Origin of the sequence: Saccharopolyspora soli (genome assembly GCF_022678645.1) — a bacterium.
In the GTDB taxonomy this organism is placed as follows: Bacteria; Actinomycetota; Actinomycetes; order Mycobacteriales; family Pseudonocardiaceae; genus Saccharopolyspora; species Saccharopolyspora soli.
Map to the genome: position 1 here is coordinate 1 of NZ_JALBWV010000040.1, position 56,890 is coordinate 56,890.

The following is a 56,890-nucleotide window of genomic DNA, read 5'->3' on the forward strand; positions in this document are numbered from 1 at the left end:
CTCGGTCGTTGAACACGTAACAGGAGAAGGCGAGGTGCAGTGGCGTGTCCTGGTGGTGCACGGCCGCCTTGTCCTCGAATCCGATCGGCTGACCGGATTCGTCGAGCAGAACCACCTGTTCCACGCGGTACCTCCGTGTCATGTTCATCTACGCTCCGTGCTGGTCAAGGGGCGCGGTGACGCACTTGAAGTGACGCAAGATTCGCGGCGCCTCCACAATTTGATATCCCGTAACCCTCTCCGGGTTTTTCGCGATATCGACAAGAATCTCGCCTATATATTCCAAGTGACTGTGGTCGTACACCCGGCGGGGCAACGCTAACCGAACCAGTTCAAATGGTGCCGGCGTCACCAGGTTGTTGTGTTCATCGAGGCCCCCGAGGTACAGCGAGCCCATTTCAGCGGCGCGGATTCCGCCTTCTCGATATAGCGCGCATGCCAAGGCGTGCGCGGGGAAATGATGGGGCTGCAGGTGCGGCAGCACGCGGCTGGCGTTGAGGTAGACGGCGTGCATTCCCGCCGGGCGCACGGTATCCACTCCCGCAGCGTGGATCTGCTCGGCGAGATACGCGGCGTCGGTTTCCCGGTCGGCGAGATAGTGCGGGTCGAACGCTTCCCGCAGTCCCTGAGCGACGACCTCCAAACTGTGCCCCGCCATCCCACCGTAGGTGCGGTGCCCCTCGGTCGCGGTGATGGTGGCCTCGCACTGCTGTGCAAGCGACTCGTCGCGGACCGCGAGAAAACCGCCCGCATGCCCTAAGCCGTCTTTTTTCAGGCTAGCGACACAGCCATCGGCGAATTCGAAGGCTCGACGGGCAATGTCGCGGGGTGTCCAGTCCTCATAGCCCGCTTCGCGTCGTCGCACCAACCATGCGTTCTCCGCCATCCGCGCGGCATCCAAGATCAGTGGGATGCCGTGATCACGAGCGATTTGACTCACCGCGTCCAAATTGGACATAGATACCGGTTGTCCACCCATGCCGTTATTCGTCATGGTGATCAGAATCTGGCCCACGCGGGGCCCGTCGGGCCCGCGGAGAAGAGTGTTCAGCCCGTCGAGGTCGATGTTGCCTTTGAACGGGTGGTCGCTATCGAGATCGACAGCTTCCGGGCACGGTAGATCCACCGAGTAGCAGCCAAGCAACGCGATGTTGGCAGAGGTCGTGTCGAAATGCGTGTTGGATACCGAGATTTGTCCGCGGGACAGCAGCGAACCACACAGTACTCGTTCAGCGGCCCGCCCTTGATGCACGGGAAACACATACGGATAGGGAACAATCTCGCGCACCGCGTGATCGAAACGCGTAAACGATTCGGCGAACGCGTAGCGTTCGTCGGCCAGCGCCGCCCATGCCTGCTGCTGTTGAGACAGCGCTCCGGTTCCCGAATCGCTGAGCAGGTCGATCGAGACCATGGTCGCCGGGATGTAGAACGGGTTGTGTCCGGCGTCATCGAGTGCAGCGATCCGCTCGTCGCGGGTCGTGACAGGGATGGGACGGACCACGGCGGCGACGTAGGGCCGAAGTTGCGGCATGGGCCTACTCCTGGCCGATGACGGCTCGCCCGACTGGGCGTGGCGACGTCCAGCCGGTTCGGTGACCTACGGCATCGACGTCGCGCAGGGGTGTGCCGCCATGCGCCTCGGACGAGAGGTACACCGTGGTCCCGGTCTTGTAGTGACTCAGCCGCAGCGAGACGTGCGCTAGCAGGCCCGCGTGAGCGGACAGCGGCCGGTCCGTGACCGCAGTGATCACCTTGTCCAGCACCGCCGGATCGAGGCCGCGTTGGCGGAAAAGCCTACGCACCCGGTCGCGGGCGACGGCATCGTCGCGCACATAATCGCGGACCGGTAAATAGCAGCTGTAGTTACTGGGTTCCGGTCCGTCGCCGCTAACCCAGGAGTAGCTGGAGACCAGCGGGCGGCCGCGGAACACGGCCACGTCTCCGGCGAGGACCGAGCAGAAGGCACGCACCTGCCCGACTTCGATGCCAGGCACCGCCGAGGCGACGGCCTCGGCGTCGGTAGGCCGTGCATCGTGCTGGGAGAAGTAGACCTTCACCCTGGCCTGAGAGCTCTGGTCCAGGTCGAGCGCGACGAAGGACAGCCGATCGAGACCACCTCGGCGCAACGCATTGCGGACCGTGGCGTAGGCGTCGGGCATGTCGAGGCGGTCGAACGCCTCGGCCACCAGCTGCGGCGCCGATGCGGCACCGCGCATGTTGGGGTTGAGATAAATCTTGATCTGCGGCCCGCCGTCGGCGGTGAAGATGAGCGAGAACCACCAAGCCCAGTCCTGCGGTTCGGCGCAGGAAAATAGATCCTGCACCGCACGCAGTCGGTCCAGGGCGAGGTCGTAGCGCGAGGCCAGCGAGTCGACGAGATCCTGGGCTGCTCGCAGGTTAGCGGCCGGGCCGGGATGCTCCGGGAGGGTCTCAGCCAGGATCCGGAGGCGCCGTCCCCCGTCGTCGTCAAACTGGACGGAGTACTCGACCGGGGCCCCGTCGTCGGCCACATCCGATGACCACAAAGGCGGTTCGGACAACGCCCGCGCACCAGCCGCCCCGAGGACATCACCGAGCAATCGGACCGGCTCTTCGGCGTCGAGGCCAACACCGGCGCATAGATTGCGGGTCTGCGTTTCGATGTGTCCGCCCAGCGTCATGTGTGCTGGCCAGCGCTGCAATGTTTGCTCCCAATTTCTCGTCAATTGCTCCGGCCTGCGAAGCGAAGGCGGCAGTTCACCTCTGCGTCGCACGGCGGAGTGAGCGGTGGAGTGAGCGGTGGAGTTTTGCGCAGCCGCGCCACTGTCACTGCTGCATCCGTTTCGCGACAGAAAGGCGGATATCGGCCAGTCAGATACCAAGACTTTCAACGAATTCTTCGTTGCCCAAGGCCCATCTAGGACTTGACGGCCATGTCCTGCTACCAATAAATCCCTGATATGAGGACGGCTGCGGCGGTCATCGAGACCTCCAGGGGGAGTACGAAGTCGACGTGGACAACCGCCAGCATCGTGGACTGAGCACCCGGGCAGAAGATCCCGCCGCTGGACAGCACTGGACACAACCGTCCAGCGGTGGGCGCCCCATCGCATTCCCCGCGAAAGTGACGGCGCCGCCGAGCTCGTACAGTGCAACGTGCGCACGTCTGGCGAACCCGCGGTCAAACCTACAAATAGCGCTCGTGTGGAGAGTCAAGCGCGCGTAGATCAGCCGACGAGGTTCTTCGGCCGATTCGTGGTAGGTGGTATGGGTTTCCGGGCGGAATGCGTGGCGGAAGAAACCGTAAGAACAGCGCGTGAGGTTCCAGCCAGATGGTGACCGGCTGGCTTATCAGGGTTCTGCGCGAAGTTCAGCACGACCTGCAGAGGGGATTCCACCGCGGTTTCGGTATGCCGGCGTGGACTGGTCGGAGGACTACTACGCCGGGAACAGCCCCGGCGTGCCGAGCGTATCGCGCTAATCATCACCGAACGGCCCGCGCCCGGCGAGGTCCATACCTGTTCTCTGACTGCCGCTACGCCGCTGTGCTCGAACGCCTGAACTGGGCCGAACCCGCACTTGCTGGAACCGACGCCCGACGCCTCTGTTCGCACTGTGTCCAGCCTCAAGTTGACCACCGAGGCGGCGGCCCGCCCGCCTGATCTGACTGAACCCATCGCAGAACGGGCGAGGTCCACCACGAACTCGAAGGCGCGATGCGCATGTCCGAAGAACCCGACGAGGCGAAGGCGACCGGCTTGGCCGTACCATCCCGCCAGCCAGTTTCCCGTCTGAAGTCCGCCGTCGTAGCCTGCGACCAACCGCTACTCGATGGCGCAACGTCGTCGACCCTTCGGCTGGTTCTCGACAACGTCCGGTCCCATAATCGAACACGTGGGCGACAGTAGTGACGTTGATGGATGGTGGCAGACACGCGAGGAGCGCACTCCACCGACGCCGGTATGGGTGGATCTACGACACGTGTTTCCGCCGCAACAGGTTGGGGTCCGACGAGGTACCCCGCTGAGGGTCCGAGCTGCCGGTATCGATAACGCCGCCGTCGTGCCCGCTGCACTGGTGGCGTGGCATCTCACAGCCACGGGCGACCGCTGGGCCCATCTCCACGACGTCGAGCTGAGCAACCGCAACGGCCGGGGCCGCCTGGTTGCCGAGCTGTGGGCGCCGGAAAGCGCCGTGCGCCTCCGTGGAGCCACGCGATCCGCGACCCCGTTCAGCGGATAGGACACGCGCCGGTTTCCCGGCGCGGGCAAGGGCAGCCCTTCAGCCTTGGCCACCAGATTCCGAGACTTCGTAACGCCTGTAGACGACGGACAAAAGGCGGGGCCCTTCATTGAAGGAACCCCGTGGTTTCGGACTCCACTGTAGACGGTGACTGCGTGGGCGCCGCTAGACCGGGCCCCGATCAGGAGTCCGACGCCAACGCCGAGCAGCCCACTGCGTACCCCGCAGTCGAGACCGGGGCGATCGACGAGTACGGCGCCCTGCCCGCCTCCGCCAGATTCCCGCCGCCTGGAGGAGACCTCGCCGGACTGTATAAGAACGCTCTACCGCTACACCGGCCGCCGTCGCGGAGATCAGATGCGGGCCTTTACCCAGTACCAACTGCACCAGGACCTGCGCACCGACATCGTCGACCTGAGCCTCCCGCGCAGCCTAGATCGGGGCCAGCGGGACGCGTTGCACGCGCTCCGCGCGGCCGTGCGCTCCTGGGCCACGGCCGCCGACGAGACCGACGCGCCTGGTGAAGACGAGCACGCCGAGCCGAGCTGAAGGAGACCGCGCTGCGCCGCCGACCGCTCGCTAATCCTGACCTCGAATCGCTCACCGGTCGCCGACTGGTCCCTTGTTCCCCAACCGCGTCGTGGCCGAGTCCCTGCTGGACCGGTTCATCTACACCAGCCATCAGGTGTTCATGATCGTGCTGTGCTTGATCGGGGATGGCCGCGCTTCCCATTCAGTCCGTCGCGGTGACGAGGACAGGTGGCCGCCGCAGGGCTTACGTGCGTGTTTAGGATCAGCTGGATGCGACGGTGAAGTGCCCGAGGGTCCTTGGAGAGCTTCCCGCCGGTGGAGTCGGGCCAGAGGGCAGAACATGCTGATCGGCCGCTTAGACCGGCGGGATACCGTGCGGCCGGGGCGGGCGCGAGCAGGTGGGCCTGCCACGCTCCGCCCCAGTCCGCGCCGTCGATGGAGACCGAGCAGGTCGCCTGCCCCGAGGTATTGACCGCGAGGACCGGCGGTAGCCGCGTCGGCGATGTGGTGGCGGCGGTGACTATTCGGCGCAGTGCCTGCCAGTAACCTCTGCGTTCGTGCTGCTGTGCTACCTCGACGAAAGCTTTACGCGGGATCATTACTACATCGCGGCCATGATCTGCCCAGAAGACCAAGCGCTCAGTCTGGAAGCGGCGCTGGATGCCGTTGTGCTGCGCGCCGCGGAGAGTTTCGCCGGAGTCAGCACGTCGGCGGAACTCCATGGCTACGACATCCTGCAGGGTCGACGGGACTGGCTGCCACTGGCGAAGATGCCTCGCGCGCGCATCAACGTCTATGACCAGGCACTCGTCGCGATCTCCCAGCACCAGGTCCAGGTCGTGATCGAAGGCATTCATCCGACCAGTCGACTGCGATCACGGGATCCTCATTCGATGTTGATGTCGTGGATTCTGGAACGCATCGACGAGTACGCCAGCCGCCGTGGACTACTCGCATTGGTGATCGCCGACGAACCGGGCCAGCGCGATCAGCAGGGCGAATACCGCGCTGATCTCGGCTCCTACCGCGCCACGGGAACTGGCGGATGGAAGGCCCGCAAAATTACACGGATCGTTGATACTTTGCACTTCGCGCCGTCGCGATCCAGCCGTCTCGTCCAGGCCGCTGATCTTCTAGCTTTCTTGTATCACCGCCGCGCAACGAAACGAGCCGACGTCGCCGACCCACGAGAGATTCGAGTGAATGACCTGCTGTGGGGGCATCTGGACGGGGTCGTGCACAACGTCCACGTCTGGCAGCCCTGATACCAGGGCCAGACGCACGAAGACCCCGCACTCGGCGGGGTCTAAGGCGGGTCAGTGGTTGCCCACTGGCATCAGGCTAGCAAAGGCGCCCGATATCTGCCAGCAAACCACCACGGCTCAACGTCGGTGGCTTCGCTCACACGTTACGTTCTGGCCAGAGCCGGGGGTGATGGTCCCGCGACCGAAGAGTGCTGACAACCTGGTCAGATAGCTGACGATCTACGAACAGCTCACCCATACAACACCCCATGTTCACTTTAAGTAATCAGTCCTGCTACTGGATCAACGAGCTCATCGACACCACACCAGCAGCTCATCGACACCGACACGACTCTGCGGAACACCACGAAGGTCGTCGAACACCGCCTCGCCGAGCTCGAAGGCGACCTCGCATCCGAACACGTTTCACCCGCATGATCAGCTGTCAGAAAGCCGATCGCTGGATCACGTGGGCGGCGGACACAACGGTGGGCGGATCGCCGTGGACCGGTTGGGTGGCGCCGAACGTGAGACTCGGACCGTGCAGCAGTCCGTCGACGAACGTCGCGAGAAAGATCAACGGGCCATCCGCTGGTGATTGACCTGCATGAACTCTCTGCTGATGGGCACGTTTACGACGCGATGCGCAAAGTCGAATCGCCTGCCTCGGACGTGGCGTTCAGCGACCGCGCGACGCTTCGAACCAGCCGCGGGCAGTGGCAGCCATCGGGCCGCGCGAGCACCAAGTTCTCACCCAACAGACCCACGAGCGCTTCCTCCGCATCGCTGGTACTGATACCGAGCTGGTCGGCAACGTCATCAGCAGTGACGACGTCGATGTCACGGGCACCGAGGACCTGGAGCACACGGGCGGCCAGCGGATTCAGCCGACGCACGGATGTCTCCACCATCCGAAAGATCCCGCTGTCCTGGTCGCGGGCGGTGGCGGTATTGAGCACGTGCAGGTGACGCGGACCGCTGAGGTGCGCGGCCAACTCCATGAGCGCGCGCCCGGGGTGATCACGGATGACCTCGACGGCCGCACGCAGGGCCACCGGCAAGCCCGAGCAGCCCTCGGCGATCGCACCGAGCGTGGCATGGTCGTCAGGTCCGGCGTGGATGAGGTCCGCGAGCATGCGTGCTGCCGTGTCCCTGGACAGCGGCGGCACCGGAATACGAGAGGCGGCGGCGCGAATCGTCCGTTCGCTCAACCGTCGACGACTGGTGATCAGCACCACGCTTCCAGAGCCTCCGCATAACAGCGGCGCCACCTGCTCGGTGCTGTCGGCATCGTCGAGGATCAGCAGAATCCGCGCGGAGTGGGTGAGACTGCGCCACAGCCGTGCGCGGCCATCGACGGTGGCGGGAATCTCCTTTGCACCGAGGTCACTGAGCAAGCCTGCGAGGACATCGCCAGGTTCGGCAGGAGCACGGCCAGTGTGGCCGTGCAACGGTGCGTAGAACACGCCGTCGGGATACGACGCGGCGTGCTGGTGGGCCCAGTGCACACCCAGAGCCGTTTTCCCCGCGCCTGCCATGCCTTCGAGGACGACCACCGGCGACCGCTTCGCCGCGGAAAACTCGGTGAGCTGATGCAGTTCCCGAGCTCGGCCATACAGATCCGGAGGCGGAGGCGGCAGCTGCGCCGGAATGACGGGCGTGCTGGCGCGGCCGGCGGCGATCGTTCGGGCGATGACTCCGCCGGTCTCCAGGACCTCGTCCAATGCCTTCGCCAAGGCCAGGTCTGGAGTGCGTGTGCCCTTCTCGACTTTGCAGATCATCGACTCGCTGTAGGACACACGAGTTGCAAGCTGCGCCAACGTCCATCCCCGCAGGCGACGGTGTCGGTGTACGACTTCCCCCAATGAGACGTTCATTGTTCTCCTCCCCCTGCTCCGCGCACTGCGCGGAGCCCGCTTGACCAGTTTTGACAATGCCCCACCGCTGGCCAGCGGGGTAGCCCGTGAGGAGTTGACTGTTTCAGTCAACTCCGAGTGGCACCCGTACATCATGCTCGGTCACCGCAGGATTGACGGGATAACGTCTGAAACAAACACCCGTTCTTTTGTGCGCGGGCCACGCTCTGTGCTTTCTTGACAAACAGCGTCAATGTGAGTCAAGTTCCGTCAATTCGGAATCCCTTCCACAGGCGGCCCGGGTCGCGCAGTGTTGGTGCCGCAACACAGTCAGACCGATCACAGGAACGGTCGAATCGTGAAAGCCCGAAATGGGGAGGGGGACCGGGTGAGCTGGCTGAGGCGACGCGAAAGCACTCCGTTTACGGACTGTCTCGTGTATGTCGAGAAGTCTTCCTCGGGAGATCTCATTACCGAGAACCGAGACGAGAAGGAATGGGTGTGCGCCTATTCCACGCAGCCGGATGAGACAGAGGAGTACGTCGCCGTTACCGGCGCCGAGCTTCTGGCGGCGGTGCCCGCGCACATGGGGGTTCGGTGGCGTTCCAACGGCACTGACGAGGTGGTCCTCTGGCCCAGCACGGGACGTCATTCCAAGTGATCACACAGCAGCAGAGCTGCGTTCCCGGCGTTAGAGCCGGTCGGGGGGCAGGTCACCTTCGGGTGTACTGCGCACTCTATTCGCACGCCATGAGGGGCCAGTTACGGCCCCGACACTTCTGGCATTCAGAAAAGGCAGGCGGCAATTGATTAAGAAGAGCATCGTGACCGCTATTGTGGGTGCCGCGCTCGTGGTGGGGTTGCCTGGTGCGGCCACCGCTGAAAGCGTCTCTCCCGCGGCTATCGGTGGCGACTACAACGGAACGAGCATCAACATCCGGTTGACGCCGATCAATGGAGCCATTGCAGGCCAGGGAAACCGCGGCGATGGAGTGACGGCACTCTGCTCGACCTGGACCAGCAACGGGTACTGGATTCTCCACTCCAACAACCGCACGAAAATCACGGGATGGACCGCCGGCGGACTGCTCCGGCTCCAGTACATGCCGACAGCGTGCCCGTGAGACCTCGGCGGGCCACCTTTCGCCACAACTTCGCACTTTGTTCGCACGTCAATGACGGATTTCCGTCCTGGTTGAAACGAGTTGTCATGGAGAAATCGCACACGTTGGTTCGCCTCGCCTCGATTGGGGCACTGACGGCGGCAACGGCGGGATCGCTTCTGATGGGCGCCGGTGCAGCCTCGGCTTCTGACGGCACCGTCCGCACGCAGGGCGGCGACATCAGCTGCTCCGTCAAGTACACGAACGTGAAGACCGGCCCGGACGAATACCGGATGACCGCGAAGCTGAGCAACTGCAACAAGCCCTTGCGAGACGGGATGCGCCTGAAGATCGGTGACGACCGGTGGTACTCCAACTTCTACCTCGACCCGTCCGCACGCATCAGCGGTGGCACCGCGGTGTTCGAGGACCGCGCGTACGGCTACCTCGGCGCGCCCGAGTACTTCTACATCGACGACATGAACGTCGACATCAACCTGCCCTTCCTCTGAGAAAACCGGCGCTGTTCGACACGGCGGAGTCGCTCATCCTCTCGGGAGAAAACGAAACTCCACTTCATTTCACCGGAATAGCGGGGAAATAACCGCTCGGGAGTTCATTCCGATGCGGACCGCATCATCAGTAATTCGTGTATTCGAAACGCAGGACCTGTGTGTCCATTGTCGGAAGGAAGGCAGAAGGTGAAGGCGAAGAACATCGGCGCGGTGGTGGGTTTCGCAGCCGTGGCCCTGGTCGCCGCTGGCGGGGTTGCTTCGGCAGCCACCTACGACGAGGTGGAAACCAGCCGGGGCTGGGTGTCGGTCTCCTACGACGACGCCCGCAACGCTGTCGTCGCGTCGTCCTCGCAGGACGAGGTGCCGTGGATCGAACACCAGGTGGACTTCCTCGGCTGGGCTGACCTGTTCACCGCCAAGGCCGACGCGGAGTCCTGGTTCGGGCACGCGGAGAGCTACCACGCCTACGACGGCCCGTACCGGGCCTGCATCAACGTCGGCGTGGACGCCGGGGGCGGCTCATCGAATCACGTCATCTGCACCGACTGGGTCAACGGCCGCTGATGGCCGCCGAGTGAGCAGTCCATTGGGTTTTCCCGGCCCTCCACACGGCGATGCGTTGCGCCGAAAGGCGCGGGCCGCCGTTGCAGGGAGGCGTGGGGAGAGGTGTGCCCCCTCCTCCTCTCCCCACGCCTGGCCGGGGATTTCCGGGAAGGAGTCCCGATGTACATCGACAACGCCGACGAGGTCGTCGTGCGCTGGAACGACGAGGGCCATTGGGCGCACGTCGGCCTCGATCACGGCGATGGGCGCAAGCCTGCCTTCGTCGGGTTCGCGCCTCTGACCGACGGCCTGCAGCGCATGCTCCTCGGCCGCGGTGTTCTCCAGGACGACACCGGCATGTGGGAGGCGCGGCTGCCCGCTCGCGCGACGCGGGGTGACACGGCATGAGACCGGGTCTTCCTCTTGGACAACCGCACTCCTACCGCTACGAAGTGCCGCAGGAGCTGACGGTGCCGTGGATCCTGCATGGCAGCCAACTGGAACAGCACGGAGAACCGGTTCTGGCGTCCGGGCTCCTGCTGGCGATGTGCGAGGACGCTTCCTGGCGAGTTCTTGCTCCGTTCCGCGATGAGGACGACACCACGGTCGGCTGGCATTTCGAGTTCCGCCACCTCGCGCCCTCGGTGGAGGGCGACTCCCTCGACATCACCACGATCGCGACCGATCTCGTCGCCCGTGACGAACAGACCTGGGATGTGCGGTGGCGCACCGAGGTCGCCATGCCCCGTCTGAGCAGACCCGCGGCGGTCATCCAGCACCGGCTTCGGGTGCAGCCACGAAGCAGGTTTCTGCGGCGGTTGCCGACCGCGGTCCTGGCCCCGACACGGTGAGGGCGCTGGTCACGATGGGACAGACCACCATGTCGGGCGCGGTGATGCGCCAGGACCTCGGCGGGTACGAGCGCCGGTTGGCGGTGCAGGCGCGCCGGGCCTGGCATCACCTTCCCGCTGCGGATGTAGCCGCCGCGGTCGACGCGGGCATGCTCACCCACGCCGTCCACACCACCCACCTCCGCCGTCAACCGGAGGAAACGCCGCTGGAGTCGGGAGAACGCGTCGCCGCCGCCGTCGGCCACAGCGCCGCACAGGTGCAGCGCCAGGGCCTTCCCCCCGACAGCACCTCCCCCGTTGCCTGGCACGACGACTTCGGCAGCCTCATCCCGGTAGTAGCCGCCTCGTCCGGCGCGGGTGCGTCGGTGGTCGCGGCGGTGGTCGCCGATGCGGTGGCGCAGGCGGGATGGCGCACCATGCTGGCCGACACCGCCGATCCCGTCCGATCGGGACTGGCCATGGCCACCAGCACCGAGGGACCGGTGACCGCTGGGCCAGATCCTGCCGTGCGACTGCGGTTCTCGTGGCGAGGCCCGGTGGTGGTGGCGCGGGTCGAGACCTCGTTGCCCGTGCTGGCCCCCGGCATGGTGCCTCCGCCACCGTGCTGGCAATCGCCGTTTGGGCCCTCGCAGGTCACCGTGATCGACCTCGCCCATGACTCGTGGCGGCTGGCCGCCCATCCGCTGACCGGCGCGGGGCAGTGGTTGCGGCACGGCACACCGTCGCCCCGGCCGCTGCTGGTGTGCCGCGCGACCCGCCCGTCGGTGACGGCCGCCGAACAGGTCCTCGCGCGGCTGGAGCACTGGGTCGCCGCAGGGGTCGCCGTAGCACCCGCGCAGCTGGTGGTCACCGGAGACCGCAGGTGGCCAGCGGGCGTCGCGGGGGTAGCCGGGCGCCGCCTGGCCGCACTGGTCGAGGACGCGGTGTTCCTGCCGTGGGACCGCGACCTCGCCCGGAGCGGGATCACCGACACCCCCACACCGGCCGGGCTGCGGGCAGCAGTGACGCCGCTCCTGCGCCGCTGGGGCGTGCTCAACACCGCCACCCGGTCGCCCCGGCGCGCTGACGCGCCACGACCGACAAGCGCTGGGGGGACTGCATGATGCACACCCTCGCCGAGTGGGCGTCCATTGTGCTCGCGCAAACACCAACGCCGACGATTCCGCCGGGAATTCCGGACAACGTGGATTCCCATGTGCCTCCCGGCGCCGAGAAGCTGCTCGACACCGTCGGTATCGCCAAGTTTATCTCTGGGATCGCGCTGCTGATGGGGTTTTTCGCCGGTCTCGCGGTCTGGGCAGGTGGACGTTGGGTTGATCATCACCGCGCCGGAAGGGTCGGAACGATCATGATGCTCGTTTCGGTAGCGGGTGGGATCGCCTACGCCGTCGGCCCCCAGGTCATCAACTGGTTCGCGGAGGGCTGAGCCGTGCCACTTTCCGATCGCACCCCGTCACGCCGACGCGCCGTGGTCCATCTGATCGCATTCGCTCTGGGCGCACTGCTGACCGCCGCGGCCGCGATCGCGCTGATGCCCTCCGGCACCCCACCGCCGCCCCCTCCGCAGCCACCCACCCATCCCCCGGCGAGTGCACCGCCACGGCCCTCGTCCCCGCCAACGCAGGAACTGTGGGACCTCGCCGGACAGGCGCGTGTGGCCACCGAACCGATGCTGGCGTTGCCCCCGGAAGCGGCGCAGCCACAGCCGCTGAGCACCCGGGAACAGCTGCGAATGACCATTCCCGCTCCCCAGCGGGACAATCCGGCCTTGCCGGATGGGTATCCGGGCACAACCCAGGCAGCGGTCGCGAAACTGGCTGAACTGTCCACTGCGGGCATGGACGATGCGGACCCGGCGACCTACGCCCGCGTCTACCGCGGAGTGTCGCTGCCCGGCGCGCCTGCACCTGAGCAGACCAGGCTGCACCGGCTCCTGACGGCATTCCGCTCCGCGGCAGCGTTCCCCAGCGCGGGACCGGTGCCCGAGATGACCTCCTCGTACGACATCACGCACGGCCAGGTCAAGGGCGCCACGGACTCCGGGCGCTACGTGGTGGCCTGTGTGCTCGGGCAGTGGACCGTCGAGGTCAAGGGGCAGACGATCCAGCGCGGGGTGGGCGACTGCCAGGCGCTGCGCTGGGACGGGACGACCTGGCGCATCAGCCCCGGGCCGTTGCCCGCGGACGCGCCCTCGGCGTGGCCGGGCAGCGACGCGGCCGTGGACGCCGGGTATCGGGAGCTGGTGCGGCGATGAGTCGGCTGGGCACGCAGGTTCCGCCGTCGAACGACCCCCTCCCGCCGGGGATACGGCCCCTCCCGCCAGGGGTGGAGATCCCCTGGCAGCCCTTACCGCCGCTGGAGCCGCCGGGCCCGTCCCTGGACGAGCAGATCGGCCGTGAGGTCGGCACCACCGTGGGGGACTGGGCGGCCTCGGCGTTCGACTCCGCGATGCAGAGCCTGTGGTCGGCCGCGCTGGCGGTCCTGCGGGAAGCGTTCCTGTTCGCCGACCGTTTCTCCATCTTCACCGTGAGCACAGATTCGGGCCCGGTCGGTGCCTTGTGGCCGATGATGGTGTGGATCTCCGGTGCGCTCGCGTTGGGCCTGTTTTTCTGGCAGTTGGCGTTGACGGCCGTGCGCGGCGGGAAAGGCTTCCTGCGCTTGGTCATCGGGCCCGTGCAATACGGCATCGCTCTGGCGATCACCGTCGGCATGGTGGCCGCGTTGTTGGTGGCCGCCGACGGACTCAGCTACGCCATCCTCACCACCGGACTACAGGCCCCAACCTTCACCGACGCAGTCACCAACGACGGCGGCCAATTCTTCTTCGACTGGGCCGACAGCACCTCCGACGTCACCAAGGTCCTGCTCGGCCTGTTGGGACTGTTTCTTCTGCTCCCAGCAGGAATCTGCCTGTTCCTGGAGATGGTGTTTCGTGAGGCCGCGATTTATGTGCTCGTCGCCACGATCCCGATCAGCGCAGCCGGGCTCCTCGCCGGCGCGACCGCACGCTGGTACTGGACATCCCTGAGATGGGGAATCGCGCTGATCACCGTGAAACCTGGGGTGTCGCTCGTGGTGGTCATCGGTGTCTCGACCGTCGCCGAGGCCCAGGGACTGTCCGGGCTGCTGGCGGGCGTGATCGTGCTGCCGATCTCCGTGCTGTGCCCGTTGGTGCTGTTCAAGTTGCTGGTCTTCGTCGACCCCAACACCGACAGCGGCGCCGGTCTGCGCCACGCGGTGTCCTCGCTCGGGGTGCCCACCTTCGGCGACGGCATGCCGCTGCCCGGCGGTGACTCGGCCGGAGGAGGTGGCGGCGGCGCTCAGGAAACGGCGACAGGCCAGCGCTTCGACGACGTCGCCGAGTCCGCGGGTGGTGACAACGACCGCGGCTTCAGCGCCGACGACGTCGACGACGACCCGTACGGCAGTTCCGGCGGCGATGACGACTCCGGCGGAGACCACGGCGGGATAGATCCCCCGCCTCCTCCGCCATCCCCGGATGACGACGGGCCCGGTGGAGGGGGCGGCCCAGGGTCCGGCGGGAGCGGACCTGGGCCAGGAGGTGGTGGTAGCGGCGGGGCCGCTGTCGAAGCCGAGGAAGCGGCGGCGGCGGTAGCGCTATGACGGCCACGACACGACGGGTGTATCGGGGACTGGGCCAGGCCGAACGGACCGGCTGGGTCCTGGGGCTGCGGCCGGGTCAGGCGATGGGCGTGCTGGCGCTGGCGGTGCCGGTGTTGGTCACGCTGTCGGCAGGCCAGTTCCGGCACGCGGCTGTGCTGGCAGTGCTGTGGATCGTGGTGACCTGCCTCATCGTGGTGCCCGTGCGCGGACGGCCCGCGCTGCGTTGGTTGGGGCACTGGCTGCGCTACCAGTTCGGGGTGGCCACCGGTTGGTCACGGTGGCAATCCCGGGCCGCCGCCGGGCAGCCCGTCGATCCTCACGAGCCGGATCTCCCCGGGGTGCTGCAGCGCCTGGCGCTGCCGGACGGCCCGCCCATGCGGGATCGCGGGCGGGTGTGCTTGATCCACGACACCGTGGACGCACGGTGGGGAGCCACGGCACGGCTGACGCATACCGGCGTCGGGATGCTCTCCACCGAAGAGTGCGCACGGTTGGCATCCCGGCTGGGGAACCTGCTGGTGTCACTGGGCCATCGAGAGGCCGTCGACCGTCTGACCCTGATGGTGCGCACCGTCCCGGACGACGGCAGCGACCACCAGGTATGGCGCTGCCAGCACGAGTCGCCCACCGCACCGCCGCTCGCGCGGCAGGCCACCGCCGAACTCGACCGCGTCCTGGCCAACTCCGCGGTGCGCCACGACGTGTTCGTGACCGTCTCCGGCCCGGAGGACAAGCTGCGCAAGCCCGCGGCGGCCGCCGGAGGTGGCGTGGCCGGACGCGGCTACGTGCTCTACCGGGTCCTCGAAGGACTGGAAGAGCCGCTGAAGGCGCTCGGCGCACCGACGGTGCAGTGGCTGGGCGGCTCGCAGCTCGCCGAAGCTCTGCGTACCGGGTTCGCCCCGCACGACAGCGGGGTGCTGCGCACCACGCGGCTGACGCAGCCCGGCACGCACGGACTGCCGATGGCGGCGGCCGGGCCCACGCAAACGCCATCACCGTCGATGACCCGCTATACCCACGACGCGTACAGCAGCGTCGCCTACACCGTGCTCATGCCCGACACGATCGGCTTCGGCGCGCTCTCACCGCTGCTGGCGGTCAGAACCGCGGGCGAACGCCGCAGCCTCGCGGTGCACTACGAAGTCCTCGATGCCGCGCGCGCCGCGCGGGTGGTGCAGAGCAACCGGTACCGCGCCAACGTGCTCCGCGATGTCAAACGCGGTCGAGGGTTCGCCTCCACAGCTGCGGATGAGCGCCAAGCCGCGGGTGCGCACACCGCCGAACGCGCGGTCGCCGCCGGACATGCGATCGTGCGCTACACCGTCGCCGCAGCGGTGACCGTGCCCAGTCACTGGCCCGTCGACGATCACGCCGCCCGTCTGGAAAACGACGCGGCCGGACAGTTCCGCCTGCTGCGGCTGGATCTGGCGCACGACAGCGGTTTCGTCGCCGCGTGCCTGCCGGTCGGGCTGGGCCTGCCGCGCCAGCGGGGAGGCATGCTGTGAGCACCCGTCATCAGCGCAGCACCCAGGACCTGCTCGCAACCTTCGGCGCCTCCCCCACGTCTCCACCATCGTCACCGCAGCCGCAGCAGCGCGCCCGGCAGGAACGACGGGAGCGGCTGAACCAGCCCCGCGCTCCCCGGTGCGGCCGCGCCGAGCGCGGCGCGGGGTGGGCACCGGTCGAGGCACCGCTGGCGGTGTATCAGGCCAGCACCGCCGACATCGGCGGGCTGTTTCCCCTGCTGGCCAGCGAGCCCATGCCCGCCGTCGGCGCCCGCATGGGATACGACCCGCTCTCCGGCGGCGCGTTCCACTTCCACCCCATCGAACTCGTGCTGCGCAACTGGTGCACCAACCCGAATCTGATCGTCTTCGGCGAGCCGGGAACCGGCAAAAGTAGCACTGTGGCGGCGTTTTTGCTGCGCATGATGGTTTTCGGTGTGCGCACACTGATTTCTGGTGACGTCAAAGGCGAATACTCGCCGCTGGTACGGGCTTTAGGGTACGAGCCCATCGAGCTCGGCCGCAGCCGACAGACGCGCATCAACGCCTTGGATCTGGGACCGCTGTCCTCGCACTGGGAATCCTGGACGGTGACCCGCCAACGCGAGGAACTCGACGGGCTGCTCGGCCGGTGGGTCACGCTCCTGAGCGCGTTGGCCGAAGCCCAAGGCCACCGCTGCACGGTGACCGACGAGGCCGTGCTCTCGCAGGTGCTGCGGCAGCTGGTCGGCGCCACCGACGGCACCACCCGGCTGCGCCCCACCACCATCGTGGACGTCCACGCCGAACTGGCCGATCCCGCCCCCACTCTGGTGCGGGAGATGCGGTTTGGCAGCCGTGGCCAGTTCCTCGATCACTTCCGGTCGATCACCGACGCTCTGGGCAACCTGATCGTCGGCCCCCTGGCCGGGCTCTTCGACGGGCCCACCACCGTCGCGGTCGACTGGAACGCCCCGATCCAGAGCATGGACCTGTCCCGGATCCGCGAATCCCGGGGCGATCAAGCCATCGCCGTCGCCTTGACCTGTCTGGGGTCGTGGGCGGCGGCCGCCACCGACCTCCGCCCCGCCGGTGAAATCCGCATCGTCGTGCGCGATGAGGTATGGCGCCCGCTGCGGCTGGGCCCGCGCGCGGTCGCGGCCATCGACGCCGAGCTGCGACTGTCCCGCGCCGAGCAGAAAATCCCGATCCTCGTCGCCCACAAGCCCTCGGACTTTCTCGCCTCCGGTGCTGCCGGGTCGCAGGAAGTGGCGATCACCAAGGACCTGCTGGCGCTGTGCAGCACGCGGGTGCTTCTGGGGCAGTCAACCCGTATCGCCTCCGAGCTCGCCGACGAGCTCGCGCTCACCGACGCCGAAGAGGACGTCACGCTCGGCTGGGCCAACGAACGCAAAGGCCGCGCGCTGTGGAAGATCGAGAACCACCGCGGCATCAAGGTGCAGACCGTGCTGTCACCGACCGAGCGGCGGGTATTCGACACCAACGCCCAACTGCGGTCGGGGACGCCGGGGCGCGGGTGAGCGATGCCTACCAAAGGACTGGCGGCCGCGATTGCGGTGGCCGTGGCGGTGTGCGTGCTCGCGCCCTGCGCGCTGCTGTTCCTGTTGCTCATGGCGACGACCGGGTCCGGGTCGGTGTGCCAGACGATGTCCCACGGCGGGCAACAGGACATCGAGGGTCGCAGCTGGGACGCCGAGCAGCTGACCAACGCCCGCATCATTACCGAGGTCGTCCTTCAGCGCCGTCTGCCCCACCGAGCGGCGGTGCTGGCGGTCTCCACCGCCATCGTCGAATCCCGGCTGATCAACGTGCACTACGGCGACCGCGATTCGCTCGGCTTGTTTCAGCAGCGCCCGAGTCAAGGCTGGGGCTCGGCCGAGCAGGTCACCAACCCCGTCTACGCCACCGGCACGTTCCTCGACCACCTCATGGCGTTGCCAGGCTGGTCCACGATGGACCCGGGCGGCGCGCAGCAACGGGTGCAGCGATCAGCGTTCCCCGAGCGCTACGCCCCGCAAGAACCGGCGGCGGCCGCGCTGGTCGACCAGTTCTGGACCGGCCCCCGCAACCCGCCGCTGCCCGCCGACGGCCCCCCAGCACAGCAGGTCAGCGCCACCGGGTGTCCTGATCTCGGCGGTGGCGGTGTGATCGCGGCCGCGCAACCCGGCCTGCCGCCCGGCTTCACGCTGCCCGCCGACCCACGCCAGCGCGCATCCGTGGAATTCGCAGTGGCCCAACTCGGCAAGCCCTACGTCTACGGCGCCAAGGGCCCCAACGAGTTTGACTGCTCCGGGCTGGTGCAAGCCGCGTGGGCGCACGCCGGAGTGCCGATCTCCACCGGCACACGAACCCAGCGCCACGACGGGTCGGCCGTGCCCGGCCCGGGCCAACTGCAACCCGGCGACCTGGTGTTCATCCCCGGCTCGCTCGGCTCGCCCAGCGACCCCAGGCACGTCGGCCTCTACGCCGGTCACGGCCTGATCATCAACGCCTACGACGACACCACCGGCGTCGTCGCGCACACCGTCGCCGACTGGTCCCCGCACATCGTCGCGATCCGCCGCGTCGCCCCACCCGCCGTACCCGCACCACCGCCGTGGGGAGGGCCACCCGCATGAGACCTGGCCTCGATCGCGATGTGAAACTATTCGCGTTGGCGGCGGCCGTCATGCTCGCCCTCACCGCCGTAGCGGGCGTGGGCATGCTCGGCGCGGCCGCCACCACCGCCCTCGACGGCGGGCCGTGGCAGATACCGCCCCCCGATGTGTGGGTGGAAGGGGTGCTGGGGGCGCTGTCGCATCCCGACCGGCCCGGCGTGACGCTCGGACCACCCTGGGAGGCGGCACTGGCCGCCCACCCCGGCTGGTACTGGACGATCACCGTGGTCCTGCTAGTCGCGGTCGCCACGGCCGTCGGGGCACTCGCGGTGCCAGGATGGCGCCGATTCGGGCCGACTCCTCTCGGACACGCCACCCGCACCGATCTCCGCCGGGAACTCTCGGCGCGCGCGGCGCGACGCACCGCCGAATGGACCCGCCCGAGCCTGACCCCCGAGCAACGCAAACGCGCACCGTTGACGGATTTGGCGACCCCGCTGCACCGCGGGCCGACCGGGCAACTGTGGAGCCCACTGCACGACCCGACCGGGGTTCTCGCACCCACCCAGAGCGGCAAATCCCGCATGGACCTCGTCCACAAGGTGATCGCCGCACCCGGAGCCCTGCTGTGCAGCAGCACGAAGCCCGACCTCCTGGAGTTCGCCGCGCTCGCGCGCACCCGCCGACCGAAGGCTGGCCCGGTCCTGGTCCTCGACGCCACAGGCGAGGTGCGCTGGCCCGCACAGATCCGACCCTCCCCGATCCGGGGCTGCACCTCCACCACCGTCGCACGGCGCCGCGCCGAAACGCTCGTCGACGCCGCCTCCGTCGGCCTGGAACGCATCGGCGGCAACGACAAAGTATTCCGCGAACGCGCGAAAACAGTTGTGCAAGCGTATTTGCTGGCCGCCGCACTGGACGGGCGCACCGTCGAGGCCCTGGTGCGGTGGTCGATCACCAAACCCCCCGACCACGAGCCCGTGACCCTGCTCCGATCCCACGGCTACCCCGAGCTCGCCGACAACCTCCGCGCCGAAATCGGCATGGTCGCCGAAACCAGCGACGCCGTCTGGCTGTCGGTGCGGCGGGTGATCGAGCCGTGGATGGACCCACGGATCCGGGACCTGTGCACGCCCGAGCCGGGGCAGGAGTTCGACGCACGCGCGTTCGTGCGCAGCCGAGGATCGCTGTTCGTGGTCGCCGGTGAGCACCAGGCCGCTCAGGTGCGTCCGGTGCTGACCGCGCTGGTCGAGGACTTGCTCACCACCGAGCAGGACATGGCACTCTCACAGCCCTCCCGACGACTGGATCCGCCAGCCAGCAACGTACTCGACGAGCTCTACGACGCCACCCCGATTCCCCGGCTACCGGAGATCCTGGCCGATTCCGCTGGACGCGGCGTGCTCATCCACTGGGCCGCGCAATCGATGGCCCACCTCGACGAGCTCTACGAGGAGACCGGGCGCCGCCAACTGCTCGACAACACCACCACCTTGACCATCTGGAGCGGCATCAAGGACTCCAAAACCCTGGAATGGATCTCCACGATCGCCGATCACCACGACAAGCTCCGGCATCAGATCCATTCCGACGGACTGTTCGGAGTCGGTCGCACCGCCGTAGGCACCGAATCCGTCCCGACCTACCGACCCGGCGCGGTGCGCACCCTGCGGCGCGGCCGCGTACTGCTGGTCCACCGCAACCTCAAACCGATCCTGGCGCGAGTACTCGACGTACGGAAACGTCCGGACTGGTCCGAGCTGGCCGCCGACCAGGAAGCCGTGCGCGCCGGAACCGCTGCGGTCGATGACCGCGGCTACGCCCTCCCACCAACGGGAGCGCCCCGGTGACCGACGAAGAGGTGATCCCCCAAACACAGGCCGCCCCACCGCCCGACCCCGCCGCGGAGGATCCCGCTACGCGGCACGTCCGGGAACTGACCCGCCTGGTCAGCAACCTCTCCGACGAGATCGAAACGCTGACCGCACGAGTCACCGAACTCGAAGGCGACGAGACGAAACCAGCCAAGCCCACACCGGCGCCGTGGGTGTGGTTCTCCCCGCCTGCCGCGGCCGAAGACCCTCAGCACCGCGGCGAAGGACTCGATCCACGGTTCACTGTGGACAACTTCGTCGCCTGGTACAACACGATCTACGTCGGCGCACCCGGCACCACCGCACGGCCCATCCCCGCCTGCTGGCGTGACCACCCCGCTCTGCCGATGGAGATCGCGACGCTGGCCTACAGCTGGCGCCAGGCCAACCTCGGACGCACCGCCGACGCCCGCGACGCCCAGTACTGGCACCACGCATGGAGACCCGGGTTCGCCCACCGCATGGTCACCGAATGGACGCACCCTCGGTGCCTAGACGGAGACCACCAACCGTCCGGCGCTCCGCCTCGCCCTGACCGCTTCACCACCCAGGAAAGGAACACGGAGGAGAGCTCGTGACCGCGTACAAACCTCTGCCGCTCACCGAAGTCCCGCCGCTGGAAGAGGTACTGGCCTACGAAGCCGAACTGCACAACCGTGCCGACGACCTCCGATGGGAACTCCGGCAAGCACAGCACCGGGTCGCCGACAACGCCAAGCGCCTCGAAGTCGCGGAGGACCAACTACGTTGGTGCAAGCAATCCCAGGCACAAGTCCGCGGCCCGGGCCTGCTCGCCACGGTGACCGGCTGGTGGTACTCGCGGTGGCTGCGCAGCAGATCCCGCAATTCCCGCGACACCGCAGACCACATGCTGCACACCGCCCGCCAACACCTAGAACAGCTCCACGAGCGCCACGACCAGATCACCGCCGAACAGACCAGGATCGCCGCACACCTCGACGCCCGCGTCAACCCGGACAGCCCCGAAGGCATTCAACGCGCGCACCTGACCGAAGCGGCACACCGTGGATCGGACCCGCCCAGCTGGGTCCAGATCTACGACCTACAGGACTACGTCGCCGCATTCCCGCAACGGCTCCTGCGGCACACCCCCAACGGCGTGCCAGTGCTCGACGGTGTCGACTTCGGACTGCGCTGGCGCCACGAGCCCACCGACAACCGCACCTGGCCACTTCGCCCAGTGGGACAATGGCGAATCAGCTACATCCCCGCCGACAGCGAACTCTACGCGGTTCCCGCCGGCCCCGGACCCCACCGACCAGTGTGGTCCATCGGCCCACGGATGCCGTCCGAAGAAGCAGCAGCGGAAGTACTGGAACCACTGTTTGCGCGCATGGACGAACGCAACAGCCTGCTGCTCGCGATCGAAACGCTCCGCTGCCCTGGGGGTAACTGCTCGCGCTGAGAAAGGGACCGGGAGGTCGAGAGAGGACAAACACGCGGAAGTGCTGGCCTGGATCCGCGCCCGCATTCGAGGTACGCCACATGACATGGATCGCAGACCACGACCCTACTGTGGTCGGTCTTTGACACCGATCCCGTAAGAGGTTGCGGAGAGCTGAGACAGGGAGACGGCGGCTCGGCAGGTAAGGGGTACGCAGGCCGTCAGTTGCCGCGTAGCTCGCGGGAACCCTTCAGTGGCACCGAGGTGAGACTGGGACGCAGTAGCAACCCCGCCGGGGTGACCTCGACGTTGGCCTCGGGGTAAACCAGTAGCACGTTGCGTAGTGCCGCGGTGATGTTTTCCTTGAGCTTGTATCGACCCTTCGGAGTCTTCGAGAACTGGTAGCCGAACTGCTCCCCGATGTCCTCCCACTTGTGTGTGAAGGGCCGCTGGAGGTTGAACATCTTGTAGGTCAGCCAGGCGTAGAGGTCGATCTCGGCGGCCGATCCCAGCAGCCGCACGACTTCGAGATTCAGCGGCACCGGGCTCTTGACGATCTCTTCGTAGAAGTCGCTGCTGAGCTGCACGTACGAGGGGAACAGCGACTCCTGCCCCATCTCGCCATCGCCGAGATCCAAGGCCCACGCCTTGGCGATCTTCAGGTTGACGCCAGCCTGGCGCTGATCGTTGTTACCCATCCATTGGTACGTGATCTCGGCGTTGAACAGCCGGGTCGCCTGTTCCTTGACCCGCGTGCGGGTGCCGTTGCGGCCACCGGTGGCTCGCTGCCCTAGCAACTTCACGACGAAGTCGGACAGCGACGAGCCCAGTTCGATTTTCGGGCTCTGGGTACGCAGGGCCTCGGCGGTGACCCACATGAGCAGAGCTCGCGGGATGACGCCGAACGGGTAGCCGTAGCTACTGGTTTCCCCGCTGGGGCCAAGGCGTACGCCCGGACGAACGGTGAGCCAGAACGCCCCGTTGCGCCGGACCCAGACCTCGGTGCCGGCCTTGGGCTGCCGGTACGGCAGGAACGCCATCGTCAGCGGGGCAGGGTTGAAGGCCAGGGAGTCGCCGCTGTCGTCGTCACGTTCCCGCAGCTGCATCATCCGGTTCACGCGGTCGAGAGCGGTGGTCTTGGGACGACCTTTGGTCGGCGGCATCGTCCTAGGCTAGTTCTCTCACGCCGACAACTTGGCGCGGCTCGCCGACAACATCGCGAGCCAGGTTGGCGTGCGGAGACTACAACCCGTTACGCATAAGACGGGGACGATCACGGTATCCGGCCACGACCTGGAGAGATCGAAACATGTTCGAGTGACGCCCGGCGACAGTCTCGACGGGGTGGTCGCGCTGTCCACGCATAAGAGGGGGACACGCGAACAAGGGTGGAGTGGTACGCATAAGAGGGGGATAGGTCGAGGCGCCCACAGATCCACTTTACGCACACTTTTGATCACTATTAGTGACACTTGTGAGCTCCCGCCCGCTCGGCGGAAGCGGTGTACTTGGTTGTCCACGCATAAGAGGGGGATGCAGTGTGCTCAACGAGGCAGCTGGCGACGCCGATGTGTCACGGCGGTCGACTTGTCCACGCATAAGAGGGGGAATCGAGGCAGGGATGTGGACAACTTGCGGCCGGTCTAGTTGATCCACACATATGAGGGGGACCGCCGGGGTCGAAACCGCCGAGAGCGACGCGCATAAGAGGGGGACAGCTGCGCATAAGAGGGGGACGAGCATCAGAGTTATCGCAGTTCAGAGCCCATATTTAGCAGTCCCTAGTTGTTTCTCTCTTGTAGGGTTTCTTTTCTTGTAGTAGGGGCCTGCCAACTGTTGTTGTCCCGTCCGGACGAACCTTGCGAAGTCCGGACTTACCTTGCGAGGCCGCTGCGAGCGTCCGGACTTAGGTTGCGAACCTCGTTGATCATCGCTGTGGCGGGTAGTGGACACTTCGCCGGTGACGAGTGACGGGGTCTCGCCGCCTGTCGACGTGGTCGAGGTCGGCTTCGCGCTGGACGGCGAGGAACACCGGCTGCCGTTGACCGAGGTGTGGTCGGTTCCGTTCGAGACATGTTCTCCAGCCCGGAGCTTTCCCTCCTACCGTGGTCAGCGGCACTTTCCAGGTTTGTGGTGGTCGGCGACGACGGGCCGGCACGTCGGGTTCGAGTCGTGGCTGGAGCGCGACCGGTTGATGCTGCTCGACTTCGATCCGGACGTCGTAGGCATCTCGTCGCAGCCGTTCTGGCTGCTGTGGACCGCGGACAACGGCCGAACCCGTTCGCACGCCCCGGACTACTTCGCCCGGCTCGCGGACGGCCGCGGGCTCGTGGTCGACGTCCGTCCGCCGGACCGGATCAAGCCAAGCGACGCGGTCGCGTTCGACCTGACCAGGTGCTGTTGTGACGCGCTGGGCTGGGACTACACCGTGCTCGGCGCCGACGACGAGGTGCTCGTGGCGAACGTGCGCTGGTTGGCCGGCTACCGCCACCCCCGCCACCAGGTGCCCGAGCTGGCCGGGCAGCTGCGCACGGTGTTCGCGTCCGGGCTCGGGCTGCACGACGGAGCCGAGCGGGTCGGCGATCCGATCGCGGTGCTGCCGGTGCTGTTCCACCTGCTCTGGCAGCACGAGCTCCACGCCAGCCTGTCCCGACCGCTGCACCCGGACACCCTCGTGACCACGGTCGACGCCGGAGTCCGGGCATGACGCCGACCGGTGCTCGCGCCCGGCGACCAGGTCCACTTCGACGGCGGGCAGCACCAAGTCCTCGGCTTGAGCGGAACTCCGGTGCGCCTGCGCTCCACCGACGGCGCCGAGCAGGTCGTGCTCGCCGGCTACCTGATGAGCGCGCCGGACTTCGCGGTCCTGGGCGCCGCGGCGCTGCCCGCGGTCGAGCCGATCGGACTGCCCGCCGACGTCTTGGCGGCCGCGCGGGACTGGGAGCGCCACGTCGTCGAGGTCGAGACCGGCCTGCCTCCCAGCGCCGCCGAGGGCACGGTCCCGCGTCCCGGTTTCGACCCGGCCGCCCACACCCTCGCTGAACGCGACCGGGCCAAGGCCGCCGAGCTCGGCGTCGGCGTCCGCACGGTCCAGGGCCGCCGGGCCCGCTACGCCGCGCAGGCTCGACGCCATCATGCACGACTGGATCGCTGAATCGCTGCGGTGGACCGAGCGGTACACCCGCGCCGCGGCGTCGAGCTGGTCCCCACCGCCCAAGCCGCGCCGCTGCCAGCGCTGGACGAGGAGCCACGGCGGTGAACGATGTCGACCAGCTGTTGGCCGTCGCCGACCCGATCAGTGAGGAACAGGTGATCCGGCACGTCGCGCGACGTGCCGGATTGCTGTGGACCTGCGCCAACCCGAGCTGTGCACGGGACAACACCGGGCCCGCACGAGCGTGCGCGCACTGCTCATGGCCCGACCCGTTCCCTCCCGAAGCAGGCACAACCAATTCAGCAGTTCACGCCCCGTAACTCACGGGCTATCAACGCCACCCGCGCCGCTCGCGGCCGAGCACCCCACAAGGAGCAGCGGGGCGGCCGACTATCCCCAAAAGAGAAGGAGGATCCACCGTGTCCGCAAACGGCACGGGGGTGCTGGAGCCTGCCCAGATGCAGGCCCTGGCCATCCCTACCCGCAAGCCCACCGGCCGACCGTCATGGCCGCTCATTTTGATCGAAGGAGGTGAGAAGACTGGAAAAACCTGGGCCGCAGCTGAACTGACGTCCTCTCGCCGTTTCACAGCGAAGTACTGGATCGACATCGGTGAGGGATCGGCAGATGAATACGCGGCGATTCCCGGCGCCGACTACGAGATCGTGCTGCACGACGGGACATTCGACTCGCTCTACCAACGGGTCGAGCAGATCCACACATTCGCCCGGCATGTGCACGAGGCAGGAGACAAGCCCGTACTGCTGGTCATCGACCAGATGACGGCTGAGTGGGACGTGCTCAAGCAGGAAGCGCACAGCCGCGCAGTGCAGTCTCCAACCGCCCAACGCAAGCTCGCTCGCGACCCGGGCGCCGAGATCAGCATCCCCATGAACCTCTGGAACGACGCGACAGAGCGCCACTACCGGCTCATGCGGCTGCTGCAGACCTTCCGAGGCATAGTCGTGATGATTGCGCGCGGCAAGGAGATCGCTGGCCTCGACGACAACGGCCGCCCCACAGGCGAGCGGACGTACCGAGTCGAGGGACACAAGAACCTCGCCTTCGACGCCTCATGCTGGATTCGTTTGTCCCGGCAGCACCCGCCGATGGTGATCGGAGCGCGCAGCGTGCACCACGGCCTGCGCCCCGGCGTTGATGAACCACGGAAACTGCCCGGTATGAACCTCGAACACGTTGCGTTCGAGGTGCTGCTCGGCGGCACCGTCGCGAACCAGGTGCGTGACATCGGCCAGGAACCGGCTTGGGAGAACGAACTCAAGGCAGCTCAGGGCAACTTCGACGAGCTCAGCAAGCTGTGGGCCAAGGCGTCCAACTACAGCGACGATGATCTGCCCCGCGGATTCCGCCAACGGCTCAAGGCCGCAGGTACGCGCGCCAAGCACGCCCAAACCCGGCAGGCACCCGAGGCCCAGAGCACCGAGATCGCCCAGGACGAGTCCGAGGTCGACCCCGACAGCGACGACGAGCTGTGCCCCGGCTCCGGAATCGACGCAGGCAGGTGGGGCTACACCACTGTCGCCAAGGACGACGGGAGCGAGCTCGTCCTGTGCCAGAACTGCGACCAGCTTCGCAGGCTGCGCGCTGGCAAAGTCGAAGACCACGGCGCGAACGCCCCCCGCATCCCGGGAACCGAGGCCGTGCGGACTGCCCTGCGTCACGCGAGCCAGATGGCTCCCACCGCGTCGTGAGAACGATCTGGGCCGGGCGGAATACCCGCCTGGCCCTTCTATTTCGCGATGAGGAGAAGCACAGTGCGATGGGATGGAGACCTGGACACGATGCTGCGGATCGTGGCCCGGCCGACCCAAGACGAGGTTCCGGCTGTACTGCGCCGCGAAGCGCACGGCATCGGCCCGGCACGGGCTGCCGCGCAAGGCTTGGTGCGGGCCGCACGCAGGCAGGGCAACACGCGCGGCGTGACCGTCAACGGCGGAAGGACCGGTGTGTACCTGCTGTGGGCGCTGGCCCAGCGGTGCGCATCGCCGAGGGACGATCGAGCCCACACCGGCGCCGGAGACCCTCGTCGACGGGCTCCGCGCAGCCCGCGCCCACGCGCTATCCGACGCGCTGTTCGTGCACACCTGCTTCTCCGACCACCAGAGCGACACCGTGCGGGCAGCAGCGGCGCAGGCAGTGCTGGAAGCGCGCGAGCGGCTGGAGATCGACGGGGAGTTCTCCAGGATCACGCAGCGGATCATCGCGCTGATCGCAGCGCACGATCGGTGGGCCGCCCGGTAACGGGCCGCTGACCACCGCAAGAAAGCAGTCCACACAGCAGCGACCAGGGCCGGGCGGTTGCCGCCCGGCCCTTGTCATGCGAATCCCGGATGAAGCGAGGAGGAAACGATGCGGATCGATCTGCACTGGTTGCAGCGAGAACGCAGCAGGGCGCCCAGCGACGGCGTTTCGTCACCGAGTGCCTGACCGGAAAGCATCGGACCACGGCGAGAACGCCGCAGCTTCGGCCTGACCACAGCTCAGTCGATGCCTGAGCCCGACGAGAAAGAACCCCGCTGCGGACCTCCTGATGCAGCTCGCAGCCACCTCGTTCACAGAAGAACACCTGGTGTACAGCGATGAGAAGCACCCGGCACGACGCCGTTGAAGGTCAAGCAGTGCGTGATCTGGGGCTGACACAACGCTTTTCGCTGACGCTGCCCACATATCTGCTGGTCATCTCCGTAACAAGCACAAATTCGACCGATGAAGGGAGGGAGTAGATGAGCGCGTTCACCCCGACCGAAGAACAGCAGGTGGTGATCGACATCCTGCTCAACAGCCAGCGGCTCAAGGTTGTGGCTGGGGCAGGAGCAGGCAAGACGGAAACCCTCAAACAGTGCGCCACGCGCCTGGCTAGCAAGAAGGTGCTCTACACGGCGTTCAACCGGGACATCGTCAAGGCCGGAAGCGGCAAGTTCCCGAAGAACACGAACTGCTTCACCAGCCACAAGCTCGCCTACGACGCAGTGGCGAAACCGTACGTGAACAGGCTGAATGAGTCCGGACGGATGCCGTGGCGGGTGAAGGCGGAGGTTCTCGGCATCACCGAGGGCGTGAAGATCACCCGCAGCCAGTTTCTCGGTGCGGGAACGCTGGCGGGTCTGGTCTCCGAAGGCGTGGAGAACTTCTGCCGCGGTTCCGAAGCCGAGATCGACTGGCACCACCTGCCGAAGATCGACGGCCTACACAAGTCGCAGAACTACCAACTGCGGACGATGCTGCTTCCCTACGCCAAGCGGTACTGGGAAGACCTGCGCCGTACCGACGCGCAAGGCGGCGGCCGCATGCCGTTCACCCCGAACCACTTCCGTAAGATCTGGCAGCTCGGCGAACCGATCCTGCCCTATGACGTGGTTTTGCTTGATGAAGCCCAGGACACCGCTGAGGTGTTCATGGACGTAGTCCGCCGCCAGAGTGCGCAGACCGTACTCATCGGCGACACTGCCCAGTCGGTCAACGAGTGGGCGGGCGCGACGAACGCGATCGAGCACTTCAACGCACCCGAGCTCCGGCTCACCCGGTCGTTTCGGTTCGGCGTCGAAGTCGCAGAAGAAGGCAACAAGTGGCTATCTCTGCTTCGAACGGACATGCGGATCACCGGCACCGGCCACTCGCGCGTCGGGGACGTGCCCAACCCGACCGCCGTGCTCACCCGCACCAACGGTGAAGCAGTGCGGCAGCTCATGCTCGCCCAAGACGCCGGCCTGCGCGTCGGCCTGGCCGGCGGGAAGGCACGCACCGAGATCACGCAGCTGTGCAGGGCAGCCGACGACCTGAAACGGGGCAAAGGCACATGGGTCAAAGCCCTCATGGCCTTCACCTACTGGGACGAGCTGCAGCAGTACGCCGAGGACGAAGCTCGGGACCTGCTGCCATTCGTACGAATGGTGGACACCTGTGGCACCGACACGATCCGGTCAGCGCTCAAGAACCTGGTCACCGTCGACAGAGCGGACCGGGTGATCTCGACCGCGCACGTGTCCAAGGGCTTGGAGTTCAGGCGGGTGAAGATCGGCGAGGACTTCACCGAGCCAGTGGACGAGCACGGCTCCCCTATCGATCCCACCACACAGGACATCAAACTCGCCTACGTCGCGGTGACCCGAGCCATGCAGGAACTAGAGCTCGGCGGCCTGGCATGGATCAACGACCGCCTGCCTGGCCGAGCCCGGGGAAACCCCGTGCTGCCCACCAGCGATTCTGCTGGTCGCTGACCTGATCGCCGCCGGAGTCGCGACGTTCGTGATCAAGGGCCTTGCCGAGCGGTCCGATCGGCCAGACGGGCGCCTTCGTCAAGTGAGCGCTCGTTCCTGTGTCAATACAACAACCAGCGGCACGCTAGGGACCCGGTAAGAACCGCATGATCAATGGCTGGTTACCCCGCCTACTGAAATCGGGCTCTGGACAAATGATCAAGAAGCACGGGATCAGCGCCGATCATCGGATAGCATCACCGCAGATCCGCAGGGATCCGGACAGGAAAACGCCCCCTCGGCTGCAACCGAGAGGGCGTTCGGACGGCAAAGTCGCGTCCGGCTCCTTGCGCCACACACCGCACGAGAACCAGGCCAGGCTCGTTCGTGTGGCGCATACGACGCGCAGGGCTCACCCCCGGCGCGCCTTCGGGCAGTGTAGCGGGAACCGCTCGCCGGGCCGCAACACATCGCCGACCTCGCGCTGCACGTCACGTGCTTGGGGGAAGGCCCCAACCAGTGACCACCGATCGCCTTCGCACCGCAGCGGACATCCCAGACGACGCCGAGATCGGCCTGCCGGACCCGGAGAAGGGCTACAAGTTCGCCCAGGTCCGAGACTGGATCTCGATACTGTCGAAACTGGACCATACCCCGTTCCGGGTGTACACGATCATGCTCGCCGTCGCCACGAAGCAATCGCAGTACAAGCGGCGGCTGACCAAAGACGCGCTCCGCTGGCTGATGCCCGGCGTCAGCGGCAAACCGATGGCCATGAGGACGTTCAACGGCGCGCTCAACGAGCTCATCGCCCAGGGCCTGGTGAAGCTGAAGGACAAGCGCACCGAGGAGGTGCGCACGGTCGACGGGCAATTCCACAAGGAGGAGTCGTTCCGGTTCGAACTGCAGCTGTGGCCGTCCGACCCCGACGGCTTCAAGGGCTACCGCAACGTGATGGACAAGCTCGACGACTACCCCGGCCCTGGCTGGGACGACGCCATAACCGAAGCCAACAAAGCGGCCCGCCGAAGCCGTGGGCAGAATTCTGCCGACGGTCCCGACGGTCCCGACCAGGGGATTGTGGACAACTCCCGTGAGCAGAATTCTGCTCACGGGCAAAACGGACACGCCGAGGACGCGATGCAGAATTCTGCCGACCCGATGCAGAATTCTGCCGCCACCGAGTCCCCTACCAGCCAAAACCAGACCCACCCATACAGCTCTTCCCAGACAACTCCTCTAGGTACCTACTCCCCTCCCCTTACGAAAGACGACGCGAGCGCGGACGCGGGCGAGCCGAGCCCTGCGGATAGCACTGCTCGCCAGGGCAAGGGGGAAGAACCCCAAGGGGTTGATGAGCTGGCTCCATTGGCACGGCGAGTCCTGAACGACTGCGCTACCGGGCTGCCGCAAGACCTCATCGACGCGATGACCGACGACGAAAAGTCCAAGCTCGTGCGCCTGGTCATCGCTGCCTGGCAACACGACATTGGCACCGCGACAATCAAACACGCACTCAAGACCCGCAACGACACTGTGAGGCGGCTCGCGATGGTGTGGGAGCACCGGTTGACGAAGCTGATCGATGCGCACGTGGAGCGCACCAGCAACCGGATCTTCCTGCCCCCCTGCTCCAGCTGCCGCGCTGCAGAAGGAGACCCGCCGAGCGTGCGATTCGTCCTTGCTGACCGGCTGGACGCGACCAAGGGCGAGATCCCATGCCCGGCCTGCCACCCGAACGGGCAGGCCGAGAACGTCACACGCATCCAGCGGGCATCATGATCGCTCATGCTCACGAAGGCCCCGAAACGGCACCTGATTCCGCTCTGGGCGGCCTCGTCGCCCCAAAGCTGGCTTGCCCCGGCCGCGAATAGGCCGGGAACGCGAGAGGCAATCTCAAGCCGATTCGGGATCACCAGCCAAGACCGGAACCGCTGAACGCGCTTGCTCCAACCACCGCAGGTCCAAGACCGAACAGACCAGGCCCCCTTTCGAGCGGGACCGGCCCGTCCGTTCCGCGGTTCTTGGGTTGTCCGGACATGTGGGCAACTCGACCGGACAGCGAGCCGTTCCAGCCAGCCTAGCCGCGGGCCATGCCACGAAGTGCATCTCTGGATGACCGGACATTGCCGCGGCCACGGACACCCGTCCGGACAATCGGCTGCTATCCGGAACACACCGTCCGGACCTCAACGACTGGTGCCGGGGAGAGCGGGCAGCGCCGGTCCGCCCAGACGCGCGGTCCGGTCAAGTCCAGGACAGATCCGGACACCGGACAGGACCCCCGTACAGAGGCCACTGTGTACTCAACTAATCGAGCTACCTGCACGTATTTGCGGTACGTGCGCCTCGCCTACACAGGGCGATCCGAGGTGGACCAGCCTCTGGCCACTCGTAGCAGCGGGATACCTTTATGTCCGGTCAACGATGTGGCCCACCGCGTCGGGTGACCGGACAGCCGCGTCCGGCACGAAATGCGTTGCGGCACACCTGACCGCGGCCAGATGACGGTCAACCTGTCCGGGCTGTCCGGATGGTCGGTCACAGGAACGGACGATTCGACACCTGTCCGGTCAGGTGGATCTGTCCGGACACGTCTGATCAGGCCGAGACAGCTTGAACTTCCTCGCTCGGCTGGAGCTGGAATGGTGCTCTCGGTCAGGTCTTCTCGGCGTGTGTCAACCCCGGCGTCGCTCACTATTCCTTCGACTTCCTCCCGCTTTCGAGGCACGCGTGGCGCATCGATGCTGTTAACACCACGTGTTAACGTTCTCCCGCCTGCGGTCTTGTCTAGCTGCCAAGCTTGCTGGCTTGAGTGACACGTCTGCGTGTCACTGTGTCACGCACGTGTGTCACGCCTGCTCAGAGCACCAAAGGAAGGAGGAGGGATGATCGATAGCAAAGTCTCAGCCGTAGTCGATACGGAGCTAATCAAGGCCATCGAGGAGATCTTCGTGCATCGCCAACGTCGCGCCGCCCGCAAGGTGTGGACGTTGGTGAACAACAAAGGTGGCGTAGGTAAGACCTTCGACACCCTCGCGCTCGCCTATGCCCTTGCCGTGTACTTCGGACTGAACGTCCTTGTCGTGGACATGGACCCGCAAGGAAACAGCACCAGGCGAGCGGGCTACGGACTCTACGAGATCGAGAACCGAGCCACGCTGACCGAAGCCCTCAAGATGAACCAGGAAGGCATCGCGAGTCAGATCGTGCTGCCATGCCTCTGGGAAGACATCCACAACGGCGGGATCGACATCCTGCCTTCCCGTCTCGACCTAGAGGCCAGGGTCAGCGAAGCGGCGATCGCCGATGCCGTCAGCAAGATCACCGAAGCAGTCACAGATCATGACCCTGACCTGCTCAGGCGCCTGGACCCCATCTTCCAGAAGGTCATCGGCAGCCTCACACACCCGCGCGAGCGCCTTCGCAACATCCTCGGGAATGACTTCCTCGACGAGTACGACATCGTGCTCATCGACTGCCAACCCAGCCTCGGACACCTCACCCAAATGTCGTATGTGGCCTCCGATGGTGTGCTGCTGGCGACGAAACCCGACTATGACTCAGTCAACGGCGCCGCCCGCACCAGATCCGTCTTGCACGAGATCCGCAGCGCCCTCGGCGTGCCGACCTTGGACGTCCACGGCGTCCTGGTCACTGACCTCCAGATCATCAACAGAACGATCACTAAGGAACGGCAGCACGGCAGCACCCGGCCAGCTGAGATCAGCCTCAGCCAGCTGAAGCGCACCTTCGGCGACCTGGTCTGGGAACCGTTCTGCGAGCGGAAGTCCAGCCTGGCCGACAACACAAACATCGGGTTGAGCCCAGTGGACGGCCTCAACCCGCAGGACCGTCGATACATGAACGAACTGCTCATCAACTGGGGCGCCAAGCTACTGGAGGTCTCCTGTGCCGCCGCGTAAACAACGGACGTATCCCGACATCGAGCTCAAGCCGGAACGCGAGAGCATCGTCGGCGCAACCTCCACCACGACCGAACCCCCAGCTACAGCCGAAAAGCCGAAAGAAGACGCACCAAGCTCGGCCCCCACCAAGGAGACCAGCCACAACGGTAACGGCCGGAGCGTCTCGGACCCCTCAGCAGCTTCCAAGCCAGCGCCAGTACAGGAGCCCGCCGCCGCGAGGAGAGAGTCGACCGCTGCGCCGGAAGCAGACTCCGGCGCAGGATCGCTGGCCGGGGAGAAGGCGCCCCATGAACCGGCCGCCGATCCCTCGACGGCCGACGGCACCGGCAGCTCGATCGCTGTCCGCCAGGACCGTCAGATCGACATCAACGAGGACACGCAGTCCTCCTCGTATCAGCAACGGCCCAACAACGCCGCGAACGCGGGGTTCGCCGGCCTCCGCTTCGACTCGGTGCCGCAGAACGCAGGGCCGCTGATCGCGCCACCGACAAAAAAAGAAACCAAGTCCACGGCCATCACGATCCGGTGCACCGAAGCAGTCCGAGAGGACTTTCGTGCCAACGTGAACGCCCTCGCAGCGGTGCACCGCATCCCTGTCGAAGAAGTGAACGTCTTTGTTCTCATGGAGATCATGGAGATCTTCCAACGAGTCAACAACCGGATCATCGCGTGGAAAAACGGCGATGACCAGCCGTGACACGCGCATGTGTCACGCACGCGTGACACAGTGACACAGTTGATGGGAGTTGGATGAACGGGACTAGCGTCGGGGCTGACGACCCCGCGAGGTGGGGCATTGTAGTCAAGCAGCCTCGTGAGTCTGATTCGACGTCCATGGGTGCCCGTGTTCCGTCCGCGGTCGCTGAGAACTGGAAAAAGGTCGTCGAGCGCATCGCAGAGCAGTACAACATCGGCAAAGGTCAAGCCGCTGCTATTGGCCTCGTCGTTGCCAGTCAACACCTCGACGAGTGGGGCGCGATGGCCGCAAAACTCGGGCTCGTCGAAGAAGTCTCCTGACTAGCACGGATGAAATTCTAAGGTGCCGGTGTTCCTCGCGCACTCCGCGAGGAACACCGGCACTGACAATCTTTACTGGCGAGAGTTAGGGACGCGCTGTCGACGCACTTCGGCCCCGCCGACCGTGCGGCTCTCACCGCCTCGTGCGTCGACTTCCTCAACTCGGCGAACTCTCACCGTAGGCGGTGCGGCCGCTCCAGATGGGGCACGCCGGCCTCGGGTGCCGCAAGATGTTTAAGATACTCTGTTATTTCAGTGTTGACAGAAATTAAACTCCGACGAGCTAGAGCCAGGTCCAAGAACGACCTGGCCTGCATGCCAGCTCATGATTCCGGGGCCCGTATTACGCGCGGGCTTTGCGGGTGCGTCGGTGACGTCGCTTCGGTCCCGCCGCCCGCGCTGCTTTCACCGCGTCGTGCGTGGACTTGCCTAGCCCGGCGAAGTCGCACCGTAGGTGGTGTGCTCGCTGTAGTACCCGGTGGACGTTGTAGGGCTGTGGTTGGTCGGCTAGCGCGGCGACCGGTTCCGCGGTCGACAGCTCAAGTACGGCGAGGTTGAGCAGGGTCATCGAGCCTGGGGTCAGTCCGTCCTCGGCGTGTTCGTCGTGGTCGTCGGCGGCGTCGATGACCAGTTCGTCGAGCATCGCCCGGTCGTCGCCTTCCAGGCCCCACCGCGTCGCCTCGCGTTCCAAGTCGCTGATCAGCGTGTGCAGCGTGTCGCGGTGTTGCTCGATCCAGGCGGTCTCGATGTGTTCGTACCAGGTCTTCCTGCGGGCCTCGCGTGCGAGTTTCTCGTCCGGCCGGTCGAACCGGAGCAGTGCTTCCCGCCGGTCGATGAGGTTGAGGACGCCGCGTTTGCCGATGCCCAGTGGCTCGCCGAGCTGGCTGAGGAACATCCCTGCGGCGCGGCCGGCTTTCAGCCAGCGCAGTTCCTCGCGCCGCTCGTCCCACCACAGCCACACCCTGAGATGCAGCGCTGTCGTGATGTCGGCGTGCCGGTAGCCGAGCGTGCGTGCCGGGTGCCGACGGAGGTATTCGAGCACGTCACGCACGGTGCGCGAGTCGATCAGGTTGTCCACGGCGGGCAGCTCATCGAGGTGTGGATCGTCGACTTTGACCCGTCGTTTGGTGACCATCTCCAAACATGAAATGACTTCGTCTTTGGTGATTTTCGGGGGGGTGGCCATGCCGTGAGTATTTCACGGACACCTACGGCCTGTGTTCGGAATGGCACACAATTAATGTTATGTGCCATGATGGGATCATGGCCGACCTCGAACCCGCTCCCTGGACACAGTCCACCGCCGCTGACCTGTCGGTCACGCCGGTCGACGAGGCGATCCGCGCCCAGCTCATCATCGACATCGGCCACGACCGCCTGGAGAACCTTCACCGCAACGTCGACCGGGCCACGTTCAACGAGGTGCTGCACTGGCTGTCCAGCCACAAGCGCGGCTCGCTGGAGACCAAGCGCGGCTACACCGAGGACATCACCCGCATCGCCCGCTGGTACACCATGACCACCCGCCAGTACCCGGCATCCCTGCTCACTGGGCTGGATTTCGACACCATGACGAAATGGTCGCTGTACGCCAAGAGCCAGGGATGGGCCGTCCGCACCCAACGCCGCTACCTCTCGGCGCTGTCCTCGCTGTTCAAGTTCGCACGCCGCGTGCACCGGCTGCCCGTGGTCAACCCGGTCTCAATGGAGGCACACGCCCCGCCGGTCGGCACGTCCACCAACGGCCGACCACCCGGTGCGGTCCGCGTGCTGGACGTCGACCAGGTGGCCGCGATCCAAGCCGCGTGCCAGACCGATGAAGAACACCTCGTGTTCGAGCTGCTGTACGTCCACGGCCTCCGCGAGTCCGAGATCTGCGCTCTGGACGTGGACAACATCGACCGCTCCCGCATCCCGCCGATCGTCAAGTTCCAGCGCAAGGGCAGCCGGTGGGTCGAACGGCAGCTCACCGAGCCAGGCGTCCGCCGCCTCGACGCCTACCTCGACGGCCGGGACACCGGCCCCCTGCTCATCGACCCCGACACCGGTCAGCGACGGCACCGACACCAGATCATCCCGATCACCCGCCGGCTCGCCCGCCACGCCGAGGTGTCCAACCCGGCCAAGGTCACCCCACACGTGCTTCGCGGTAGCGCCATCACCGCTTTGCTCGACCAGGGCAAGCCCCTCCAAGAGGTTCAGGAGTGGGCCGACCATCGGCACGCCACCACCACCCGCGGCTACTGGGAACGACGCAACAACCTGCGCCGCGACGCCGCACTGTCCGCCGCGCTCCTCGCAGAACTGGCCGAAACGAACGCGGGAATTACCCGACCCCAGGAGGATCAGGAATGACAATCCATGAGCAAGCGGCGGAAGCGCTTCTGGAGACGATTCTCAACGATCCGGAGATGGCGGCAGTGCTGCACGACACCGAACGTCGGTTCCGAGCCGGCGAGATCGACGAGGACGACATCGCGTCCATCGGGCAAACACACATCGCTGTTCACCGGTGGCCGACGAGCCAGATCGCGGCCTGGCTTGACGTGCACAGCAAGATCGGCAGCGGTGAATACGCCGAAAGCGTTGTCAGAATCGGCAAGACCCCGGCCCCTGACCGAAACCGGCAGGCAAACGGGGAAGCCCTCGCGTCAATACCCGATGGCGCCGAAGCGACGTTGTTCACGAGCAAGGTCACTGATGATCGCGGTGACGGCGACCTCTCGTGGAAACGGCCGATCAAGTTCCTGAAGTCCACCGGTACAGCGTTCTACGAGCCTGGCGAAGAACGCCCTACTGCACTGCGACTCGTCCACACCATCGAGCCGCACACCGTGCCACTGGAAGTCGGGTACACCTGGCCGAGCAACACATCCTGGCACCTTTCGAGCCGCTGCCGGGTCAGGTCACCGCGCCGATTGACGTGTACCTGTGGCGCAGCGCTGAATACGTGGGCGAGCCTACAGATACCGAAGAAGCTGGCCGGGTCGAGTGGGTTCCCTTGTCTCGCGTCTTGGAACTGACCCATCGTAAGGAGCTTCTCGGCTCTGGGGTTTTGGTCCCATTGCTGTATTACTTGGCATCACACGGCACGACTTCCGATTGAGTCGACCACAGGGGCCATGTCAAGTTAGTTCAGAGAAGCGGGGGTGGACCGGTCGTTCCTCTACCGCAAGCAGCACAAGGACCTGCTCGCCCAGATCCACGCGGCCGAAGCCGAGCCGCCCGCCAGGCCGGGCGCCGGACCGGCGGTGAGCCGCACCTCGCTGAAGACGGACCTGGCCAACTGCCAAGAACGCTGCGCCCGCCTGGCCACCCAGGTCCAGCAGTTGAAGAAGCGGCTGTCCCGCTCGCTGGGCGAGCAGGTCTGGCGCGAGTCGGGCCTGGGTGGACCCGACGACATCGAAGAGGACAAAGCAGCCCTCACGCTGCAACTGAAGGAACGCGACGACGACCTCGACGCGGCCCGAGCGGCCAACCGCGAGCTGCTGGCCCAGCTCAACCGGCACCCCGACCAGCCCGCCGGTTCAAGACCGACATGACGGCTGTCCGCAGGCGGCGTTGACTGGAGGGGTGGGTTACGGCGCAAGCTCCGTAAAGCGTCCTCGACGCACAAAAGCGCAGGTCGAGGCGTTGCGGTTGGCGCTGTACGCACTGGTGGAAGCTGCGCGTCCGTGCTCGGTGCGTCACGTGTACTACCTCGGGGTCGGGCGGCTGTGGGACAAGGACCGCAGCGCCTCCCGCCGGAACTACTCGCTGGTCGTCCGCGAGCTCGGCGTCATGCGCGAGACGGGGCAACTGCCGTGGGAGTGGATCACCGACGGTACGCGGCTGGTGCGCCAGGAAATCGCCTACGACTCGATCGAGGACGTGCTGGAACGCACGGCTGAGGCATACCGGCGCAACCTCTGGGCGTCGCAGGCCCGGCGAGTCGAGGTGTGGTGCGAGAGCGACTCGGTCGCCGGTGTGCTCGACCCCGTGACCTCAAGCTGGGGTGTGGGATTGTTCAGCTGCCGCGGCCAGTCCAGCAAGACGTTCGTGCACGAAGCGGTCCAGGAATACGCCCGGCAGGGCAAGCCCGTGAGCGTGCTTTTCGCCGGTGACTACGACCCGACCGGACGCGTGGTACCCCGGTCGGTCAAAGACCGCATCACCCGCTACAGCAACGGTAGCGGGCTCGACCTGGACTTTCGGCAGGTCGCTGTGACCGCCGACGATGTTCGCTCCGGCGAATTCATCGCCCACGCCGCCAATGTCCGCGACGTCAACTACCCCCGCTACCGGCAGGAGTGCCTACGCGAAGGCATCGACCCGCACATCGCGGTCGAGGTCGAAGCCCTCAGTCCCGGCCTGCTACGCGGCAGGCTCGGCGACGCCATCGCGGAGTTGGTCGACGATGTCCGGCAGTGGAACATCCAGACCCGCATCGAAGAATCTGAGCGGGAGCTGCTGCACACACTGCAAGGCCACATGGGCGAGATCATGCAGCGCACCCCAGACGAGCGCGACGGAAACGGCGATGGCGAGTAACCCGCCGGGGTCGCGTGCCTTACCGCTACGGTCGCCACCATCTGCCAGCAGCCGAGCACAGAGAGGCACCAACGATGTACCAGATCACCATGTCCGATGCCGTGGCCCGGGAGCTGGGACAGGAGCAGGCCGACCTGGTGCGTTCCGGGGAGCTGGTCAACCCGGAATACGAGTGCATGGTGTGCCGCCAGCTCGGCGACCTGCGCACCGAGCAGTCCGCGGCCGTGCTGCTCGTCAGCGACGAAGCCAACATGCTGTCCTGGGTCCACGCCCGGTGCGGAGACTCCGAAGTCGTGCCCCTGAGCGAACTCGAAGCACGGTTCGGGCAGGAATCCGATCATGCGCCAGGACAAACCCGCTCGAACGTTCCCGACGAGACCTACACGACCGTCGTGCAGCTGGCCGGCCGCATCTACCCGGCGCTGGTAATCCGCCCAGGCGACACCATTTGCGCGGTGATCCCGGGAACGCCAACTGTCACGGACTCCGCCGTCTACGCCATGCGGGAGCTGGGGTTCGGCGACGTGGATCTGTCAGGCGGCGAGTTCCCCGTGCAGCTGCCGGAATGGGCTGTGCGAGTAGACAAGGGACGGCTGGACCGCATCACCAAGCCGGGCGGCACCTGGTGGGCCTCCGGCGAGAAACCCGCGCTAGACGCCCAGTGGCGGCAGGCCGCGCGCGAGCAACGCCAGGCACTGGTGATGGTCGTCGGCGTGACGCTGCCGGAAGGCGATCTTGCGTCGTTGCGAGCTGGGATGGCGGCCGCGGCCGACGAGGGCCGGTTGGTGGGCGCGCTGATCAGCGTACGCGGCACCATGAGCTGATCACCGCCGACGCTTGCCGAGACGGTCGCCCGTGTCCTGATGCGGGAGCAGTACAACGGGGCACTGGTGTGGGAGGAGGAATCCGTCGAGCTGCGCCAGTACCTTTTGAGCCACGCTCGCGCCGTCCTTGCCGCACTAGCAAAGGACGCAGTCGCGGAGCGCAACGCCGAGATCCGCGACGAAAGCATCGTGCCGTTGGCCAACCAGTGGGGATGGGGCGACACGGAAGTACGAGACAGGGTCGCGCTCGCGCTCGAAGCTGTGCATCAATCCCGTTGGCAAGGGCTGACCCTGCTGCACGCGCGCGGCCTGGCCTGATTGTCATGGACGGGGCGCAGTTATCCCCCTCAATGCCTCGTCTTTCGTCGGTCGGAACCGACAAGGGCGAGGCATTTCTGTTGACCAGCCCGGCTTGAACAGGAGCGCTGATGACCACCACTCCGCCACCGCCCGACATCTCGGAAGTCGTAACCACGAGGAACGTGTTGTTCGTCGTGCCGTGCGGCCGGAACAAGCTCGACCGCCCGGCACCTGCTCGCGAGCTGTACGCCAGTCCGCACTTCCGGTTCGCACTGCGGCAGGTCGAGACCCAGGCCGCCGACGTGCCAGGCAGCCAGGTGCGCATCCTCTCCGCACTGCACGGCCTGGTCGAACCCGACACCGAGCTGGAGCCCTACGACGTGTCGATGATCTGCGAGAACAGCATCAGCGCTACGGCGTTGGCGGTGCAGCTCCGCGATCTTTGCCCGGCCACCCTGACAATCGAGGTCGCCGCGTTCCTTCCGGCCGTCTACCTCGCCGCGCTCCGGGCCGCCGCGCGCGTGGCTGCGCAGGAGGGCCTGGCTGCCGTCACCGTGCACGACGCCTACATCAGCGCCCCGGGCATCGGCTATCAACGCCGCGTCCTCGCCCGGCTCACCGCCGGCGTTGCCGCCCGATCGAGGTGAAAACCGGGATCAGCGAAATCGAGCTGGCCGTGGTGATCTCCCAGAGCAACCCGGCGCTGAGCTGTGGGTCAGGACTTCGGTCGGGCCCCCGTCATCCTGGCTCACGAATGCCACCCGGCATGATCAGTCACCCCGGAAACGCCAGAAAAGGAATCAGTCCCGATTCCGGGGCTCCCCTGATGAATGGAGCATCACACGATGACGACGATGGTGGTCCGGCTCGGACCCGCAGCGACCTACCTGATCGGCGCTCAGGCCCACGCCGCTGGGCTGGAACCAGTCGAGTGGATAGAACAGCTGGCGGTGCGGTTCCAGGAGCAGGAGGATGGTCTGCTACTCGCCAACGATGACGTCGCCGGATGGGAGTCCGCTCCGGTCGAGGCCATCGACGAGCGCCAGGAACACGACCAGGCGGCCGAACTCGGCGAAATGATCCCGGCAAGCGCCGGCGCCTCGACGGGCGGCGCTCCGCAGTGGCTGTCCGAACTCGTCGCCTGGCTCCGCAGCGAGGGCTACGGCGAGGACGACATGGTGCGCGTCGGCAAGTGCGCCGAGGCACTCGGCATGGTCGACGAATCGGCTGGCAACCGGCGCGAAGCCGCGATGCGGATGTCGCGCCAGGCGCGCGACGAGCCGGTGCTGATCAAGGCGAGCCGGACCAACAATGGATCGGTCTATCGAGCCGGTGACCTGTTCGACCGGCACCACGAACTCGAACACGGCGAGTAAGCAACCGGCTGGCGCTCCATTCTGGCCGCATTCGGTTCCCACCCCTCGCATGCGTTTCTGCCACGCGGTCCGGTGCTCAGTGATCACCAACGGTGCGGGCACACGCCGCTCGCGCTGCCTTCTTCTGTTAGCTCATGACGGAGAGCAGTCCCATGTAGAGGCCCTTGGCGGTGGCGAGGTAGCAGTCTAGGGCGGCTTGGGTGTTTTTCGGGGCGGGCTGGGTACCGCAGGTAAGCATGACCATGCGCAGGCCGAGGGCGGCTGAGGCCCACTCGGGGGTGATCGGCCGTACGAGTTCGCCACCGGTTCCGTAGAGGACCCGTACTGTGGACTGACCTTCGAGAGCCACGTGCGCGATAGCGGGGTCGACCTGTGCCGGGGCACCGGCGATGGGCTGTAGACCGAGTGCGTCGGCGAGCAACGGCATCAGTTCGGTGATCGCACCAGTAGCGGGTGCGAGGAGCAGGTGCGCGACGTCCTGGCCTGTGACTGGATGTTCGCCGATCCACCCGGAGAGGAGGATCTCGCGGGGGTCAATGTCGTTGCGGCTGTTCACTAGTTACTCACTGTTCTACTCGTTGGTCACCGTCCTCTCTGGACGGATCGCGATGATGTTGGCCGGCCCGCGGCCCTATGTGGCGATGTGTTCGTATCCGACTGGTGCGAATATGCGCGGCGAGGGTAGCGAAATGGTCGGCGAATGGGTGTTGTGAGGCGCTGACAAGCGACTCAGTCCAGTCGGAGCCGTCGCCTTGGCCACCGCGCGACTAACGCCAGACGTGCGAGGATGACGCGGCCGGTCCGGCAGCGGTGGACGCCTCGACAGCTCTGGTCTGTCCGGACCGGCTTTTCTCCGATAATTTGCAATTGCAAATTATCGGGGTGATGCGCGAAACTGATCACGTCGAGGTAAATCCCTGCAAGGGGTCCACCGCACCCGAAAGCGAGACCGCGATGAGCAAGAGCGACACGAACGAGCCGAAGCCGAAAGCCAAGCCGATCGGCGAGACGATCTCTACCGACCGGGCTTGGCAAATCGGCCGCCGGATCTATGTGCACTGCGCCTACGAAAGCAAGCTGGGCGCCCAGCTTCGTGAGATCGGCGCGAACTGGGACCGAGAGCAGCGCCGACTCTGGGTCGGTAGCGGCAAGCGGGACAAGGTAATCCCGCTCGTGCAGGCCGCCGACGCCCGCGTGCAAGCCGTCGAAGACATCAAGAAGCAAGGCCGGTGGGTGCGCGTTCCCTACGAGGCCACCGAGATCCGCGCCGAGGTGAAAAAACTTGACGGGGTTTTCGACGGCGATCGGAAGGCGTGGGCGATGCCGGACGAGGCATCGTTCACCGCTATCAAGGACCTGCTGACCCAGCGTCAGGAACGCATCGACGCCGAGCAACGGGCCGCTGAGGAAAAGCGACAGAAGCAGCGCCAGGCCGAACGGGAAGCCGAGCGCGCCCACGCTGAGGCGCAGCGCGCGGACCGGCGGGAGCGGTTGCTGGCCGAATCCAGTCGCATCCCGACCGGGGAGAGCGCCGAGCACCGGGTGATCTCTACCCGTGTGATGAACAAAGCGATCGCGTGGAGCGAAGCCCTGCCGCTGGGGAAGCTCGTCGAGCTCGACGACGGCCGTCGTGGCATCGTTGTCGACCGCAAGGTCTGGTTCACTGGCTCCGAGTTCGCCTCGTCGGTGTGTTGGCACGCTGAGACCCACGACGAAGCGCACTGGGACTTCGCCTACACCCTCGCCCTCGTCGAACCGACCGAGCAGGAGAACGCCGATGACGCCGAGCGGGCCACCACGCTCGCCGACGCAGCGGCGCTGCATCAGCTCGTCGATGAAGTCGCCCGCAGCGACCAAGGACAGCTCAGCGGCGAATTCAGCACGATCCCCGACCAGCAGCGTGCCGGGGAGATCCGCTGCACCTACGGCACCGTGGGCCGCCACAACGGCGGGCGGCTGATCCTCACCACCGCTGGGGACCTGGTCTATCAGCACCCCGGCTACTACGACGACTACCAGCGCACCCAACGCACGCTCAACGGCGGCGATCTCGTCGACCGTGCGCGGGCCCTGATCGAGCGCGGCCCACGCACGCGCGTGCACATCGACCAGATGTACTACGACTACGAGGTGATCGTGACCACCCCTGGCGCCGAACCTGAAACCAGCCGCGACACCGCGGCCACCGATGATTCTGTCGGGCCGGCCGACACAAGCGGCGCCGATCAGGTGCCCGAAGCCGCATCGGCCGCCGGACGGGCAGCGCTGGAGTTGGTCGCGAACGCGCTGGGCGCGGAGAAGGGCCTGGTCGCTCGCCTGGCCACGGCCGTCGACCATAACAAGGACACGATCGAGGAATTCTCCGACGAGGACCGGTTCCTCAGTGCCCGGCGCGGCGTCGAGGTCACGCTCGTTCGCCACGACTTCATGCTGCCCGATGGCCAGGTGATTACCCTGTGGGCGGTCGACGACGCCGAGTGGGAGGTCTACGAGGACGCCGACGCGGACAGCACGACCACCGTGTATCTCGACGAAGACGAGGGGCGCGCCCGGTGGCGGGGTCAGGTCGCCGAGCACCAGGACAACCCGCCCCGCGCTCATCACCCCGAATTCGATGAAGACGACGAGTTCAGCGAGGATGACGACTGTCCAGGGCTCGACGTGCCGCACTGCGATCAGTGCGGCACCACCACAGCCGCCGGTGGCTGGATGGCCGCCTCGCTCGGGCGGGCGTGCGACATCGACTGCTACGACGCGATGGCCGACGCCCCCGGCGACCACGCCATCCAGCACCATCGCCGGTAGACAGCAAGTCGGCAACCATGGTGAGGATGGCGACGATCCCGCCGTCCTCACCACACCCTCGGACAAGCAAAGGCCCCACGTTGGAAGTGTCCGTGGCCCGAACGGAACTGGCGCGATGGCACGAGGTCAGCCGCTCCACAGTCACCCGCGCACTGCAGACCGCCGACCAACGCGCCCGCGTCGACCCGCACACTCCGCCCCCGCCGGACATCCGATATGGACAGTGCACACGCGACGCGCGATCACCTGGGCTACGTGGGAACTCCTCATCGCGATCCCCGCAACCCGCGACAACGGTCTGCGCCTCGGCGAACTCGTGCGCGCCCGACTGCTCACCAACAACGGCGACCTCCGCGCCGCGATCTTGCCGGTAACGGTCGACGACATCGACGATCCAGATGCAGCTGGGCACTGTGGAAGTCACCATCCGTGCCGGAAAGCTCCGGCAGGTCGAGTGCGTGCGAGGCAAGGACTTCCAGGCCGACCGGCGCAGTGACGATACGATACGGCGACCTCACCGAGTCGGCCACGCCTCGGACGCGGTCCGCGTCGAAGGACCCGTACGAGGCCTGCGGAGAGCGGGCCGACGTCATCGACTGCCTGGACTCTTTGTGCTGCCGTCGGTGCGCGGACATGCCCGCCCTGCATGCGGTCATTTGCCTGCACCTGCGAGGCTCCTCGCGGGCGAAGCCGCAGTCCAACTGTGCTCCCGACCTGATTGGAGATCACCATGACCATCCGGTACCTCACCTTCGTCTTCATGACCAGGACGCAGGGATCAGACTTCGATATCCCAGTTCTGGCGATCCACACCGATACAGAACAGGAGGTCGCACACCTACCGTTCGTAGAGCAGCTGCTGCATCACGCTGAACCTTCCGAAATCACTCCGATCGCCCGGGGATACTCCGAGATCGCAAACCACCGAGATAATTCTGAGCCGCGTGACCACCGCCTGGCCCCCGTTGCGGTATCCGATGAGTGGCTTCGGGTGATGCGAAAGGAGTACGACCAACAGGCGAAGATCGTCATGATCCTGGAGCCGATAACCAGCACGGAAGCCATGTCCAGCGAAATACCCGCAACGGGCGCCCCGGCCGGTGTCCACCTGCCGGACTGGCTGGGGGCTCTGTTTACCGGGCAGCTGCACATGGCCACCCAGGACGTTCCGGTTGTCGACGACCTCCTCATGACCATCGCAGCCTTTCCCCACGTGTACCGCAGCGTCGACGAGTGGGCCAGCACCATCATCTGAGGCCCCTCTTCGCCCGCCCCACGTCGCTATAGAAGGCCAGCCAGTCCGCGCCTGATCTGGCGGGTTCTCGGTAGAAGTGGCGGTGGAGGCCCCCGGTCTCGGCTCGTCAGCGCGCGGTGTTTGGGGGCCTGGTGCTGGACCTGCGCGCGGTAGGTGGCGGGTTCTCAGTGAACGTGGTGGTGACGGGAGGATGGGCACTCAAAGGTGGAACCGGCAGGTTACTGGGCGACGCGCCCTGGCAGCTCGGAGGCTTTCCTTGATCAGTTACGACGAACGAGCGTGGCGCGAGCACAGCGTCGAGGCAGGCTGCCGCGCGGCCGAGGACTTGGTGGCGGACAAGCGCGCCCCGACCGCCGCGAACGCCCACGCTCGGCAACGGCGGATACCAGCGGCGACGCAAATGGCAGCTGACATGCTGGACCAAGAGTGCCCTGCGGGTCGGCCGCGGCAGCCGTTTGCCGTGGTCGCTTTTCCTACCGTATCCACGCCCTGCCAACGAACACGATAAAGCGAAAGGACCACCGACACCGTGACCGCCCCCAAACCTCGCGAGATCATCGCGCGCACCATGGCCGGGAAAGTCGTTCCCGACCGCCCGTACCCGACATCACTGCCGGACGAACTGGCCCCATGGCACTGCTATCTCTCCGACTGCGGCCATAGCATCGCCGTCGCAGTCGCCAAGCGCATCGGCCCGCACCCCACAGAGGATGACCTTGTCCCGGCACCGGTGAAGACCGTGCTGCGTGTCGGATGGACCATGATCGACGGCTACGTGGTGTGTGACCTTCCCTACCACGACGAGCTAGGACTACTGGTCGACGAGCACGACGAAGAGCTCGATAGCGAACCCCCTACGGCGCACGCGCCGTTGTTCGTCCGAGCAGTCGGCCGCCCCTACAACCCGCAGGTTACCCAATGGCCTGACGGACGGGCAGAACTCGTGATGGCCCTACAAGGCGCTGAATTCCTGCTATTCTTTGGTGACCCCAAACCACACGAGATCAAAGCTTTCCGGGGAAATGCAGAGTTCGGACTGTTGCCGTCGGACCGGTGGCTGATGTGGCTCTACCGATTCACCGACCCGCACGATTCCAACCCCAAGCACGGAATTTCGTGGTCAGACTCCGTCTGGCAATACCATCGGGCCACACCGGCTGGCACTCCTGGCGTGCCCGGCCAGCGAGGAACCACCTTCCTGCTGAACCTGATCCTGATCGACTCCAACAGCGGCATTATCAAGGCCATGCGGCAAGTTTCCCCTCCAACGGCATTCTGCGATGCACTCCGCGACGCAGTACAGAGGCAAAAAGCCGTACCGGATAATCAACAACAAGCATTCGCAGAAATCCAGACCCTGTATGCACAATATGATTCCCTGGATCTTCTCACTCTGGCACAGGCACGGTTCGAGGCATTGCGCGACGACACCGCGCGCTGATCGCCGAACAAGACCCTGGCCTTTAAGCTGCAATAATTGACACAACAACCGCCGCGTTAAGGGGCAGGATTCCATGACGACAAACAGCGAGAAACCTCCAGACCTCGATGACGACCGCTGCTTCTGCAGAGACCCCTTCTTCGGTACGCCCGCCAATTACATCGCCGGGCGAGTTGGCTCCGCGGCACCTGCACTGATCAGGTACCATGACACCGACGCGCCCGGTGAGAGCCAGGCCCCCCAACACCCCTACTTGGTTCTCGTCGAGAGATTGAACGCAGATGACCAGCACCAGCGAACAGGTATTCCAGGTCACGCTAACGATGACCGAAACAGATTTTCGGGCGTTCATTATTCAAACAAGACTCTGGGCCCATGACTCCAACTGGGCCGATGAAATCGCCGACCATCGTTTTCAGTTACTGTCATGCGGACCAGGACAACCTTTCCCCCGGGGCGGCGATCCGCAGCGAACGGTTGAAGAAATCGATCGCGAAATCGACGAGGAAAACGAACTCATCGACCTTGCATGGAATTTTGCGCACTGGCTTGACGGAGAGTCATGGGCCACTGTTGTCCTCGCCCGCAGCTTCCTCGAAGCCCAAGAAGAGAGTTATCAAGTACTATTTGACCATGACGGGCCAGAAGGCGATTCGCAGAAGGAGTTCCCGAATTGCTACGTATTATTGACCAACTACACGCCAGGGAAACGGCTCGTCGAGTAAGAATTCACGCGGTCCCGGCAACAGTCCGCTGTTGGGCCCCACGATCCCGGACCAGGAGGTCGAGGCTGTCGTCGGTGAGTAGCTTTCGAAGCAGTTGCAGCCGGTCGTGTTGAGTAATGGCCGGGCGCCGGTGAGCCGGGCCGGAATGTGAAACCTGGGCATGCGGCGGGTTTGCATGACCCAGGTCAGAAAGCTCTTGGTGCTGGCTCGGCGCTCGCATATGGCGTGCGAGACGATGCGTGCATGGAGATCGTGATCGCGACCGGTGAGGCTGCCGGGCGCCGTATCAGTGACGGAACCCCCTGGACACCTACGCCTCCCGCCGTGGCGCGGGTGATGCCCCAGAAGACGGCGCTCGCTATCTCTTCCAGCTCATACTGATCAAGGTCGCGAAAGGACAGCTCATGGAACGCGAACCGATGACCATCGGCGTCAACGGAATCCAATGCGGAAGCATCCGACACATGGCCAGCGATGGGGTGGAGACCTGCTCCGTCCTCCGCGCCGAAGGCCAGCCGACGGCGGTGCAACTCGCCGTTCAGCAGGCAAATCTCCCGCAATTCCTCCAGACCATCGTGACCGTGGCCCGAGAGCAGTTCCCCGAGGTGATGAGCGACGTTCCACCACTTTGACCCGCCCAGGCTTTGCAGAGCTGGCTTCAGGCCAAAACCCGGTGCGTACCCCTTGATGCTTTCGGGGTCTCCGGCAGGGCATGAGCGCATGGTTCGCCGCATCGTGCACGTGTATAACGCATCGCCCTAACGTCAGACACTCGCGTGCACGTAGTCCGCATGATTATCACGTTTGACGACCGTCCTATGCTGGAAACATGAACGAGGTACCGGTGACCATCCGTCAGCTGACGCACGACACACGGAGTGTGTTCGCGCGGCTGCGCGCCGAAGGCCGGCTAGCGATCACCAACGCCGGCCAGGTCGTCGCGTACCTGGAGGCGCCCGACCCTGATGAGCAGCAGCTGTCCGAATGGGCGGCCTCCGGGGAGGCGCCGGCCGACTGGCGCGACCGGCAGCAGGGCCTGCGCTCGTTCCTGGCGACCGCCCCCGTGCGCACCGCGGCCGTCGGTGAACCGACCGGTTCTGCGGCGATCCTGGCCGACCGGGAAGACACCGACCGGTGATCTACCTGGACTCGTGCGCGGCGATCAAACTGCTGGTCGCAGAGCCGGAATCGGCAGCGCTGGTGGACTGGCTGAGCGGCCGTGAATCCGAGGTGGTCATGTCCTCCGGGCTGCTCCGGGTGGAGCTACACCGGGCGCTGCATCGGATCGGCGCGGCCGCCGACGTCGTCAAACAGGCCGACCAGCTGCTCGATGGCCTGCACCTGCGGCCCATCGACGCCGTGCTGCGCGACGCTGCCCGGCTCGACGGGCAGCACCTGCGCAGCCTCGACGCGATCCACCTCGCGACCGCGCTCAGCAGCGCCAGTGCGCCAACGTTCGTCACCTACGACACCAAGCTGGCCAGGCACGCGCACCAGGCCGGGCTCCGGGTCGCCGCGCCCGGCGCACCGACTGCTGCGCTGCCTTCGGAGGGCTGACCGGCAACGCCGGGCTCGCGGCGGTGGTCGGTATGCCCGGCCCGTCTGCCATCTACTGCAGCGGCAGCGCAACTACAGCACGATGTGCGCACCGCGCTACGGAATTCGGAAATGGTTTGCGCAGGTCAGAAGCACCGCCATCGCTTATGTGATGGACATCACTTGTCAGGGGTTGGCGGCGAAATCGCAGGTCAAAAAGTTTTGTACGCTAATCATATGCTCTGACCTGCGAAAACAGTTGTCGGGGTCGGCTGATCTCCTTGACGGCGAGAAAGAAGAAGCCGCCCACCCGCTGGCACCGGGTGGGCGGCGTGATCGCCTCGGTTCAAGGAGACACCATGACCGTACCTGGAGAACATCCCCAGGCGACCCCGTCCCCGCACCCGCGCGGGGGTGGCGGCCGCGTGTTCGGCGCGCTGGCGCTGGGTGGCGGGGGCGGCGGGCTGGTCCTTCTCGCGCCGGTGCTGCCCGGCTGGGGCCTGGCGCTCATCGTGGTCGCCGCGCTCGGTCTGGGCGTCGTGCACGCCCTGGTGCCCCAGCTCTCCGCCGACCGCGTGACCTGGTGGCGTGAGCTGCTGCGATACCGGGAACGTCGGCGCCGCGACCGGTCGCAGCGCCGACGCCTAGCCGCGGCGCGGCTGGCGAACCGCCGCGCGGCGCCACCGGGAGCAGTGATCACGGTCTCCGACCGGGGGCCCGGCGACCCGGTCGCCCCGTCTGCGCACCATCCCCGGTGACGCCGCTCCGCCGGACCTGCTGCGGCGACGGCTACAGCGACCCACCGGCGGGGCCGGTGGGGTGTGCGGTGGTGACCCCGGGGCGGCGCGACCGCAACCGTTGGGTGAGGATCGAGTCCATGAGCGACGCACCAGACATCACCGGCTGCCGGGAGTACACACCGGAGGAAGTGGAGGCGGTCTTCGCCGCGCCGATGGAGGACGTGCGCGCTTGGGTCGAGCGGACGGCCTCGGCGCGGCGCCCGGCCGTCGACCACGCCATCGCCCGGTTGACCGGTGCGGACGACACCGCGACCGACGGCTGAGGCGCGCCGAATTGTCGCGGGGGCCGAGGACCTTGCCGGGGCCGGGGCGGCGGTGGGTGAGGAACACCGGGCCGCGGGTGCGGCCCTTGAGTAGCCGGGGCAGCAGGCAGGCGGTAGCAGGCGGTGCCGGCATCCCAGTAGACGAGCTCCAGCACGACGTCCTCGCGGGCCTGCCCGCGGGGGCGGTTCTTCGCCCGCGCGCCCTTGGCCTTCACCGGGGCGCGGCGCCCGGCGAGGTCGAGGTCCTCGATGTTGAGCCCGAGGATTTCCTCGGTGCGGGCGGCGGTTTCGTAGAGCATCCGGTACAGGTAAAGAGCGTCTTCTCCTGGAGCGCGACCTCGCGGCGCGCCACCAGCCGGTCGATCGCCAGCCGGGACCGCACCGGGGTCTCGGAGTCCGGCGTGGCCAGGCGCTTGGTCCAGCCCGGCACGGTCGGGGCGTCCTGGCCGCGGTCGCGGCACCAGGACAGCCAGGCCAGCACCGCGGCGCGGCGGGCGTTCCAGGTGTTGACCGCCGCCCGGCCCCACAGCGACTCCAGGGCTTCGCCGACGTCGTCGTCGGCCACCGCGGCCAAGCGGCCGGTGCTCGCCGAGCTTGTCGGCGGTCTTGCCGACCGCCGTGGTGTAGCCGCGGATCGTGTTCGGGTTCGCCAACGAACCGAGGAACAGCTCGGCCGAGGCGGCGACGGTCAACGCCAAAGGACTCGTCGGCAGCGCGACAACGGACGCCCGGCGGGTCATTCTTCGTCCGGGAGCGTTCCGGCCCTGCCCGGGCTTTCCTCCCGCCCCTCGTTGTAGCTCTTCTCGATGGCGATCTCGACGAGTGAGGCTGGGTCGGTCATCTGTGCCTCTGCCAGTCGGCTGGCGAGCCACCAGATCATCCCGTACATGTGCTCGACGGTTTCGTAGGCGTCGCCGAGGTTCTCGACCATCTCTACGAAGTTCTCGTTGACGAGCAGCTGTCCATCGTCGGCGACGACGTGCCCGTACGAACCAGCCAACTCCGGATCTCCTTCGCTACAGATAACAGGGCCGCTTCACGTGCCGACGCGAGGACGTTCCCGCAGGACGCGATCAACGGTGCCGCAGATAATAGAGCGTTATCTGCGGGAAAACTTCAAGAACCTGCCGAAGCCAGCAGCCCGGCGGCCAACGACCAGCGACGACGAGGGCTTAGCGCCAGTTTCCGTTCCGATGTTCCGACCGCCGCATATCGCAACGGATGCGTATTGGCGACGGTGTGAGACCCGCTTCGCGGCAGGCGGGAAACCATGTCCGAGCTGCGCACCGCGCTGACGGGAAGCCTATCGCGCGCGTGCTTCCGCTGGTCAGCGGATGACTGCGGTAGGCGTGTTGACCAGCCACTATGGACAAGACTTTGCGTTGGATGCGAAGATTTCGCATCCAACGCGAAGGACGGAGAGTGATCAGTGGCGGGTCGAGAGGACCAGATTCCGGGGGCGGCTCGGCTGCACTTGGCCGACGGGGTGGCGTTACTGCGCCCGGAGGAGCAGGTGTTCGAGGCGATGCTGGACGGCTGGCGCAATCAGCAGTTGGCCCGCAACCTGGCGCTGTCGACGATCGAGAAGCGGGCGGGCCGACTGCGGGCGTTCTTCGAGCACGTCGGGGCGTTCCCGTGGCAGTGGACACCGCAGCACGCCGACGAATGGTTCGGCGACCTGCGGGCGGTACGCGGCTGCGCGCACTCGACGATGCGCTCGTACCAGGATGCGCTGCGCTCGTTCTGCCAGTACGTCTGCGACCCGGCCTACGACTGGTCCTCGATCTGCGAGCAGCGCTTCGGCACTCACCCGATCCAGGTGGTGCACGAGTGGAATGTCGCGACGCACCTGCAAGAGGTCGAGTCCCGGCCGGAGAAGCGCGCGTTCACCATCGACGAGTTGCAGGACTTCTTCGACTACGCCGACGAGCAGGTCACCAGAGCCCGCGATCGGGGCCGCAAGGGCTGGTTGCCAGCATTCCGGGACGCGACTCTTTTCAAGATCGCATACAGTTTTGGCTTGCGGCGCAACGAATCCAGAATGCTCGACCTCACCGATATCGGCCGCAACCCGCATGGGCCCGAGTTCGGCGACTACGGCTTGGTCCATGTCCGGCACGGCAAGGCGAAAAAGGGCTCGCCGCCCAAGCGGCGCAGCGTGGCCACCGTGTGGACGTGGTCGGCGGAGATCCTGGAGGAGTGGGTCACCGAGTTCCGGCCCAAGCTGGCCCTGACCGGCTCGTCGGCGTTATGGCCGTCCGAGCGCGGGGAGCGGATCGGGTTGCAGAGGATCAACTCCCGGTTCGCCGCTTACCGCGACGCACTGGGTCTCGATCCTGGCTTGGACTTCCACGGGCTAAGACGCTCCTACGTCACGCATCTCATCGAGGCAGGCCGGGACCCGCTCTTTGTTCAATTCCAATGTGGACATGAACATGCGAGTACAACTTCCTTGTATACCTGCGTTTCCTCGGACTTCCGGACCCGCACGCTGCGCCAGGCCCTGGACCAGACCATGGCCACCGCCCTCGACGAACCCACCCGGAGGAGCCAATGAAACGCGAGGTCAGCTACCAATGGCGGCTGCGTGAGGTCATGGCCGCCCACGGCATGTTCACCATCTCCGACCTCGTGCCGTTGCTGGTCGACCGCGACATCAACCTGTCGGTGTCCCAAGTCCACAGACTGGCCACCGGAACCCCCGAGCGGTTGTCGCTGCCGGTTCTCGCTGCGTTGTGCGACATCTTCAACTGCACCCCGGCCGACCTGATTGCGACCAAGGCCCAGAACGCCGCGGCTCGCAAGACCGCCACCGATGACGGCGTGGTCAACCTCAACGCGCGTCGGCCCAAGCGCGCCCGGCTCCGCCCGGAGTCATGAGCGCCGCGCCCCTGGTCTGCTCGGACTGCGGGACGCAAGGACGCCGCTATCGACGGGGATTATGCGGGCACTGCGCCCTGACTGAGGACCTGCGAGCCGTCCTGGACGACGGCCAGGGCGGCATCAGGCCCGAGCTGACGCCGTTCTTCGAGGGAGTCCGCCGGATGCGCAACCCCCGTGCCGGGGTGAACTGGATCAGCCGCCCGCACGTCCACGCGATGCTGCGCACCCTGGCCGACCCGAGTTTCCCGGTCACGCACGAGACCCTGGACAGCATGAGGCCCTGGCGATCAGTGGCCTACCTGCGGGATCTGCTGATGCTGCACGGCGTCCTCCCACACGCTGACCGGCACCTGATGCTGTTCCAGCGGTGGCTGCGGGACACCCTGGACGGCATCGGCGAGCGCGAGTCCCGCCAGCTCGTCGAGCGGTTCGCCACCTGGCACGTCCTCCACCGGCTCCGCCGGTTCGCCGACCGCGGCCCGGTCACCGAGAAGCAGACCCAGCAGGCCCGGGACGAGATCCGTCAGGCCATCGCATTCCTGGCCTGGCTGCGCGAACGCGGCCTACTACTCGCAGCTTGCCGGCAAGCCGAGGTCGACGCCTGGTACGCCAGCGCCTACACCGCCCGGCGGCTCACCCACGCGTTCCTGCGCTGGGCGATGCGCAACAAGCTGCTGGCCCGCGTGACAATCCCGCACCAGGACACCCGCAACCCGGCCCCGCTCAGCCAACACCACCGCCTCGCCCTGATCCGGCGGTTGGTCACCGACGAGGACATCCCGCTGCTCACCCGCGTCGTCGCCATTCTGATGCTGCTCTATGCGCAACCGCTGACCCGCGTCCTGCGTTTGACTGTCGACGACGTCCTCCACGAAAACGGTGAGGTCAGCATCCGGCTCGGCGAGCCACCCACGCCGGTCCCGGAGCCCTTCGCCGGGCTGCTTCAACAGCACATCCAGCAGCGGCTCAACCTCACCACCGCCACCAATCCCGACGCGCGCTGGCTGTTCCCCGGCCGACGCGGCGGCCAACCCATGACCACCGACGCGGTCGAACACCGCCTCCGCCAACACGGCATCCGCACGCTCACCGGCCGCACGGCGGCGCTCCGGCAGCTCGTCCTCCAAGCACCCGCGCCGGTGGTCGCCAAGATGCTCGGCTACACCCTCGACCACGCCGCCCGGCTCGCCACCGAGGCCGGTGGCGCCTGGGCCCGCTACGCCCCGATGACCACTCCCGGTGACACAGGACAGAGAACACGCGACAGTTGAATCCGCGAGGTCACCAATTTCCCACCCCTAGGTGACCTGCCGCCACTCTGCGGCAGGCGCGGTCTTTCTCCCACCGTGCCCGCGCGGCCTTGATGTCCCGCTCGGCGGCCTGGTCGACGTCGTAGATCGTGGACAGGTACAACCGCCGCCGTTCGTTGAGCCAACCGTTCACGCTTTCTCTGCCTTCGACGAACTCACCGCCCGGCCTCCGCCGTCTTTTCCGGGGCGACCCCGTCGGCCACGCGGTCGAGGCGACGTGCGCGAACGAGTCCAGCCCGTTCCGCCATCCCCACTCGTAGTCGACTGCAGGCCCGCGGCGCGCAGTCTTTCGATCAGTTCGTCATCAGTGAGCACGTCGTCGGAGAGCAATCCCTCGATCTCGTTCAAACTCGCCGCATTCGGCGCCATCGTTGGCTCCCATCCTCGTAGGCGGTAGTACCCCGGCAAGTTGCCCTCGACCCGGGCCGCACCGTTCAACGCTCTGCGAGCAACCACAGATCGGACATGAGGGTGGCCTCCCGATGACGACGACACGCCCCTTCACATCCATCACAAAGGAGTTCGGTATGAGACGACGGGAGACGCTGACTGGAATCAGCTCATGGTTCAGCTTGGACGAGATCGAGTGCCTTGTACGCACGGCTGGCGACGCGGTATGCGGCGACATCGATGACATCAACTCGCATCAGCGGGCGTTGGCCGAGCGAGTCTACGACCTCATACACGAGGAGCGTAATCCCGATGCCGAGGCAGCAGCTGCGCGACCGGACCAGCGTCTACTCGCCCTTGCTGAAAAACTCGAACTCGACACGCTCGACCTCTACGACGTGGTGCACGACTTGCACACCAAACCGGCCAGCACGATCAACAACGACGGCCTGGAAACCCAGATCCGCTACCTGCTCGATCAGCTTGGCGAGGCCGAAACCGAGCAGGTGATCCGCGATGCCGCCACGCTGCAGCATGTCGATCAGCACTGATCTCACTTCGGTGGTGGGGGCAACGCGCCGGAGGTTCGTGGCCACGCCACCAGCGGGCTCCGGGGCTTGGAAGAAGTGCTGTCGAAGCGCCTACCGGCTCCTGTTGAAGCTGCACCTGGTGCCGCGGCGAGCAGCTGCAAACCCGCTCCCTGATCATCTGCGGACGTCCGCTCCGCCATTCCCCGTCAAGAGCCCGGCCCGGTCAGTCACTCACGACTGACCGGCCGGGCCTTTTGCTGCTCAAGGCCCCGACAGAGCTCGCCCGCCCCGCGTGCGAAGCGATCAAAACTCCTGCACCGAAACGTAAATCCGAGTGAAACCCACAGCGTCAACATCATCCACGAGGTATCCCATGCGCCAAGCTCGCGTGATCGTCCGCCCCGACGGCGTCTATCGTCCTGCCCCCGACCTCCTCCGCTCGATCATGTTCTGGATCGGCCATGATGACCGGCCGACCACCGCCGCGGACTGCCGCATTTACGAACCGCCGATCCGGATCTGGTTCGAACGTACCTACCCCGCCGATCCCGTCTCCGAGATCTGGTTCTCCCGTCCAGAACTGCTGACCTGGCCTATCGATCAGCCGCGCAGCGGACAGGACACCGTCGTCGAAGGCGGCGTGACCCTCGGCAGCGGCCGCGCCTTCAGACTCCTGCTGGAGCTGCACACCTCCTCCTGTAACTGCGCCTGGTGCGGCGCCGAGGACATCGTCGCTGGCGAGTGGGAATGGGTGACCGTGCCCGACCCCGATCACTGAGGTCTCGCAGCGCCGAAATGGGGCGCCGCTGGAGCGCCGGTGCCCACCGAGCACGCCCGTACCGAGACGGGCCGGGCCATTCGGCGAAACGAGCTCCGCTTCGAGCCTCGGCATCGATTTCATGGCTCTTTCCCAAGCGTTACACGGAGTTTCGTCATGACCAGCGCTGCTGCTCGGTCGCCTCCGCTTGAGCACACCTCTGCGACCTACGTCCCCTGCGTGAAGGCCCGGCTCCGGTTCCTCTGCGAACCGGGTGCCGGGCCTTCGCATTGTCCGGTCCTTCCCGGGCCCGTGACGCGCCGCCAACGATTTCCCAGACCAGAAGGAGGACAGCCCACGTGAACACCACTCAACCTCAGACGCACTGGGTGCACACCGGCATCGAGGGGCCGCACCAGTTCGGTATAAGAGGGTTCAACGAGCTAGAGACCGGCCGCGGCGTGGCCTACACCGCCGAACTCATCCACCCGGAACTCGGTGTCGTCGGCCGCATCGCCAACGAAGGCCGCGGCGGCCCGACCACCTTCTCCCCGTACGACTACGCCAGGTTCAGCGACCGCGACCTGGAGGAATTCCTCGGCCAGAGCCGACAGGACGGCGAACCGATGGACACCGGTCCCGTGGGCAAGGAAACCCTGCTCGACGAGATCATCAACGAAGCCGAGACCGCCAGCATCGTCGCCACGATGCGCCGCGACGGCCAGTTCGTCGTCCGCAGCTACCTGCCCCGCGAGGCGGCTAGCTACGGTCCGCATCGAGGCGCGCCCCTGGTCTACCCCCAGATCGTCTTGCGCCGCGCCGCCCGTGAGCACCTGGCCGACGAGCTGGCCCGGATGCCGCAACACCGGCTCGACGACGGCGCCTCTTGGCAGATGTTCGACGGCGCCGAGTGGAAGCCCCTGCTGGGAGAGGCCCCGCTGACCGCCGAGCAGACCGCGGCCAGGCTCCAGAGGGT

60 protein-coding genes and 2 pseudogenes (1 of these 62 cut by a window edge) are annotated in these 56,890 nt (G+C 66.3%); 51 read left to right on the forward strand and 11 right to left on the reverse strand.

Annotated elements, in window-relative coordinates; all coding sequences use genetic code 11:
* The 3 genes and pseudogenes from MOQ72_RS26865 to MOQ72_RS26875 all read right to left on the reverse strand — a co-directional run.
* A pseudogene (locus tag MOQ72_RS26865) lies at window positions 1-124 on the reverse strand (isopentenyl-diphosphate Delta-isomerase); the annotation flags it as partial.
* A 24-nt stretch (window positions 125-148) separates the two neighbouring features.
* Window positions 149-1,534 (reverse strand): tryptophanase, encoded by a 1,386-nt coding sequence (locus MOQ72_RS26870; protein WP_242188454.1) that lies wholly within the window; start codon window positions 1,532-1,534, stop codon window positions 149-151.
* Between the two features lie 4 nt (window positions 1,535-1,538).
* Window positions 1,539-2,663 (reverse strand): tryptophan dimethylallyltransferase family protein, encoded by a 1,125-nt coding sequence (locus MOQ72_RS26875; protein WP_242188455.1) that lies wholly within the window; start codon window positions 2,661-2,663, stop codon window positions 1,539-1,541.
* Between the two features lie 1,918 nt (window positions 2,664-4,581).
* On the opposite strand from MOQ72_RS26875, the gene MOQ72_RS26880 reads away from it, so the two are divergent.
* Both MOQ72_RS26880 and MOQ72_RS26890 read left to right on the forward strand, forming a co-directional pair.
* On the forward strand, window positions 4,582-4,773 hold the full coding sequence (locus MOQ72_RS26880) for a hypothetical protein (protein WP_242188456.1): 192 nt from the start codon (window positions 4,582-4,584) through the stop codon (window positions 4,771-4,773).
* 539 nt (window positions 4,774-5,312) lie between these two features.
* Complete coding sequence (locus MOQ72_RS26890) at window positions 5,313-6,020, forward strand: DUF3800 domain-containing protein (RefSeq protein WP_242188457.1); 708 nt, start codon at window positions 5,313-5,315, stop codon at window positions 6,018-6,020.
* 424 nt (window positions 6,021-6,444) lie between these two features.
* On the opposite strand, the gene MOQ72_RS44670 is transcribed toward MOQ72_RS26890, so the two are convergent.
* Together MOQ72_RS44670 and MOQ72_RS26895 are read right to left on the reverse strand one after the other, a co-directional pair.
* A complete protein-coding gene (locus MOQ72_RS44670) occupies window positions 6,445-6,579 on the reverse strand; it encodes a hypothetical protein (RefSeq protein WP_277954762.1) in 135 nt (44 codons plus the stop codon).
* Between the two features lie 52 nt (window positions 6,580-6,631).
* Window positions 6,632-8,011, reverse strand: coding sequence for a helix-turn-helix domain-containing protein (locus tag MOQ72_RS26895; protein ID WP_308197966.1), 1,380 nt, complete (start codon window positions 8,009-8,011; stop codon window positions 6,632-6,634).
* Between the two features lie 280 nt (window positions 8,012-8,291).
* Between MOQ72_RS26895 and MOQ72_RS26900 the strand changes: the two genes are divergently transcribed.
* The 16 genes from MOQ72_RS26900 to MOQ72_RS26975 all read left to right on the forward strand — a co-directional run bounded on the left by MOQ72_RS26900 (window position 8,292) and on the right by MOQ72_RS26975 (window position 21,893).
* Window positions 8,292-8,516: a hypothetical protein gene (locus MOQ72_RS26900; RefSeq protein WP_242188459.1), complete on the forward strand. Its 225-nt coding sequence runs from the start codon at window positions 8,292-8,294 to the stop codon at window positions 8,514-8,516.
* Between the two features lie 163 nt (window positions 8,517-8,679).
* Window positions 8,680-8,979, forward strand: a complete 300-nt coding sequence (locus MOQ72_RS26905; protein WP_242188460.1) for a hypothetical protein — start codon at window positions 8,680-8,682, stop codon at window positions 8,977-8,979.
* 161 nt (window positions 8,980-9,140) lie between these two features.
* Complete coding sequence (locus MOQ72_RS26910) at window positions 9,141-9,470, forward strand: hypothetical protein (RefSeq protein WP_242188461.1); 330 nt, start codon at window positions 9,141-9,143, stop codon at window positions 9,468-9,470.
* A 189-nt stretch (window positions 9,471-9,659) separates the two neighbouring features.
* A complete protein-coding gene (locus MOQ72_RS26915; protein WP_242188462.1) occupies window positions 9,660-10,037 on the forward strand; it encodes a hypothetical protein in 378 nt (125 codons plus the stop codon).
* A 159-nt stretch (window positions 10,038-10,196) separates the two neighbouring features.
* On the forward strand, window positions 10,197-10,424 hold the full coding sequence (locus MOQ72_RS26920) for a hypothetical protein (RefSeq protein ID WP_242188463.1): 228 nt from the start codon (window positions 10,197-10,199) through the stop codon (window positions 10,422-10,424).
* Window positions 10,421-10,867: a thioesterase, FlK family gene (locus tag MOQ72_RS26925; protein WP_242188464.1), complete on the forward strand. Its 447-nt coding sequence runs from the start codon at window positions 10,421-10,423 to the stop codon at window positions 10,865-10,867. Before MOQ72_RS26920 ends, MOQ72_RS26925 begins: the two co-directional genes overlap by 4 nt.
* Window positions 10,868-10,881: 14 nt before the next feature.
* Window positions 10,882-11,970, forward strand: coding sequence for a hypothetical protein (locus MOQ72_RS26930; protein WP_242188465.1), 1,089 nt, complete (start codon window positions 10,882-10,884; stop codon window positions 11,968-11,970).
* Complete coding sequence (locus MOQ72_RS26935) at window positions 11,970-12,293, forward strand: hypothetical protein (RefSeq protein WP_242188466.1); 324 nt, start codon at window positions 11,970-11,972, stop codon at window positions 12,291-12,293. The genes MOQ72_RS26930 and MOQ72_RS26935 overlap by 1 nt, the downstream gene beginning before the upstream one ends.
* Window positions 12,294-12,296: 3 nt before the next feature.
* Window positions 12,297-13,121: a hypothetical protein gene (locus MOQ72_RS26940; protein WP_242188467.1), complete on the forward strand. Its 825-nt coding sequence runs from the start codon at window positions 12,297-12,299 to the stop codon at window positions 13,119-13,121.
* On the forward strand, window positions 13,118-14,491 hold the full coding sequence (locus tag MOQ72_RS26945) for a hypothetical protein (RefSeq protein WP_242188468.1): 1,374 nt from the start codon (window positions 13,118-13,120) through the stop codon (window positions 14,489-14,491). Before MOQ72_RS26940 ends, MOQ72_RS26945 begins: the two co-directional genes overlap by 4 nt.
* Window positions 14,488-15,996 (forward strand): SCO6880 family protein, encoded by a 1,509-nt coding sequence (locus MOQ72_RS26950; protein ID WP_242188469.1) that lies wholly within the window; start codon window positions 14,488-14,490, stop codon window positions 15,994-15,996. The genes MOQ72_RS26945 and MOQ72_RS26950 overlap by 4 nt, the downstream gene beginning before the upstream one ends.
* The gene (locus MOQ72_RS26955) at window positions 15,993-17,516 is read left to right on the forward strand and encodes a putative type IV secretion/conjugal transfer ATPase (RefSeq protein WP_242188470.1); all 1,524 of its coding nucleotides are present in this window, start codon (window positions 15,993-15,995) and stop codon (window positions 17,514-17,516) included. Before MOQ72_RS26950 ends, MOQ72_RS26955 begins: the two co-directional genes overlap by 4 nt.
* Window positions 17,517-17,519: 3 nt before the next feature.
* Complete coding sequence (locus tag MOQ72_RS26960) at window positions 17,520-18,614, forward strand: C40 family peptidase (protein ID WP_242188471.1); 1,095 nt, start codon at window positions 17,520-17,522, stop codon at window positions 18,612-18,614.
* Complete coding sequence (locus tag MOQ72_RS26965) at window positions 18,611-20,443, forward strand: type IV secretory system conjugative DNA transfer family protein (protein WP_242188472.1); 1,833 nt, start codon at window positions 18,611-18,613, stop codon at window positions 20,441-20,443. The genes MOQ72_RS26960 and MOQ72_RS26965 overlap by 4 nt, the downstream gene beginning before the upstream one ends.
* Complete coding sequence (locus tag MOQ72_RS26970) at window positions 20,440-21,045, forward strand: hypothetical protein (protein ID WP_242188473.1); 606 nt, start codon at window positions 20,440-20,442, stop codon at window positions 21,043-21,045. Before MOQ72_RS26965 ends, MOQ72_RS26970 begins: the two co-directional genes overlap by 4 nt.
* Window positions 21,042-21,893 (forward strand): hypothetical protein, encoded by an 852-nt coding sequence (locus MOQ72_RS26975; protein WP_242188474.1) that lies wholly within the window; start codon window positions 21,042-21,044, stop codon window positions 21,891-21,893. Before MOQ72_RS26970 ends, MOQ72_RS26975 begins: the two co-directional genes overlap by 4 nt.
* A 200-nt stretch (window positions 21,894-22,093) precedes the next feature.
* Here the strand turns inward: MOQ72_RS26975 and MOQ72_RS26980 are convergent, their stop codons facing one another.
* On the reverse strand, window positions 22,094-22,981 hold the full coding sequence (locus tag MOQ72_RS26980) for a replication protein RepA (protein WP_242188475.1): 888 nt from the start codon (window positions 22,979-22,981) through the stop codon (window positions 22,094-22,096).
* 851 nt (window positions 22,982-23,832) lie between these two features.
* Between MOQ72_RS26980 and MOQ72_RS26985 the strand changes: the two genes are divergently transcribed.
* From MOQ72_RS26985 to MOQ72_RS27025, 9 genes are all read left to right on the forward strand, one after another.
* Window positions 23,833-24,579: a TnsA-like heteromeric transposase endonuclease subunit gene (locus MOQ72_RS26985; protein ID WP_242188476.1), complete on the forward strand. Its 747-nt coding sequence runs from the start codon at window positions 23,833-23,835 to the stop codon at window positions 24,577-24,579.
* Window positions 24,580-24,588: 9 nt separating this feature from the next.
* Window positions 24,589-25,026, forward strand: a complete 438-nt coding sequence (locus MOQ72_RS26990; protein ID WP_242188477.1) for a hypothetical protein — start codon at window positions 24,589-24,591, stop codon at window positions 25,024-25,026.
* Between the two features lie 419 nt (window positions 25,027-25,445).
* Entirely contained in the window at window positions 25,446-26,738 is a 1,293-nt protein-coding gene (locus MOQ72_RS26995; RefSeq protein WP_242188478.1) for a hypothetical protein, read from the forward strand.
* A 253-nt stretch (window positions 26,739-26,991) separates the two neighbouring features.
* A complete protein-coding gene (locus MOQ72_RS27000) occupies window positions 26,992-27,288 on the forward strand; it encodes a hypothetical protein (protein WP_242188479.1) in 297 nt (98 codons plus the stop codon).
* A 482-nt stretch (window positions 27,289-27,770) separates the two neighbouring features.
* Entirely contained in the window at window positions 27,771-29,264 is a 1,494-nt protein-coding gene (locus MOQ72_RS27005; protein ID WP_242188480.1) for a UvrD-helicase domain-containing protein, read from the forward strand.
* Between the two features lie 498 nt (window positions 29,265-29,762).
* Window positions 29,763-31,025 carry a hypothetical protein gene (locus tag MOQ72_RS27010; RefSeq protein ID WP_242188481.1) on the forward strand — a complete coding sequence of 421 codons (1,263 nt, stop codon included), beginning with the start codon at window positions 29,763-29,765 and terminating at the stop codon, window positions 31,023-31,025.
* 1,106 nt (window positions 31,026-32,131) lie between these two features.
* Complete coding sequence (locus MOQ72_RS27015; protein WP_242188482.1) at window positions 32,132-33,169, forward strand: ParA family protein; 1,038 nt, start codon at window positions 32,132-32,134, stop codon at window positions 33,167-33,169.
* Window positions 33,156-33,869 carry a hypothetical protein gene (locus MOQ72_RS27020; protein ID WP_242188483.1) on the forward strand — a complete coding sequence of 238 codons (714 nt, stop codon included), beginning with the start codon at window positions 33,156-33,158 and terminating at the stop codon, window positions 33,867-33,869. The genes MOQ72_RS27015 and MOQ72_RS27020 overlap by 14 nt, the downstream gene beginning before the upstream one ends.
* Before the next feature lie 137 nt (window positions 33,870-34,006).
* Entirely contained in the window at window positions 34,007-34,189 is a 183-nt protein-coding gene (locus MOQ72_RS27025; protein WP_242188484.1) for a hypothetical protein, read from the forward strand.
* A gap of 343 nt (window positions 34,190-34,532) precedes the next feature.
* On the opposite strand, the gene MOQ72_RS27030 is transcribed toward MOQ72_RS27025, so the two are convergent.
* A complete protein-coding gene (locus MOQ72_RS27030) occupies window positions 34,533-35,324 on the reverse strand; it encodes a hypothetical protein (protein ID WP_242188485.1) in 792 nt (263 codons plus the stop codon).
* Between the two features lie 128 nt (window positions 35,325-35,452).
* Here MOQ72_RS27030 and MOQ72_RS27035 point away from each other — a divergent pair, with 128 nt between their 5' ends.
* From MOQ72_RS27035 to MOQ72_RS27070, 8 genes and pseudogenes are all read left to right on the forward strand, one after another.
* Entirely contained in the window at window positions 35,453-36,544 is a 1,092-nt protein-coding gene (locus MOQ72_RS27035; RefSeq protein WP_242188486.1) for a tyrosine-type recombinase/integrase, read from the forward strand.
* A 520-nt stretch (window positions 36,545-37,064) separates the two neighbouring features.
* Window positions 37,065-37,295: pseudogene (locus MOQ72_RS27040) on the forward strand (NUDIX hydrolase); the annotation flags it as partial.
* Window positions 37,296-37,338: 43 nt separating this feature from the next.
* A complete protein-coding gene (locus tag MOQ72_RS27045; protein ID WP_242188487.1) occupies window positions 37,339-37,731 on the forward strand; it encodes a hypothetical protein in 393 nt (130 codons plus the stop codon).
* 97 nt (window positions 37,732-37,828) lie between these two features.
* Window positions 37,829-38,719, forward strand: coding sequence for a hypothetical protein (locus tag MOQ72_RS27050; RefSeq protein WP_242188488.1), 891 nt, complete (start codon window positions 37,829-37,831; stop codon window positions 38,717-38,719).
* A gap of 89 nt (window positions 38,720-38,808) precedes the next feature.
* Complete coding sequence (locus MOQ72_RS27055; protein ID WP_242188489.1) at window positions 38,809-39,543, forward strand: DUF8842 C-terminal domain-containing protein; 735 nt, start codon at window positions 38,809-38,811, stop codon at window positions 39,541-39,543.
* Between the two features lie 39 nt (window positions 39,544-39,582).
* The gene (locus MOQ72_RS27060; RefSeq protein WP_242188490.1) at window positions 39,583-39,861 is read left to right on the forward strand and encodes a hypothetical protein; all 279 of its coding nucleotides are present in this window, start codon (window positions 39,583-39,585) and stop codon (window positions 39,859-39,861) included.
* 110 nt (window positions 39,862-39,971) lie between these two features.
* On the forward strand, window positions 39,972-40,490 hold the full coding sequence (locus MOQ72_RS27065) for a DUF6884 domain-containing protein (protein WP_242188491.1): 519 nt from the start codon (window positions 39,972-39,974) through the stop codon (window positions 40,488-40,490).
* A 198-nt stretch (window positions 40,491-40,688) separates the two neighbouring features.
* Window positions 40,689-41,219: a hypothetical protein gene (locus tag MOQ72_RS27070; protein WP_242188492.1), complete on the forward strand. Its 531-nt coding sequence runs from the start codon at window positions 40,689-40,691 to the stop codon at window positions 41,217-41,219.
* Between the two features lie 127 nt (window positions 41,220-41,346).
* Here the strand turns inward: MOQ72_RS27070 and MOQ72_RS27075 are convergent, their stop codons facing one another.
* Window positions 41,347-41,775: a hypothetical protein gene (locus MOQ72_RS27075; protein ID WP_242188493.1), complete on the reverse strand. Its 429-nt coding sequence runs from the start codon at window positions 41,773-41,775 to the stop codon at window positions 41,347-41,349.
* 329 nt (window positions 41,776-42,104) lie between these two features.
* On the opposite strand from MOQ72_RS27075, the gene MOQ72_RS27080 reads away from it, so the two are divergent.
* The 10 genes from MOQ72_RS27080 (at window position 42,105) to MOQ72_RS27125 (ending at window position 50,044) form a co-directional block, all read left to right on the forward strand.
* A complete protein-coding gene (locus tag MOQ72_RS27080) occupies window positions 42,105-44,024 on the forward strand; it encodes a hypothetical protein (RefSeq protein WP_242188494.1) in 1,920 nt (639 codons plus the stop codon).
* A gap of 223 nt (window positions 44,025-44,247) precedes the next feature.
* Window positions 44,248-44,520, forward strand: coding sequence for a hypothetical protein (locus MOQ72_RS27085; protein ID WP_242188495.1), 273 nt, complete (start codon window positions 44,248-44,250; stop codon window positions 44,518-44,520).
* Window positions 44,521-44,754: 234 nt separating this feature from the next.
* Window positions 44,755-45,279 (forward strand): hypothetical protein, encoded by a 525-nt coding sequence (locus MOQ72_RS27090; protein WP_242188496.1) that lies wholly within the window; start codon window positions 44,755-44,757, stop codon window positions 45,277-45,279.
* A 529-nt stretch (window positions 45,280-45,808) separates the two neighbouring features.
* Window positions 45,809-46,720, forward strand: a complete 912-nt coding sequence (locus MOQ72_RS27095; protein WP_242188497.1) for a hypothetical protein — start codon at window positions 45,809-45,811, stop codon at window positions 46,718-46,720.
* A 281-nt stretch (window positions 46,721-47,001) separates the two neighbouring features.
* The gene (locus tag MOQ72_RS27100) at window positions 47,002-47,445 is read left to right on the forward strand and encodes a hypothetical protein (protein WP_242188498.1); all 444 of its coding nucleotides are present in this window, start codon (window positions 47,002-47,004) and stop codon (window positions 47,443-47,445) included.
* Window positions 47,446-47,849: 404 nt separating this feature from the next.
* Complete coding sequence (locus MOQ72_RS27105; protein WP_242188499.1) at window positions 47,850-48,077, forward strand: hypothetical protein; 228 nt, start codon at window positions 47,850-47,852, stop codon at window positions 48,075-48,077.
* Between the two features lie 197 nt (window positions 48,078-48,274).
* Entirely contained in the window at window positions 48,275-48,583 is a 309-nt protein-coding gene (locus MOQ72_RS27110) for a hypothetical protein (protein WP_242188500.1), read from the forward strand.
* Window positions 48,580-49,002, forward strand: coding sequence for a type II toxin-antitoxin system VapC family toxin (locus tag MOQ72_RS27115; RefSeq protein WP_242188501.1), 423 nt, complete (start codon window positions 48,580-48,582; stop codon window positions 49,000-49,002). The genes MOQ72_RS27110 and MOQ72_RS27115 overlap by 4 nt, the downstream gene beginning before the upstream one ends.
* A 338-nt stretch (window positions 49,003-49,340) precedes the next feature.
* Window positions 49,341-49,739 carry a hypothetical protein gene (locus MOQ72_RS27120; RefSeq protein ID WP_242188502.1) on the forward strand — a complete coding sequence of 133 codons (399 nt, stop codon included), beginning with the start codon at window positions 49,341-49,343 and terminating at the stop codon, window positions 49,737-49,739.
* 119 nt (window positions 49,740-49,858) lie between these two features.
* Window positions 49,859-50,044, forward strand: a complete 186-nt coding sequence (locus tag MOQ72_RS27125) for a hypothetical protein (protein WP_242188503.1) — start codon at window positions 49,859-49,861, stop codon at window positions 50,042-50,044.
* A 211-nt stretch (window positions 50,045-50,255) separates the two neighbouring features.
* Here the strand turns inward: MOQ72_RS27125 and MOQ72_RS27130 are convergent, their stop codons facing one another.
* Both MOQ72_RS27130 and MOQ72_RS27135 read right to left on the reverse strand, forming a co-directional pair.
* The gene (locus tag MOQ72_RS27130) at window positions 50,256-50,609 is read right to left on the reverse strand and encodes a hypothetical protein (RefSeq protein ID WP_242188504.1); all 354 of its coding nucleotides are present in this window, start codon (window positions 50,607-50,609) and stop codon (window positions 50,256-50,258) included.
* Between the two features lie 171 nt (window positions 50,610-50,780).
* The gene (locus tag MOQ72_RS27135; protein WP_242188505.1) at window positions 50,781-51,044 is read right to left on the reverse strand and encodes a hypothetical protein; all 264 of its coding nucleotides are present in this window, start codon (window positions 51,042-51,044) and stop codon (window positions 50,781-50,783) included.
* Between the two features lie 429 nt (window positions 51,045-51,473).
* Here MOQ72_RS27135 and MOQ72_RS27140 point away from each other — a divergent pair, with 429 nt between their 5' ends.
* Genes MOQ72_RS27140 through MOQ72_RS27150 form a run of 3 tightly spaced genes read left to right on the forward strand, consistent with a single transcriptional unit; the run spans window position 51,474 to window position 54,198 of the window.
* Window positions 51,474-52,601 (forward strand): tyrosine-type recombinase/integrase, encoded by a 1,128-nt coding sequence (locus tag MOQ72_RS27140; protein ID WP_242188506.1) that lies wholly within the window; start codon window positions 51,474-51,476, stop codon window positions 52,599-52,601.
* On the forward strand, window positions 52,598-52,924 hold the full coding sequence (locus MOQ72_RS27145; RefSeq protein ID WP_242188507.1) for a helix-turn-helix domain-containing protein: 327 nt from the start codon (window positions 52,598-52,600) through the stop codon (window positions 52,922-52,924). Before MOQ72_RS27140 ends, MOQ72_RS27145 begins: the two co-directional genes overlap by 4 nt.
* Window positions 52,921-54,198 carry a tyrosine-type recombinase/integrase gene (locus tag MOQ72_RS27150; protein ID WP_242188508.1) on the forward strand — a complete coding sequence of 426 codons (1,278 nt, stop codon included), beginning with the start codon at window positions 52,921-52,923 and terminating at the stop codon, window positions 54,196-54,198. Before MOQ72_RS27145 ends, MOQ72_RS27150 begins: the two co-directional genes overlap by 4 nt.
* A 10-nt stretch (window positions 54,199-54,208) precedes the next feature.
* Here MOQ72_RS27150 and MOQ72_RS27155 read toward each other — a convergent pair whose 3' ends face one another.
* Window positions 54,209-54,370 (reverse strand): hypothetical protein, encoded by a 162-nt coding sequence (locus tag MOQ72_RS27155; protein WP_242188509.1) that lies wholly within the window; start codon window positions 54,368-54,370, stop codon window positions 54,209-54,211.
* A 394-nt stretch (window positions 54,371-54,764) separates the two neighbouring features.
* On the opposite strand from MOQ72_RS27155, the gene MOQ72_RS27160 reads away from it, so the two are divergent.
* From MOQ72_RS27160 to MOQ72_RS27170, 3 genes are all read left to right on the forward strand, one after another.
* The gene (locus MOQ72_RS27160; protein WP_242188510.1) at window positions 54,765-55,178 is read left to right on the forward strand and encodes a hypothetical protein; all 414 of its coding nucleotides are present in this window, start codon (window positions 54,765-54,767) and stop codon (window positions 55,176-55,178) included.
* 367 nt (window positions 55,179-55,545) lie between these two features.
* Window positions 55,546-55,935 carry a hypothetical protein gene (locus tag MOQ72_RS27165; protein WP_242188511.1) on the forward strand — a complete coding sequence of 130 codons (390 nt, stop codon included), beginning with the start codon at window positions 55,546-55,548 and terminating at the stop codon, window positions 55,933-55,935.
* Between the two features lie 338 nt (window positions 55,936-56,273).
* On the forward strand, window positions 56,274-56,890 hold the 5' portion of the coding sequence (locus tag MOQ72_RS27170) for a hypothetical protein (RefSeq protein ID WP_242188512.1). 268 nt of this gene lie beyond the right edge of the window; 617 of the gene's 885 nt are visible here — the first part of the coding sequence; its start codon is at window positions 56,274-56,276; its stop codon lies beyond the right edge, outside the window.

What these genes read in the sequence shown, in the direction of transcription:
- MOQ72_RS27005 (WP_242188480.1), top strand. Translation starts at nt 27,771, where the DNA reads ATGAGCGCGTTCACCCCGACCGAAGAACAGCAGGTGGTGATCGACATC.
- MOQ72_RS27110 (WP_242188500.1), top strand. Translation starts at nt 48,275, where the DNA reads ATGAACGAGGTACCGGTGACCATCCGTCAGCTGACGCACGACACACGG.
- MOQ72_RS26935 (WP_242188466.1), top strand. Translation starts at nt 11,970, where the DNA reads ATGCACACCCTCGCCGAGTGGGCGTCCATTGTGCTCGCGCAAACACCA.
- MOQ72_RS26965 (WP_242188472.1), top strand. Translation starts at nt 18,611, where the DNA reads ATGAGACCTGGCCTCGATCGCGATGTGAAACTATTCGCGTTGGCGGCG.
- MOQ72_RS26950 (WP_242188469.1), top strand. Translation starts at nt 14,488, where the DNA reads ATGACGGCCACGACACGACGGGTGTATCGGGGACTGGGCCAGGCCGAA.
- MOQ72_RS27055 (WP_242188489.1), top strand. Translation starts at nt 38,809, where the DNA reads ATGTCCGATGCCGTGGCCCGGGAGCTGGGACAGGAGCAGGCCGACCTG.
- MOQ72_RS27125 (WP_242188503.1), top strand. Translation starts at nt 49,859, where the DNA reads ATGAGCGACGCACCAGACATCACCGGCTGCCGGGAGTACACACCGGAG.
- MOQ72_RS26980 (WP_242188475.1), bottom strand. Translation starts at nt 22,981, where the DNA reads ATGATGCAGCTGCGGGAACGTGACGACGACAGCGGCGACTCCCTGGCC.
- MOQ72_RS26945 (WP_242188468.1), top strand. Translation starts at nt 13,118, where the DNA reads ATGAGTCGGCTGGGCACGCAGGTTCCGCCGTCGAACGACCCCCTCCCG.
- MOQ72_RS27030 (WP_242188485.1), bottom strand. Translation starts at nt 35,324, where the DNA reads ATGGTCACCAAACGACGGGTCAAAGTCGACGATCCACACCTCGATGAG.
- MOQ72_RS26870 (WP_242188454.1), bottom strand. Translation starts at nt 1,534, where the DNA reads ATGCCGCAACTTCGGCCCTACGTCGCCGCCGTGGTCCGTCCCATCCCT.
- MOQ72_RS27025 (WP_242188484.1), top strand. Translation starts at nt 34,007, where the DNA reads ATGGGTGCCCGTGTTCCGTCCGCGGTCGCTGAGAACTGGAAAAAGGTC.
- MOQ72_RS26875 (WP_242188455.1), bottom strand. Translation starts at nt 2,663, where the DNA reads ATGACGCTGGGCGGACACATCGAAACGCAGACCCGCAATCTATGCGCC.
- MOQ72_RS27105 (WP_242188499.1), top strand. Translation starts at nt 47,850, where the DNA reads ATGGAACGCGAACCGATGACCATCGGCGTCAACGGAATCCAATGCGGA.
- MOQ72_RS27100 (WP_242188498.1), top strand. Translation starts at nt 47,002, where the DNA reads ATGACCAGCACCAGCGAACAGGTATTCCAGGTCACGCTAACGATGACC.
- MOQ72_RS27060 (WP_242188490.1), top strand. Translation starts at nt 39,583, where the DNA reads ATGCGGGAGCAGTACAACGGGGCACTGGTGTGGGAGGAGGAATCCGTC.
- MOQ72_RS26880 (WP_242188456.1), top strand. Translation starts at nt 4,582, where the DNA reads ATGCGGGCCTTTACCCAGTACCAACTGCACCAGGACCTGCGCACCGAC.
- MOQ72_RS26920 (WP_242188463.1), top strand. Translation starts at nt 10,197, where the DNA reads ATGTACATCGACAACGCCGACGAGGTCGTCGTGCGCTGGAACGACGAG.
- MOQ72_RS27145 (WP_242188507.1), top strand. Translation starts at nt 52,598, where the DNA reads ATGAAACGCGAGGTCAGCTACCAATGGCGGCTGCGTGAGGTCATGGCC.
- MOQ72_RS27070 (WP_242188492.1), top strand. Translation starts at nt 40,689, where the DNA reads ATGACGACGATGGTGGTCCGGCTCGGACCCGCAGCGACCTACCTGATC.
- MOQ72_RS26895 (WP_308197966.1), bottom strand. Translation starts at nt 8,011, where the DNA reads ATGATGTACGGGTGCCACTCGGAGTTGACTGAAACAGTCAACTCCTCA.
- MOQ72_RS26930 (WP_242188465.1), top strand. Translation starts at nt 10,882, where the DNA reads ATGGGACAGACCACCATGTCGGGCGCGGTGATGCGCCAGGACCTCGGC.
- MOQ72_RS27080 (WP_242188494.1), top strand. Translation starts at nt 42,105, where the DNA reads ATGCGCGAAACTGATCACGTCGAGGTAAATCCCTGCAAGGGGTCCACC.
- MOQ72_RS27065 (WP_242188491.1), top strand. Translation starts at nt 39,972, where the DNA reads ATGACCACCACTCCGCCACCGCCCGACATCTCGGAAGTCGTAACCACG.
- MOQ72_RS27090 (WP_242188496.1), top strand. Translation starts at nt 44,755, where the DNA reads ATGACCATCCGGTACCTCACCTTCGTCTTCATGACCAGGACGCAGGGA.
- MOQ72_RS27120 (WP_242188502.1), top strand. Translation starts at nt 49,341, where the DNA reads ATGACCGTACCTGGAGAACATCCCCAGGCGACCCCGTCCCCGCACCCG.
- MOQ72_RS27035 (WP_242188486.1), top strand. Translation starts at nt 35,453, where the DNA reads ATGGCCGACCTCGAACCCGCTCCCTGGACACAGTCCACCGCCGCTGAC.
- MOQ72_RS27160 (WP_242188510.1), top strand. Translation starts at nt 54,765, where the DNA reads ATGAGACGACGGGAGACGCTGACTGGAATCAGCTCATGGTTCAGCTTG.
- MOQ72_RS26925 (WP_242188464.1), top strand. Translation starts at nt 10,421, where the DNA reads ATGAGACCGGGTCTTCCTCTTGGACAACCGCACTCCTACCGCTACGAA.
- MOQ72_RS27150 (WP_242188508.1), top strand. Translation starts at nt 52,921, where the DNA reads ATGAGCGCCGCGCCCCTGGTCTGCTCGGACTGCGGGACGCAAGGACGC.
- MOQ72_RS26910 (WP_242188461.1), top strand. Translation starts at nt 9,141, where the DNA reads ATGGGCGCCGGTGCAGCCTCGGCTTCTGACGGCACCGTCCGCACGCAG.
- MOQ72_RS26960 (WP_242188471.1), top strand. Translation starts at nt 17,520, where the DNA reads ATGCCTACCAAAGGACTGGCGGCCGCGATTGCGGTGGCCGTGGCGGTG.
- MOQ72_RS27015 (WP_242188482.1), top strand. Translation starts at nt 32,132, where the DNA reads ATGATCGATAGCAAAGTCTCAGCCGTAGTCGATACGGAGCTAATCAAG.